Source organism: Bacillus sp. LK2 (assembly GCF_001043575.1).
Lineage (GTDB): Bacteria > Bacillota > Bacilli > Bacillales > Bacillaceae_G > Bacillus_A > Bacillus_A paramycoides.
Window position 1 is genome coordinate 57672 of record NZ_LDUK01000005.1, and the last position, 57671, is coordinate 115342.

Consider the following 57671-nt stretch of genomic DNA (forward strand, 5'->3'; position numbering starts at 1 on the left):
TTTGTTTTTCGTTAAAAACGTACAGTACCTTTTTAACTCTCCATATTGCTCAATTAAAAAATTTATATTTGAAGGATTCATATCGATATGATTCTTTAAGAATTGCGTTACTTTTGTGCACAAAATAACCACTCCTTTTCAGCGCTTACTTAATAAACGATTGAACAAATAAAAAAGTTACGGGGCTTATAATAAATTTTATGTTTATGTTCATGAATACGGGTCATAAATATGTTATATAGAATTTTACATGAGGAGGAATCCATTTGCCAAAATTAACAGTTGAAGGTACCGGAACTTTTGATATTAAGGAAGGAACGAAATTAGTATTAGCACTTGAAGATAACTGTGTGCATATTCTACATCGTTGCGGTGGCAAAGCAAGATGTACAACTTGTCGAGTTGAAGTCATTGCAGGTGATTTTTGTGATCCCACAAATGATGAAAAACAAGCGATTACGGAAAAAGGAATTGAAGATCATTTAAGATTATCGTGCCAAATGCGTGTACACAAAGATATTACTGTCCGCCCTATCCTTACAGTTGAAAATTCTGGCTTAGATGCTGGACCACGTCCGGCGGAGTAAAGCGATGAATTTAAAACAGCTCGCCGGTGAATATGCTGCGGATTTTGTACAAGACAATATGAAAGTTGGACTCGGCACAGGCTCCACCGTATATTGGACAATACAAAAATTAGGGAAACGTGTGCAAGAAGGTTTATCCATTCAAGCAGTACCAACATCAAAAGAAACTGAAGCATTAGCTAAACAACTGTCAATTCCATTAATTCCCTTAAATGAAATTGATATACTCAATCTCACTATAGATGGTGCAGACGAAATTGATTCGAATTTGCAGTTAATAAAAGGTGGTGGTGGTGCATTACTTCGCGAAAAAATTGTCGCTGCCTCATCTGAAAAACTTATTATTATTGCAGATGAATCCAAACTCGTTTCACATTTAGGTGCCTTTCCACTTCCTATTGAAATAGTCTCCTTCTCTTGGAAACAAACTGAAAAGAAAGTTCAATCTTTAGGATGCGAAACGCGTTTACGTATGAAAAATGGCGAACCATTTATAACCGATAACGGTAATTTCATTATTGATTGTATTTTTCCAAATAAAATATTGAATCCAAACGACATGCATAAAGAGCTAAAAATGATTACTGGTGTAGTTGAAAGTGGATTATTTATAAATATGACGAACACAGCAATAATCGGAACCGAGAACGGTATAAAAGAATATTAACTGTTTTAAAGACTGACTTTTGAAAGTCAGTTTTTCTTTTTCCTTTTATAACGCTACTGTATGATATACTATGAAAACACATACATATCATTCTAGAAAGGGCTGAACACATTGGAATCAAAACTCATAACAGAACTTACAGATTTAGAAACTGCCTTTCATATTCGAAAAGAGGTATTTGTTAAAGAACAAAGTGTCCCTCTTGAAGACGAGTTCGATACATTTGATAGAATTGGCGAAGAATGCAAACATATTTTAGTTTATTATAATGAGCTTCCTGTAGGTACTGGTCGTATACGATTTGTTGACGGGATAGGTAAACTAGAAAGAATTTGTATTTTAAAAGACTATCGCAAATACGGATTAGGAAAAGTAATTATTCAATCATTAGAAGAGATTGCTCATAAAAAAGAAGCAATCAAAGTTAAATTGCATGGTCAAACACATGCCGAAGGATTTTATAAAAAATTAGGCTATCAAACCTCATCTGACGTATTTATGGAAGATGGAATTCCGCACATTCTTATGACGAAAGAATTGGCATAATAAAAAGGGTATTATATGAATCTGCATTATGGATTCATATAATACCCTTTCATAGACACTGTTCTCATGTACAGTTTTACATTTACTACCGACCTATAAATGTAAAAATCTCATCAACAGCTTGCTTATGCCCACCTGACTTTTGGAAAGACTCCTTCATATTCAAAGAAGCTTCTTTAAATGACGGATTATTTAATACTAGCTCAACACTTTCACGTAGTTGATCCTCAGTTAATTCTTTCATATGTAACTGAACTCCTGCCCCGATACTCTCCACTTGCTTTGCGATTACTGGTTGATCTGCGCTTTGCGGAATTACAACGAGTGGAACACCGTTAGAGAGTCCTTCATGCGTACTGTTCATCCCGCCGTGTGTAATAAATAATTTCGAATATGTAAGAAGTTCAGTTTGTGGTACATAATTTTTCACAATGAAGTTTTCAGGAATATCACCTAAATCACTTATTTTTGTTTTGCTGCCAATAGACATAACAATCGTATGGTCACTATTCTCGAATGCCTTAATACAAAGTTTATAAAAATCAATCGCTTCATTAAAAACAGTGCCTAGTGAAATATAAATCGGATTTTTCTCTTTAATTAAAGTATAATTGAAGCCCTCTTTTGCGATTGGTGTAGCGATAGATGGTCCTACAAATTTGAAAGTTTCGTCAAATGCATCCCCAAAAGGTTGAAATTCCCTTGTTGTATAAACAATGGTAAGTGGTGCGGGATTACAGAAAACTTCATAAGGTGATTGGATTTCAACACCATATTTTTCTTTAATTCCTGTTTTTAAGCTTTGAAAATCATTATTAATTCTATCATTAATTTCCACAGGGATATTTTTCGAAAGATGGTCTAACATTCTTTCAAATGATGTTTCATCCTGCGCAAAAGATGTACACGAATTTATTGCTGGAAGCTTAAGAATTTGAGCAATTAAACGGCCACAACCAAACATGGAATCATGAATAATATAATCAAAATGTTCCCCTTCAATTTGTTCTAGAACACTAGGTATTACAATATCTGCTGTATGTAAAAGGCCGTTTATTCTTTCATGTATATAATTTCGTCCACCGGAAAGAAAAGCTTGTAAAAATTTTTCATCATCAATCGTTCGTACCGTAGCACCTGTCTTCTCAATACGCTCTCTGAAAGCTTCTATTGAAAAATAAACTACTTCTTCTCCTCGTGCAATTAGTTCTTCTACAACTTGAATCGTTGGGTTAATATGTCCTTCTGATCCAACATTAATGAATAATACACGTGCCAATATAAACACTCCTTAAGTTAAATGATTTCTAAGTTGTCATTAGGAGTACGGGTACTTTCCCTACTCCTATCTCTTATTCTCCTTCTAAATGGACCTAGCAAGCCTAAACCCAAGATCATCTATTTGAAATGTAGGATGACTACGCCTACGACAAGTAGCACCGCAGCCTCTAGCCTCTTCAGCCCAGCTACCACCCCGGAAAATTCGATACGATCCATATACCTTTTCATCATACAAATCATAACACCATTCCCAAACGTTCCCTAACATATCATATAATCCCCATGTATTCGGTTCTTTTGTACCGACCTCATGAATATGTCCCTCTGAGTTTTCATTATACCAAGCAATCTCTTTAAGTTCTCCATATATGTATCCAGTAGTTCCTGCTTTACATGCATATTGCCACTCTGCTTCAGAAGGTAATCGGTAGCCGTTTGAATCTAAATTACAACGAACCGTTTGACCGTTATCACTAATAGAATAATACTCTTTTAATCCCGCTTTTTTTGAAAGTAAATTACAAAACAGAATCGCATCATTCCATGAAATATTTACAACTGGTTTATTATTTCCTTTGAATACATTTGGTGTATTATTCATAACGGCATCATATAATCCCATCGTTACAGCATACTTTGCAAGAAGAAACGGCTTAATTTGAACTTTCCATTCTTTTTTTATTCGATCATCTCTTAATATTACCTCTCCTACTGGAATTTTTACCATATAAGAATCAATCGAGCGAATGATTTCATTCAATGTTATCCCTCCATTTTAAAATGGAACAAAATTAATTATTTTAGTGCATAAATTTATAGTTGCCGCACTTCCTTTAAAAATCGCTGAACTTCATTTGGAGATTTTAAAATAATAACTTCTTTATCCTGACTTAATTGATTTAGACTTTTTAAAATTGCAGGTCTTTTCATCTTAGGATATTCCCATATCCATTTAAAAAATTGCAAGTCAAACCTTTCTTCACATCCTGCGCCCATATCCGGTCTTGTTTTATTCCGATATTGTACAATTCTTTTAAAAGCACGATAAACACATATCGTTCTATGAATATCAAGAAAGATGATTGTATCAGCTGCATTAATTCTTATGTCCATTGTCCCGCCATAATTCCCATCAATAATCCACTTTTCTTCTTTAATTAAGTCATTTTGAACGGTTCTTTGTTCGTCTCTCGGAACACCTACCCAATTCGGCTTCCAAAATAACGCATCCAGATGATGTACGTTTATGTTTAATTTATTTCCTAACTGTTTTGCTAATGTGGATTTTCCTGAACCACCAGAACCAATCAATATTATTTTTTTCATAAATGGCTCCTTTTTCATATCGTACTTATCAATAAACTTTCTACTTTATTTATATACGTACGATACTTGCTATAACTTCTTCAATTTCTTCTTTATTCGCAAAAATCCATAAGAACATCTCTTCATTCAACTTTAGTAAATCAACTGACTGGACAAAATAAGTAATAAAGATAATTTGAATAGAAAGCATGACGAACCAAATAGCCTGTACTTCCTCTCTTGTTAATGCATTTTGCTTATTATATCCTTCAAAAATAGTTCTAACGATTTGTAACCAGTTCCTTCTTAATGTTTCATCCATATATAGCTCACTTAATACACTGGTAAAACAATAACTTAGATCAAATACTCTTACATTTTCTTCCAAAAGTTCAAAATCGATAAATCCCTGAAATTCATTGTCTTGAAAGATAACATTTGATAAGTGCATATCGCGATGAATGATTTGTTTCGGTAATAATTGAACTTTTTCTTTGAATTTTTTATGTAAGTTATTCATTTGTTGAATTACATCACGCTGAACTTGCTCATTCTTTTCTAAAATCGGCATAGCCCACTCGTATAACACTTTATACAAATCCCTTTTTATTAACTCACTTACATTCCCTTCTGAATTAAGAGCCTGATGTAGATTGGCCAATTCCTCTCCAATTGTGCTTCCTAGCTCTTTCAGCTTTTCTGTATCTTTTATTTCTAGCACACTTCCGGCAACATAATCATACAAACAATAATACTTCTCTTTATAAAATACGTACCTTTCATCACTTTTCGTTTTCACTAATTTTTGTACTCTAATTCCTTTTTGATCAAGCTGTTCTAATACGTTTAGTTCAACTAGAAGCTGCTTTATCGATCCCTTCTCCTTTAAAATATACGCTTTATTATTACACGTAACCTTTGTGACTTTGGATTGAATTACAGTAGCCGTAACATGTTCATCATGAAACCAAAACTTTGCAATTTCCAGTGCATGCTCCATATACAAATCCCCTTTTTAAAATTTCTTATTTCTCCCGTAACATAAACTCACAAAGCATTCCTACCCCAATACCAATTGTATAAGCCACTAAGTCACTCCACAAAAATCCGTAACCTAATACGAGTCCACCTAATGTCGTTGCCCGAATACTATCAATCCATTCTGCATGGTACAATTGGCTAATTTCAATCCCGTAGCAAAATATCAAACTAATAATAGCTAATTTCTTCGTTTCTATTTTAGGAAATAAAAAGCCAAATCCCGTAAAAATCATTAATGCCCATAACGCATCACCTAAATAAGCATTTAATATATCCGGTAAAGCATATGCAAATTTTCTTGAACTAAGGCCTAAAACAATTACGATTATAGTAAAGATAGCGTATAGTATTCTGTTTCGTTTATTAATCATTATAAATTCTCCTAGTTTATACTTTCCTTTATTAATCTTAAACTAAAAACAGCTTGTAAAATATAACAATTTTACAAGCTATTTAAACGGTTTCACTTTGTATTCTTCGCTTTTATAATAAGGAAATGCGGGTTAGTGTTTAAATAATGATATGACTTCTTATCTACTTCTTTCATCTTTCCAATCGGTTTCGGCTCGACTACCTCTTCTAATACAAAATTATTCGTTGTTTCATTTATAATATCTTGAAGTGATCTTCTAAAGAAACTCACTTCAATTGTAATATTTGGTTTACGCCAAGTATCTACTAGTAACTGCGTTTTAAAATAATCTTCACACGGAAACTTTGTAAAATCCATAAACGGATGATGAACTGAATACACAAATAAACCACCTGGTTTAAGAACGCGATGAAACTCTTGAAATACATCACTCCAATTTTGCAAGTAATGAAGAGTAAGCGAACTTACAATGATATCAAAAGTATCATCTTCAAATGGTAATGTTTCTTCAAGATCATGACAAAGAAACGTTGCGTTTTCACCTACACATTCCCTTGCTGTTTTCACCATTTCTGGACTTACATCAATAGCCATAACTTCTGCACCTCGGTTTACGAATTGAGAAGAATACCAACCAGCTGCGCAACCAGCATCTAAAACCTTCATCCCTTGCATTTGCTTCGGGATGATTTCCATCATTGCTGGTCTCTCATAATAACTGTTATATGGATTTACCGTATCAAGATTTTCTTTATACGTGCTAGCCAATTTATTATAAGTATCCTTTGTGGAATCTATCATTAATTTCTCCTCCTAATACTTATTAATTAATCCAATAACTCTTGCTGTTTTTTCTTTGAAAATGATTGCAGTACTAAATCATAAGACCAATCTATCATCTTATTAATTTGTTCTTGTTCTACATCCTTATGTATGTACACTGTATTCCAATGTTTTTTATTCATATGATAACCCGGAATTATTGTATCTGGATAATCTTCTCTTATTCTTAATGCGAGTTCCGGATCACATTTTAATGTGATTGCAGCTTTTTCACCCTCTTCATGGTTCACTATCGCAAATATTTTATTATTGAGCCTCATACAAGTTGCATTCCAACCATCTGGAGAATCTTCTGTCGCTTTTCTTTTCGATAAACAATATGCTCTTGTTGCATTCATAAAAATTGACACCTCTTATTCTTTTACTATTTGATTACGATGCATCACAATTTGCTTCGTCGCTTGAAATTGCTGTTCACCATAAAACTTTATTAGTTTCTCTCCGCAAAATAGACTAACAATATCAATATGAGATATTTCTCGAAGTAACATAGTAAGCATCTTCTCTCCAATGCCTTTATTTCTTACACTTTCATATACGACAACATCTTCTATGTACGCTCGAAAAACACCATCAGAAACAACTCTAGCAAATCCAATTAATTCATTTTCTTCCCATACTCCAATTGCTATACTATTCTTTAACATTTTTTCAATATCGACTTCTTTTCTTTCTGGCCACCAGCCTACAGAATCGTAAAGATTTTTTATTTGTTCTGCACAGATAGGGCGTTCGTGTTGAAATTTATATGTGTACATTTCCTATCCCCCTAGTAAACATAATATAATTATATTAAAGTCTTTTCTCTAAAAAATGCTGACTATATCCTTTAGGATGATCTTCAACGACCCCAAACTCTCGATAACCATGCTTTTTATAAAAATCTGGTGCTTGGAAACTAAATGAGTCTAGTAATATTAACCTACACCCTTTTTCCTTCGCAATTTCTTCGATTTTATGTAACAATTGACTTCCATACCCATCATGACGAACCGATTCATCAACCCATAAAAAATCTACATGTAGATGATAAAAATACATCGTTCCTGTTACCCCGCCAAAGATTTTTCCATCCTCATCTTTCACTACGAAGCTTACTTGTTCCATCGGCTGTTTTACTTCATCTGTTAAAATAGACATGTTATATTGAATTAATTTATTTTTAATGTATTCTCCTTCAGTGCGTGAACCGTTCTCTATACGTTTCATATATATTTCTTCCTTTCACCTTAGTAAGCTACATTTAATTTTTATTTCTTCTCTTTAAAATACTAATGAATACAAATCCACCATATGTAACAAAGCATGAAAAACCAATTATTCCTGGTACAGAGACATAGCCCGTTCTTATATAACTTATAACTGCAAAACTAACGATTGAGAATAAAATAGATGGCCAAAATATAAGAGCTGTTTTTCTTCGTCTCTGTTTCGATGTATTTTCTTTCTCTACAGAAACACGTGTGCCAAAAAGCAATACAATACAAATTAGAATCGCTGCAAAGTAAATTGTATCTAATGACAAATTGTGATCGTATAGTGCGATTCCAACTTCAAGAGCAATAATTGTTAAAATTAAAATAATAATCGTTGAAGTTTTTAAGTTTCTTTTCAATCATTCACCCCCGCGATACTTTTTTATATTCTTTGTACAAGCACTTCAAAGCTTCTGTAATTGTTTCATCTACCATTTTATTATTAAATCGATCAGGTAAATCTTTGCCTCCAATAACATAAAGAAATGGAACTTCATTAAACATTCCCATTATACCAATATTTATTGTTGCTGTGGGCAATCCACCTGTCATATGAGCTATATGATAATACGGTATACCTACATAATCACCTTGTTGTCTTACCATTCCAGTAATAATTGGTTCCCATAATTCTGGATCTGATTTATAACTTTGAAAAATATGTACTAAAAGTGAATGTACTTGATTTAACTCTCCAATATTTTGTTCATCTCTAGGGTTTTCCTGTATATGAATCTTTGAAAAATACACTGAAACATATTCTCTGACAGTATCCCATCCTCCGCAGTGCATAACAATTGACTGAGCAATATAGCTATCATGGCATGCTATCATCACTTCAACCGCTTTTCTAAGTGTTAATGTATTTCTTCCTTGTAAGTGAGGATATAACTGCGCACTATCCTCATTTGGATTAAACTTAATATGATGAAGTATAGCATTCCAACTAATTTGTTTATCCTTTACCATCTTTGCTACTGCAAATCCAATTGCCACTTTTGCTGCTGATGCTAATGGAACATAAAGTTCACTATTATAGGAAGCAACTATGTTTTCATACTTTGTAGAGTAAACAACTAATCCAATTTGACCTGATTGTATTTCTTTAATTTTTTCAATGACAGTCTGCATATTCATTCCTCTTTTTATATCGTTTTATCATCTTTTCAAAATTCGATATAGAATATAAAAATCCTTTTTTGTTAAATGCTATTCATGCATTCAATAAGAAAAGGTAGCATGAAATTTTTTCATACTACCTTTTGAAAATATTTATTACGACGTATAACGAATACATCTATTCTTCGATAGGTTTTACAGGGCCATTAAGCTCCAATTGATAAAAAGCTAAATCTAACCATCTATTAAACTTATAACCAGCTTTGCTTATTGTCCCCGAATAAACAAAGCCGAAGTTTTTATGCATAGCAATGCTTTTTTCATTTTCTGCATCAATCCCAGCAATTAAAGTCATGTATTCTCTTTCTTTTGCAATTGCGATCAATGCTTTCATTAAAGAAGTTCCAATTCCATTTTTTCTATATTCTTTATTAACATACACAGAATGTTCAATTGAATATTTATAGGCAGGCCATGCTCTAAATGGGCCGAATGTCGCAAATCCTACTACTTTATTATCTAGTTCGTATACTAAAATTGGATACCCGTCAGCCTGTTTTTGTTCATACCAATCTATTCTATTTTCAAGGGTTACAGGTTTATATGCATATACAGCTGTTGTATTAAGTATCGCATCATTATAAATATCTAAAATAAATGTTAAATCTTTTTTCGTTGCTTCCCTTATCATTGTTTTCTTCCTTTCAAAGTAATTTTCCTCTTTAACTTTCTAAAATGAGAGTTTTTGATTAAAATTTTAGATTTATTTATCTGAACGGACTCTAGCTTTTCGAAAACCATCAATAATATTTAGTACCGCGGATAATATGAAGATAATTACCCCTCCAACAATTAGCCGCGTTTTAAATTCCTCTGGAGAAATAGTAAACACATTTGCTACATACGTAATAAACCCTTCGTTAAATAAATGCGGATTTACTATAATTACAATGAATACTATTGTTCCGGTTATTTGAAGAATTGCGTTTCCAATTGCCAATCTTTTCGTCCATTGTCCCTGTACTAACTTATAAAGAGATATACCTATTTCGAAAACAAGCATAATTACAACGATTGGCCAATACTGAAGTAAAATATCTTGATTAAACGTAGGCGCGACAAACTTCAATCCATTTTCCGTACCATGATATACGCCAACGAGATGATTTGCATAGAAGTAAAGTGTTGTCCAGACTGCTGTCCACATCAAACCCCAAAAAACTTCAAACTTTGAAATCTTCTTTTTCTTCGGGATAAAAGGGGTATTTTTCAAATCATCCGGAGTCCATTTTTTAAAACTTGTTGTTAATGGTTGTGGATCTTTTACATTATCAGTTCTCTCTAAAATAAAAAACACAAGTGTCAACCAGAAAAATACATGGAGGCCTACTTCGAATATTTCCCCGATGCCTTCACCTATCAATTTTAAAATAACATTTAATACCGCCTGATCACCACTATAGCCTATAAAATTTTCTGCAACCATTGAAATGAGTGCAATAACAGCTGCAATCGGTATGATCATTTTTAATAATGTCGTGTACACATCAAAATAACGTGGTCCAATTAAATGCATCGGTCTATCCATGTACCCGTTAGCCAATGTGACTGGACTCCCCAATTTTGCAAGAACACTTTTTACATCGTCTTCATTATAATCATCGGGTAACATATCCTCGATTGTCGAACGTAACTCAAGTACAATATCATCACGGTTTTTCTCAGGTATTCTCTTCGCAACTTCCTGAATGTAAACCTCAATTAAATTCATTCTCGTCCTCCTCCTTTAATAAGTTATAAAGTTCTTTTGAATCTTTTATCCATTCTTTTTTCAATTGCAAAAAAATCTCTAATCCATATTCACTTAAAACATAATACTTACGAGGTCTACTCTCCGTTTTATCCCAACTACTCGTCACTAGTTCCTGCTTTTCTAATCGGCGAAGTAGTGGATATAAAGTACTTTGATCAATTGTGATCCCTGATTGCTCCAATAATTGGACAAGTGAATATCCATACTGCGGTGTTCTTAATTGGCTTAAAACCGCTAATGTCAATGTCCCTCTTCTTAACTCAGTAATTAACGAATTTAATAAAGCATCCATTCACCCACCTCATTTCCATTACTATATGTCATACAGTATGTGTTTTATACTATGTATCGTACAGTATCCTTGTGACAAAAACAATTGATTTTTATAAAAATCAGAAAAAAAGCACAAACTTTATAATTTGTACTTTTCTTATTTTCTTGTAGCTCACTAGCAAACTGTAATGCCAATAACACTTTTAGCTATGTATCTCTTGTAATTTAAATTCTCCTTTTTCTTTAAGGAATGGGACAACATTTACAATCGCCTCAACATTAATTACTCCATATACATGCGGATATTCTTGACCGTTAGAAGCAAGTTCGTATTTTATTTCTGCTTTTACCAGGGATGGATCAATTGTAAGTAATAAAACATCTTCTTCATAATTGAAATGTTTTTGGGCAACTTTTAAAGCTTGCCCCAAAAATGAACAATGAATAAATCCCTCTTCTTTAAGTGAGGCTTCATTAATCTCCCCAGTTGTTTTTGCGATTTCCCAATTTCTTTTTGTTATTACTTTTGTAATCATTATCATTTTCTCCCCCAAATCTTTATATAGAAAAACAAGAGGTTTTTCTGTTCATTATTAGAAAAGCCTCTTGAATTTTTTTATTATTTTAATCCTTTAATTAAAGGGGATGCTTCCCCACTATGGAAAATCCATAAATCATGAAGTGATCTCGTGCATCCGACATACAGTAACTTCGCATCATGTTTTGTATTTTTATAATTCTCTTCATCCACATCGATTATCAGTACAGCGTCAAATTCTAAACCTTTCGCTAAATAGACAGGTACCACTGAAATGCCACCTTCATATTTACTTTGATCCGCTTCGATCACGTTCACTTTTAGTCCTGCATTTGTTAATTTCTCATACATATCGCGGCATTCATCGTCTGTTCTTCCTATTACCGCAATTGTTTTCACATCTTCATTTTGTAGATGTTTTAACGTCTTCACAATTTCAGTGAATTGATCTTCTGCATGGATCACTTTCACATCTTCACCGCTACGGAAAACTGGTGTTGCGAGTCCTACTGGTATTTCTGCATTTTTAATTATTTCATTTGCAAATTCAATAATTTCTTTTGTAGAACGATAACTTCTCGTCAGTTCATAATAACCAGTTTCTTGGAATACTTCCTTAAAGGCATTCCAGTCTTCAATTCCTTGATAATCATAAATCGCTTGAGATAAATCACCTAATATGGTGAAAGAATTACCTAGTGTAATTTCTTTTAATACATAAACTTGGAATGGTGAAAAATCTTGCGCTTCATCAATAACGACGTGATGAAACTTCTGTCCGATTTCAATACCCGTTATACGATGATGTATATAAATTAAAGCTGGTAAATCTTCTATATATACTTCTTTTTTACGGCAATTCTTTTCTGTTTCTTGAACAAGTTCTTCAGGTAATACTTCGAGTATTTCTTTACTCTTCATCATCGAACTATATAGTGACAGCGGGCTCATTTTCGGCCAAAAATTCATATATGTGTTCAATCTCTTTGTCGCTTCTTTTTTTAGTAACTTTTTCTCGTTTGTTTCTCCAAACTTTTTAAGTTCAATTTCAATCCAGCGCTTCATTCGGCCGACTAAACGTTCTCTTCTTTTCTTTAATGGATAATGTTTATATTCAACTTGCATCCATTTTTTAACGTCTTCCACTGGAATAACTGCTTTATCCCATGCTTCAAAATCTTTTGTCGGCATTAAATCTTTTTCAAATTGAGCCATTCTTTCTTCAATAAACGACTTGAATTCCAGCGTACCCTTTAATTTACCAAGCATAACCTTGTTTTCATCACGATTAATCGAAAATGCTTCTTTCAATTTTTCTTCTGTCTGCTTCAGTTTCACCGAATCATCTAACGTACGTAATGCCCAATCCGGAAACGTTGTTTGACTAATATTACCTACCCCTAGTTCAGGAAGTACACTCGAAATATAGTCTAAAAACAAACTGTTTGGAGCGAATACAATCATTCTCTCCGCTTCTAGTTGTTCACGATATTCATAAATTAAAAAAGCAAGGCGATGTAAAGCGATTGTTGTTTTTCCGCTCCCTGCAACCCCTTGAATTAATAATGGTAAGTTTCTTTCCGCACGAATAATATCATTTTGCTCCGATTGTATAGTCGAAACGATATCTTTCAATTTATTGTCTTTATTCTCGCCTAATCGATATAGAAGAAAATCATCAGCATGCGAGACATCTTCATTTCCTTTCACATATGTATCAACAACACGTTCTAATTCTCTCTTTCGAATGGAAATGTTTCGTTTTAAATAAACATCGCCTTCTACTAATCCGTCTGGTGATTGATAAAATGCTAATTCTTCTCCACCGGTAAATGAATAAAACATGCTTGCGACAGGTGCTCTCCAATCAATTACAATTGGTTTCATCGTGTCTTTATCTGAAACACCTACTTTACCGATGTAAATCGGCATAACTGCTTCTTTTCCATCCTCTTGAAAGTCTAGTCTTCCAAAGTAAGGTTCTTGTACACCAATACGTAAGTTTTGTCTATTAGACTCCCTCATACTTTCAAGAATTTGCTCTTTAAAATCTTCTCCATAATACACCGGGATTTTTTCAAGCTGTTCTAATTGATCATCCATCGTACATAAAGTATCTTTCATTGTTTGTAACTCTTCTTCAAATATGTTGCTCATTTTGATGATTCCCTCCTGTCCGTTCCAATTTTTTCAGTCGAGATACAATTGTATTAAAAATCCATTCATAAAGTCAATAGTTCCAAATTAAATTTTCCGAAAAAACTTACTTTTCACCTTTTAAATTTTGAAATTCAAATGCTATTTTTACATTATAAAAATATACAACATCTAAATCATACAACTACACATATAATAAAGTGATGTGTGCAAAAACTGCTACTTTCTACTAATTGAAATGGTTTTACTCTATCAGACAAAGTTTCCTGCACATACTCTCCTGCTATCTTTCTTTTTATCCTCAAGTCTCAAGTTTAATTTATATAAAACGGACATCATTACATTTACAAATGGTAGTGATTTTTGGTTGAATCCTATTAGCGGAGTCGCTGCTACTGTTTTATTTCTTGGAATTGGGATCGTACTAAGATCCATTAGAATAAAAAAAGAACGACAATTAGGTACTGAAGACCCCCAATTATTCACACTATAAAAATAAAAAGAGTAAGGATTTAATCCCTACTCTTTTTTACTTTTATACGATATGATAAACATTCATTTAAAGATGCTTGCTCTTTATATTTCCGCTCTTCAAAATCATACGCTCCTCCTGGGAAAATCCCAACTATATTTAAACGCGCCTCTGCACATAAATTACTAATCTCATCTAATGTATAGCAGCGTAAAGATTGTGTCACGATGTCATTTGAAGAAACAGTTTCCCACCAATGATCTAGCATTCTCTCATTTTCACTATCATATTCATACTTTCGCATAGCAGAACCTATCGGCATTTCTCGTCCACTTGCCTTTTTCCAATACAAAGGTTGATAAATATCAATAAGTGCACATCCATCATCCTTCATCCAATCATTAATCCGTTTTAATAGAAACAATTGCTCATCATTTGTTCCTACACCAAATCCATCTAAATAACTAACCACATCAAATTTTTCCTCAAAGTTAATTTGATAGAAATCTCCACAATGAATGGCAATATCACTACTGGAATGTTCTTTTGCAAAGGAAACCAGCTCTGATACAAGTTCAACAGTTGTCATTCTCACATGTAACTTAGACATCGCTCGTGCAAATCCACCATTCCCTGCACCAAGTTCCAGCATCGTTTGAAACGGATATCCAATTTGTTCTTGTACCTCTTTAGCAACCTGCTCTAGCCAGCTTTCTGTATTTATATCATAATTTAGCAATTCAAATTGTTTTTTGTAAAATTCCTTCACATTTAATTCGTTCATTATTATTCTCCTCCTGTAATAGTTTTTTCTACTACAGGTGAGAAACTAAATTTCTGATACCCATTAAGAATCCCCCTTATTTATTACCTATACTTATATATTATCAAAATAAACGGAATATTCAAATGAAAATCGGTCTTTATTCGCAATTTTTCCCATTCGATAAATTTTGATGCTCCTTCCTCTTTATTTTGCGCACCTATAAAACAATAAACCTTTATATGAAGATTTTAAATACTATCATGTGCTATGATTTAACCATAAAGCAACTAATGAGAGGAATGAAGGATGAATCACATTTTTATTGTTTTAGTAGAATTTTATCCAACTTGGCTTGCAATGTCTCGTGACGAACGGGGAAAACGAGCTAATGAACTAAAAGAAATTACTTTAAAATACCCTGAGGTACATGTGCGTTTCTTTGACGCAGAAGCGTTACCTGGAAAAGATTATACTGACATAATCATGTGTGAAACGAAAAACATCCAAAAATATCACTATATGTGGGAAGAAATTAGAGATCACTCTATTAATACCGAAGGTCACATGAAAATTAAAGATGTAATTATGGGAATGGACGAAGCTTATAAAAACTTTGAAGAAGATTCATTAAAAAATACTTAAGTAATTACAACCAAAACTATAGTAAAAAGCAGATAGCGAATTATTCTACTATCTGCTTTCACATTATTTTATAGCTGCTTTCATTTTCCTTTTTGATACTTCACCCAATCACCAGAAATGATAACCTTCTTCAACATTTCTTTATCTTGAGCAACATACACATATACATGTATTTCTCTATCCTCAAAATATACTGATTGTGTAAGCCGGTCATATAGATCAGCCTCTGCATTACCTGTATATTCTTCGAGCTCATCTAATTTTTGCAGCACATCATCATTTACTTCATAAATTTCCCCAAATACTTTTTCCTCGCTTGAACAAATCATTGCTGGATACCCTTCTCCAGTATCAAATAATTTCCCATACGTCCATGCTCCATCTGCGATACATGTTGCACCTTGCATATAATGAGCATTCGTTTGCTCTTTTCTTAACGTACCATAAACGAAAACGTGATGCATATATCCCTATCCCCTTTATATGTCTCTACTTCCTCATTTGTAAATAAGCGCGAATCATAAAGTAACTCACTTCATCTGAAAGTTGTTCTTTAATTGATTTCAAACCACCTTCTGCATTTTGTACGGCATTTTCAATAAGAGATTCATACTCTGCTGGAACGAAGCTTTTCCAGTCTACTTCCATACCATCTTCATAGCAACGAATTAAATGATTTTCGATTGTTTGTCTTGATAGATCACGCTTTTTCGCAATCTCACCTAGATTAATGCCTTGTTTATACATTTCATACGTTTCTAAATGAGAATTTGCTGATGCTTTCCCTGACTTTTTACGCTCTGTAACAACTTCCGTCTTAATTGTTTCAGCATAGTTTGGATTTTCTTCAATAAAGTGCTGAACTGCTTGTAAGAAGTGAGAACCGTACTTCACAAGTTTGTGTTCTCCAATTCCTTTTACAGTTAAGAGTTCAGAGTCACTTTGCGGCATTTTCGCGCACATATCTTTTAACGTTTGGTCAGAGAAAATAACGAACGGCGGTACACCTTCTCCTTGTGCAATTTCTTTACGCACTTCACGAAGTACTTCAAATAAAGGATGGTCTTGAACAATTTGTCTCGTTTCTACTCGTTCTTTGCGTAAAACGTTCTCTTTACCAAGTAATACTTCTTTTCCTATTTCCGTTACTTTCAATGTCGGATACGTACCATGTTCAACTGCGATTAACTCCTCTGATATTAAAAACTCAATAAACTCACTAACTTCTTTTACACTACGGTTTGATAAAAGCCCGTACGTAGGCAAAGTATGAAAATTGAATTCAATGACTTTCTTATTTTTCGATCCAGTTAATACTTGTGCAATCATTTGTTTTCCAAATCGTTGATTCGTCCTGATCATACAAGATAGTACCATTTGTGATTCTCTCGTCACATCGATACTTTCACGGTCGTCAGTACAATTACCACAGCGACCACAATCTTCCTTCGGTTCTTCTCCAAAGTACTGTAAAATAAATGATTGTAAACATTGTTCTGTATGACAGTAATCAGTCATATTTTGGAGTTTTTCAAGCTCATTAGAAAAACGAGATTCTCCTGTTGATTGATCAATTAAAAAGCGCTGCACTTGCACATCTTGTGAAGAATATAACAAAATACATTCACTATCTAATCCATCACGACCAGCACGTCCCGCTTCTTGATAGTAACTTTCCATATTTTTCGGAAGTTGATAGTGAATAACGTAACGAATATTCGATTTATCAATCCCCATACCGAATGCAGATGTTGCTACCATAACACTGACTTCATCTCGTAAAAAGAGTTCTTGCTGTTCATTTCGATCGTGATCGCTCATACCTGCATGATATTTCGATACCGAAACTCCTGCTTTCCCTAAATCTTCATATAATTGATCGACTACTTTTCTTGTAGCTGCATATATAATCCCAGATTCCTTCTGATTTTGACGAATATAATCTGCTAAATATGCATTACGATCTTGTCCTTTAATCACCGAAAACGATAAGTTCTCGCGCTCGAACGTTGTCATAATTGTATTTTCTTGATTAATTTCAAGTGTGCTACAAATATCGTCACGTACTTGTGGTGTTGCTGTTGCGGTTAACGCTAAAACTAGCGGTTTTTCTGGAAGATAATCTAATATGCGGTGTATATGTAAGTAACTCGGGCGGAAATCATGTCCCCACTGTGAAATACAGTGTGCCTCATCAATCGCAATCATCGGGATTTTCATATCCATAAGTTGGTCAACAAACTCCATAGAATCAAGACGCTCAGGCGCCACGTAAAGTAACTTGTAATGTCCTTGTTTCGCCAATTGAATTCGTTGATTTGCTTCTGTAATAGAAATAGAACTATTAATATATGTAGCGGAAATACCGTTTTGTATTAATGTATCTACTTGATCTTTCATAAGTGAAATCAAAGGTGATATAACTAACGTCGTTCCTTCGAATACTAATGCGGGAATTTGATAACAAATTGACTTACCACCGCCCGTAGGCATAATACAAACCGTATCTTTCCCATCTAATACATTTTTAATTGTTTCATCTTGTCCTCTTCGAAATGACGAATAACCGAAATAAGACGCTAAAAGTTCTTGAGCTTTTGTAAACAAAAAAGAGTCACCTGCTTTTCTATATCTTTCATCTATTTCTATTATATCATCACTTATGCGTCATGAAAGTGATGAATGAAAGAGTTATATATAATCTCTCATCAAACTGATTCTCGCAAAACACAAATCTAGTACACAAGAAGAAAGAATTTCAATATAAATATTCATTTTATTTGCCTTCCTAGAATACTACTAATCGTATACATATGAATTTGAGGAGGTTAAAATATGAAACGTCGTTACAATAGCTCTATCCAGCCTAAAGCGTCAAATAATCAACTCCAATTCTCTAATAATGATGCGTGGAAATATGAATCATTTTATAAGTATCAGCCTTTATTTTCTTATAGAAAGCTATTTAATTTCCTTTCTCAACTTTTTAGGCGTTAATACATGTGTCAAAAATAAATTATTCACACTAATTTTCTCAATATAAAACGTATAGACTTACTACAATACAGTTGTTACCATATATAATAATCTGTTGGATAAACCCCTTATGTTGACCTGCTTAAATTAGCAGGTCTTTTTTATAATTACATATTCCAATGTATCCTAATCTGGATTACAAGTCTTTTCTCCATTTTAGGACCCTATTCCACTCACTACAAATGATTATTATCCAATAAAAGCAAACTACAAATCAGTTACATTCATTTAAACAATTCTTTTTTTCTCAATACACAAAGTGAATTTCATTTGTTACTATGAAAGTACTCCAGATGAGTTTTTGCTCATCAACATTATCTAGTTAAAGGGATCTGCCGCGGGAAGCAGATCCCTTTAACTTTATTAAAAAGCACCCTTTTCATTTGGACACATTTACCAGATCTTTTTGAGAGAATTTTATGTTAATATTACGTAGTCGAGTCCGACATCTCGGCAATACCCTTTTGAGGTCCTGCATCTTCCCTTGCAGGGCCTCTTTTATTTTGAAATTCCTTTAATTCGTATATAACGCAATCAGGTTTTTATTCATCATTTCAATCCACTCCTATTCCTATTCTCGAAAAAATTCTTGGACACGTAACTTAAAAATAACGGTTATCATACTGTGATGTATACATGTTCAAAGGAGTGTCACTATTTATGTATACTTATTGGCAATCATATTACTCCCCCACTCATAACCCTTATGGGAACTTTGATTTATTAACACGAAATTACCGAATTAGTAAAAACGAGAACTTTTTAAAAGGTTATATGCGTTCTTTATGGGAACAACATGTCGCTTGGACGAGATTAGCTATTATAAGCATCATCTTTGACTTACCAGATGTAGATGCTACTGTGGGACGTCTTCTACAAAACGCAACACATATGGGACTATCTCTTGAACCGTTCTATGGTGAAAATGCAGTTGAAAAATATAGTGCATTAATTAAAGACCACTTAGTGCTTGCTGCTGACCTTGTTAAAGCCGCAAAAGCAGGCGATCAAAATGCCGCTTCATCTATAGAGAAAAAATGGTATGCAAACGCAGATGAAATTACTGATTTTCTTCACAGTATTAACCCGTATATAGATAAGGAAGACTTTAGAAAGATGTTTTATGAGCATCTAGCACTAACAAAAGCTGAAGCACTCGCCATTTTAAATAAAGATTATGCTTCAGGCGTAAAACTGTACGATAAAATTGAAAAAGAAGCATTGGAAATGGCTGATACTATAACGGATGCAATCGTAAAACAATTTCCTCAAGTATTTCAATAAAACAAGCCGATTTCTCTTCAAATCGGCTTGTTAAATTTTCTATCTATATGATATTTACACCTCACCTCTTTACATTTAGCTTATATCGATATATTTTATTAATAGCCATTTTTATAGGAGGAAATAGTTTGATTAACGCCATTGGTCTCGTTTTTATCCTTACTAATAAATACGAGAAAAAGAAAAAAGTTTATCTGAATGAGAAATTTGCACTAATAGACATAATTGATTCTAAAGAAGTATTTGATGATGAAGGTAATTCATTAGTAGAACTAACTTGTAAATACAGTATTTACTTAGATGAAAAATACTATTGTAAATCTCTCGATGATTATACTGGACAAGTATTCCCTTTCTTAAGTGCAAAAATAGGAAAAGGTCTCCTTAGAAATTTAAATTATTATTTTTCTTACATTGATGTATATCATAAAAAACCACCTGTTAAAGAAATAAGACCTCTTATGAAACATGTAACTAACAGATAGCAGAAAGTATTCAAAAAGAAAGCACCTAACTTCAGATGCTTTCTTTTTTTGAATCACTAACTCGATAACTTTCATCTCCTTCTAAATATATGTACCCAAGCATACTTTAAAATAAAAACATTGGAGGATTAGGCTGAATGAAATATTCAGAATCAATCGTAAGTAAACGGCTTCGAAGACTTAGAACAGTTGGTGTATTTTTTATACTATTTTTAATCGCGTGGCTTGGATATACAAAATTTCTTTATGGAAATGGTTTTCTTTTAGAAAAAAAAAATTCAGTTGAAGCAATGAATACTAGCGTTACTGGAGAAATAGAAAAGAATTTCCATGTAAACTTACAAGGCTTTCGCAAAACGAACCTTGATACACTTATAGAGGCTAGTAAAACCGATCTGAGCGAACTATCCTTAATTGAGCTTATCAATACATCTTGTTCTCAAGATTGCATAAGTGAACCTTCAACTTACGTTAAATCAGACCACGGATATATCTTTTATAAGGAATCTAACGGTACTAATGTAGCTTTAAAAATTAAAAAACAAGCTACATGGGAAATTGAAAAAAAATCTGTTCAAAATGGAATTTAAAAGATTCATACACAAAAAAGAGTACTTACTTCAAAGTACTCTTTCGAGTCTATCGTACAAAGAACAACTTAAGGGTCTTTCTTACATGCCACTCTCTTCAAAGTCAGCCCTATATCCATATTCACTAAGATGATATCCCCTTCTTTGAAATATTCCTGTCTCCGTATAACCAATGAATCACCCTCTTTGATTCTTCCACCTGTGAGTAGTTCCCCTTGCTTACTACATGTTTTTTTTATAAACAGTCACCTATTAAAGAAAGCATAGGAAACTTATATTCAAGACTATAAAAACAGTGGATTATCAAAAGTTTCCTGGTGTCAAAAACAGAATCTATCAGTTCATCAATTTATATTACTGGTTGAAAAATTATCACCTGAAACGGAAGTTCAAAATAAAAATGAGCGTGTGAATTAGATTTCCATTCATGTTTCTGTTTGAAATGTGGATATATTTTAGGTTTATATGTTGAAAAACCTCAAAACTTTTAAAGCAGAAGATTAAGCTAGTTGTTTTATAAGGGACATTTCACTTTATTCAAAGTCTATAAATTAAGCTGAAAATCGTTTAGTTAGAAATAAAAATTAAGAACAAAAAAAGAGCCATGTATGATGAATTGATAAGCATAATTTTCCTATAAAAAACAAAAATTAACAGCATGGTTTTATTCGATATGGGGTGAAAATTATGACACAGACTCAACAAAACTCACAGCAATCAACAACCAAAATGAAGCATATGTTTCCATCACTCGCAGAAAATATTAATTATATTGAAAATAAGCTATTTCATTCGGACGATTTAAAAAAACTCGACGTTCCTTTTCAAAACGGAAAAGGAACGATGTTATACATTGAATCTTTAGCAGACCCTAATTTAATTCATCAATTAGCTCTCGAACCTATATTAACCCAAGCTGAATTATCTCTCGATGAGGCATTTTCTACATTGAACATGAAAAAAGAAACGAACTTACTGTATGGCATACAACTTTTACTACAAGGAAAATCTTTATATTTTCATGAAGAGGTACAAAGCTTTTGTATTTTCGAGACAGCTTTATCTTTAAAAAGGAGTATAAAGGAACCTGATAATGAAGGGATTGTCCGCGGTCCACATACCGGTTTTATCGAAGATTTAGCTACTAACTTAGCTTCCATTCGTAAACTTATTAAAAATCAAAATTTAGTGGTTAAATATTTTACCCTTGGTGAAGAAATGCATACTAAAGTTGCTATTGTATATATGCAAAATTTGGCCAACGATGATCTTGTTATAGAAGTAAAAAGAAGATTACAAACCATTAAAACGGACTCCCTTATGCCACCAGGCTATATACAAGAATTTATTGAGGATACATCCTTTTCACCATTTCCACAGCAATTAAATACAGAACGTCCAGACCGAGTTGCCGCTAACTTGATGGAGGGAAGGGTTGCTATCTTATCGGATGGAGATCCAGCAGCACTTATTGTTCCTGTAACATTATTCTCCTTTTATCAATCACCGGATGATTATAACAATCGGTGGATTGTCGGTTCTTTCGTGAGAATGATTCGCCTCACGAGTTTTTTAATCGCCTTTCTCTTACCTGCTATATATATTGCAACAGTGGCTTTCCACTCCGATGTTCTGCCACTGGAGCTTGTTAATACAATTAAAGCTTCATTAGAAAGAGTACCACTTCCGCCCATTTTTGAAGCCTTACTACTGGAATTAATCTTTGAATTATTGCGAGAAGCTGGAATTCGTCTACCGAGCCGAGTAGGACAAACAATCGGTATTGTAGGTGGCTTAGTAATCGGTGATGCAATTGTAAAAGCTGGACTTGTTTCCTATATAATGACTATCGTCGTAGCTTTAACAGCAATCGCATCTTTTCTCGTTCCATCAAACGATATGAGTTCGGCCGTCCGAATCCTTCGTTTTCCATTAATGATTTTAGCTGCTATCTTTGGCTATCTTGGTATTTCATTCGGTTTAATTATAACTTTCATTCATTTATGTCAGCTTCACTCTTTTCATACACCATATCTTTCTCCAGTGGCACCACTTCGGATTAAGGATATGAAAGATGCTTTTATAAGACTCCCAATTTGGTCTTTTTGGGAACGTCCTCATGATTCAAAACCTAAAAAAATGATAAGACAGCTGGTAACTAGAGAGGATGAGAACGGTGATAAACACGCAAAGTAAAATTACACTTACGCAATTCTCATTTTTTGTTGCTCAATGTCAAATCGGTGTAGGTATACTTACCCTCCCGAATCGACTGCATTATATTGCCAAAGGTGGCGGATGGATTTCTACACTAATAGCTGGGCTTATTGTTCAAATCTTTATTTTAATTATATGGATTTTATTAAAAAGATTCCCTGAAGTAACCATCTATGAAATTGTTCGCACAATGTTCGGGGATATATTAGGAAAAATATTTGGTTTCTCTTATATTATTTACTTCATTCTCATCGGAACGACCATTATGGTAAGCTCTGGGAACATTATTAAAATATGGATTTTGCAAGCAACACCTTGGCCAGTTATACTCATTTTGGGTCCAATCGCTTCCTCTTTTTTAATCTATAGCACATTTAAAGTCATGGTTCGATTTTACGACATGACTCTCATTTTAATTATCCCAATGGCTTTTTTAATTGGAATTGGTCTTACCCGTGCCGAATTTTCTTATCCCTTTCCAATTACAGAAGCTGGTTGGTGGAATATTATTCGAGCATCAAAAGAAACAATAACAGCATTGTATGGTTTCGAAATTATACTTATTGCTTATCCATTTGTAAAAGGAAAACCTGCAGCAAAGCTTAAGGCTATTTCTCTTGCGAACGGATTTGTAACCATTTTCTACACTTTTACTGTATGGATTTGTTATATCGTGTTTAGCCCTAATCAAATCGAATTAATTCCTCAACCCGTTATATATTTACTACGCTCCCTTCATATCGGTATCATAGATCGAACTGATTTAATTTTCATTCCGATATGGATGATAACTGTTGTATGTTCTTATGCCAGCTATTATTATGCCGCTTCGGTAGGAATAGAGAATATCTTTAAACTTAATAATCATAAGAAGGCCGTTCCAATTGTCGCTCTTATCTCTTTTAGCGTTGCTTTATTTATTAACACACCTGAAAAGCTAAAAATCATAGCAAAGTTCACGGATAATCTCACCTATATTTTCATTGCTGTCCTTCCTCTTTTATTTCTTTTTTATGCCATATTAAGAAATAAGAAAGGAGAAAATTACGCCAAAAAGAACGTCTAAATTATGCATCATTGTATGTGCCATTTTTCTCCTTACATTTAAAATAGAGTCACGATGTTTTGAAAAGAGTTGCGACGCTTTATCCCATTGGTTTGGACAATCAATAACAATGAACTATTTTTATCTATGGTTATGTTAAACAATGATGTTGATTTTTATAGTAAAAAAGTACGTGACCTCAATTATTAGGTCACGTACTTTAATCATATACTCTCTTTTGTTGTTTTGATAAACTGCATTAAAGTTGAACTTTTAGCTTCTTTAAAGGTGAGATAAGCATACCTTTGTTTAAGAAAGTAAAAAGAGCTATTATAGATCCTTTTTGGTATATTTTTTCATGAAAAGTAAAAATTATAATCATGAAAAAATTATATATATTTATATGTTTTATCTTCCTTGTCGGCTGTTGGGATCAAAAACCACTTAGAGAATCACGTCTTGCTTATAGCTTAGGTTATGATTCATATAAAAACAAAAGTTTGAAACAAACGGTAGAGATTGTGCACATGAACTCAAAATTAACAAATGAGGTACATTCTGCAATTAAGAATACGGCGCAAGATACTACTGATAAAATGAGAACGAATACAACTGGAGATATAAGCTATATAAAATATGGTTTACAGCTATATGGAAAAGCACTTGAGAAAAAGGGAATTTTTCCAACGCTTGATGTAGCATTTAGGGATCCCGGCAATCCTACATCTTTAGTGAAATTAGTTTCAGTGGATGGGTTATCATCTGAAATTTTGGAAAAGAAAAAAATTGGTAAATTAATGATTGGAGAATTTCTGAAGAAGAAAGTAAACACACTTGAAGAGCGCAGTTATTTTCCTGTAGAAAACTTGGAAAGTGTTTTTAAAAAAATTCTAGACAAAGGTGAAGATTTTACTCTACCGTCAATAAAAATACAAGGTAAAGAAATAGTTACCAATGGTCTAGCCTTGTTTCATAATGATAAATTGACTGGACGGTTACCCCTTGACCAATGTGTTTTATTTACATTACTCAAGGGGAAAGTTGGGGAGAAGGCGCATATCACGAAGAAGATTAATGGTAAAGATTATGTGAGTGTTGAAGTGAAAAAAGGACAAGTTAAACGGGAAATGAACGTTATTACAGATAAAAGCGGTAATGTTCATGTTACGATTAAATTAAAATTGCTTGTTACGGTTCTTGAATATCCGCGCGGCCATTTAGGTCGAGCGAAAGAAAAAAAGAAAGTAAGTAAGTAAGTAAGCAACTATCTAAAGAATTAACAGATGAATCAAAGAAAATTATTAATAAATTACAGAAAGTAAATTGCGATGCGTTTGGAGTTGGTAGGCAGTTGATTGCTTATCACCCTAAAGCTTGGAAGAAATTTGATTATAAAAAAGCTCAGTTTGATACCAAAGTGGATGTGATTATCTTTGGGAGTGGTATTTTAAACTGAAAAAGGAATATTTAAGGCCCTTACTCGAAAGTAAGGGCCAATAAGAAATGCAAATTTATTGTTATTTGCTAGGAAAATTATAGAACATCTACTTGTCTATATACTAATTTGTGCGTTACAAAAATGTGAGCGAAATAGAAAAAAAACAAAATCGTTATTTTATAGAAAGGGATCAAAAAATTAGATTTTAAAAAACAAGTTAAAAAAATTAAAAATCCCTTAGTAGGCCTACCCTTTTTATAAAGTAAAATATAATTTCTATTTGTTTCACCTAATAAAGTAAAAATAGAAGTGTTTTCAAGATAGATATATGTAATTATGTAGGCGTGGATTACAAAATCACAAATTTAAATACAATCTTACTCTAGGGAAGGTTTCCCTTCCTTTGAGCGTACAGCAAGCTGTAGGGAGCTCAGTTAAGACTACTCTTGATGTATACAGTCATGTATATTGCCGAGTATGGATAAGTCAGTATCTGACGTACTCGAAAAGATTATCAGAATGTGACCAATTTTGTGACCAGACAATTACTAATTCATCCCTTTACTTCCTGCTGCGCTTCCACAGCCCCATTCAACCTCTGTAACATATACCCAATCCCTCTACATCCTTCTAACGGATATGTAATGATTTCTTCTGGATATAACTTCGTCACTACTTTTTTATGCTTCTTCCCCGCAAGTAAGACAATTTCATCAAACTGAAGTAAATCTTTTTCAACCATCTGTTTTTGTAATTGTTCTAAACTAATAATCTCAATACTCTTTGAATCAAATGCAAGATCATAGTTTTCCTGTACAATATCATTTGGTCTTAAAAATCCATGCTTTGCTGATAATATAACCCAGTTCCTGAAAAACTCCGCTGCGTACGCCTGACATGCTTTTCCGAATGGACTAATATATACATCTTTTGCCTCTGTCGGGCCGTAATCTGGGTACTTATCCCAAATTTTCTTTTTTCCACACGGAATAATGCATAATCTTTTCATCGTTATTTCTTACCTCACTTCTAACTTTTTAAATATAAAAATAGAGAATTCTCCACTTCTTCATATTCAGCTTCTATGTCTCCAATCCCCACAACGTTCCAACTATTATTTTTTTCTACCGGTTTTTCATTCATAACGATATGAACTTGTTTCATATTTTTATATTCTTCTTCAAAAAATGCTAAAACAGGCTGATTTATCATATATGTTTTATTATGTATACTTACACTTAAAAAGGTTTTATGTAATGCTTTATTTCCGTTTAAATTTACGTTCATTGGATTAAACATATTTAATTTTATATCCCCTATAATATACAGGTGATTTCCTTTTTTCTCATTAAATTCTTTAAGATCCTTGTCTCTTTCGTTTTGAACAAAATGAATCATTTGCTTTGTTTCATTACTTATTGTAATATCATTGTTTAAACTCAAATCCACATTTATATTTTGTTTTAAAAAAGTATATAGCGATTTATCACTATTAAAGAAGCTCGTTTTCCACTCAGGAAGGATTTCATCTAATAATAAACATAAAAGCATTCCTGAGCTATAGCAACTCTTTCTTATATTGCAATTAGCTTCATATGCATCTAAAATTACTCTACTATATTTTCGTAATGTTTCGCTTTCATCATTATTACATACTGTATTATAAGCATTCATTTCAACATACCAAGCAGGCCCTTCTATACTTTCAACCATACACTCGTATGTTACAAACTCTTCTTTCATAAAATTAGCCCTTTGCTCTCTTAGTTCAATAAATTTCTTAATATAGTTATTCTTCTCAGCTTGTGACTTACAATGAACAGCATCATATAAACAAATTCGTTCTTTATTACGTAATTCAATATTTACTTCTAATATAGGATATTGGAATCCTAGAGATTCATTTGGAAATCTACTTTCTTCATTCAAATATTGATGGCAATGAAAAAGTTCATGCACCACAATCGCAAGTAAACTTTCATAATCACTATATCTATTTATATTTACGATGGCAGTTGGATAATCTTTGAATATGATGGGTATACCGTTTTAAATTGTTCATTCCAATTTAAAACGGTATACCCATCCTCCTCGTCTATTAGAAATAATGGATGCTGAAATACATACACATACTCATCATCATACAATGCAAAAGCAGCTCTCTTAAAGTTAGGCCATAGCTCATATAATAACTCCATATTTATATCTTGCTTCATTCTATTTAATATATTGTCCATTATACAAATCACTCCTATATCATTATATATATCATCCACTTTTTAAATTACCACTTATTTACACTATTACAAAAAACATATATTTAAAACTTAATCTTCCAAATTCGAATTTATCATGTATTATATAAATATAGACATAATGTTAGTATTAAAAGGAGGTGAACACCTATGAAAAATATACTTCCAGCATTATTAGCTTATATTATTGTTTGTATCATCGCAATTATCATTCCAGCATCTGACGGCTATAATTCTGTAGGATGGAAATTATTTGTTGGGCAAGCGTACGCAATACCTATTTTCATTATTGCTGCTATTGCTACATTTTATATAAATAAGAAACGATCTTATGAATAAACGTTCGGGAGGATAGCGGATGCTATCCTTATTTTAATTCGCTTATCATATCAAGTACAGCCCCGGCAGTACTTTGTACAACTTCTTGCGAAAAATCAAATGTAACACCTGTATTTTCATAAATCTCCTGTATAGATAAATTCCAATCCGTACTCGCTCCTTCTTTAAACAAAGTAATCGCCTTTTCTTGATTCTCCCGATATATTTGAAATAATTGTAGTGCTCCTAATTGTGCAATTGCATATTCAATTTTGTAAAAAGGATACTGAAAATAATGGAACGATTCTATCCAACTCGCACCAATTCCTTCCTCATAGCCTGTAATATCGACTGATGAAAATTTATACCTTTTACATAATTCAAGATATTTCTCATCCCGTTCTTCTGATGAATGATTTGGATTTGTATAGAACCAGTGCTGAAATAGATCTCCTAAAACTGGCGTAATTAATAAAGACAAAGCCCGATGCAGTTGTTCTTGTTGTGCTTTTTTATATTCATTCTCTTCCTTATAAAAAATATCAAGCTTATCCATTAGTAATAGTTCGAGACTATGAGAATACAGCTCAGCTACTTCTTCACGAAGATATTTTTCTTGCATACTACTTTCATTGTTAAACTGTTTATAGAAATGAAGCGCATGACCCACTTCATGTATGAGTGCATTAATTGCGTTAAATGACGGGCTAAAATTAGAATAAACAAAAACATCTTTACTATGAGGGAAAGTAAAACAAGCAGCTCCTGGCGCCTTATTTTCCCGTTCTTCTACGTCAATTAATCCTGATTTCCTTATATGAATAAATTCCTCATGAAAATATGAATCCGTCTTTCGTAACATCTCTTCAACCCCATCCAATAAATCATTGGAATTTTGAAATGAAACTTTCCGCAATGTACAAGGAGCAAGATCCCACGGACGATACGCTTTTACACCAAGATCCCTTTTAAAAAGATTGCCTAATCGTTTCCATACGGGTACAACAAGCTTCTCTATAGATTCATGAAGCACATAACAGTCTTCAATACTATATTCTCTGTTTTTTAGCTTAAAAATATATTCGCTATAATTGTTAAACCCTGCATTTAGGGCTATTTGATTCCGTAATTGTACAAGTTCATTCATAATACAATCTATTTCTGGTTTTACTACACTTCTTGCTTCACATAAAGCATGCCATGCCTTTTCACGAATGATTCTATTTGGGTTATCTAACTTTGCTTTAACGTATGCGTACGTCCTTATTTCGTTATCCCAATTGATTGTTATGTTAGACATAATTTCTCTATACTTCGTTATAAGACCCTCTTCCTTAACGGCAAGAGAAATATTCTTTTCATTAAATATTTCGCTCTTCACCAATCTTATTTTTTTCATATATCCGTATTTTCGTTCATCTAATAATTTCGAAAACGGACAATCAATAAATTTCTGATCAAATTTTGCATTATATTTTTTTAAAAGTGGTTGAATTGCATTTTGATTATACTTATGTAAATCACGCATAGCACTATCTTTTGAATCTCTATACACAGCAATTAAATGACTCGTTAACACCTCTTCCACTTCAGCAGTTAAACGCTGTTCCTTCATTAGTCATTCCTCTAATTCAGCAACAGAAGAAATATTTTGATTTAAAAGTGATCGAAATTTGTTTTCCAACGTTTCCAAGTCATAACATTTCCTATTTTTATCCCATTTTAACGTCTTTGAGCCATTAAACATACGCAAGCCTCCTCGTTAAAAATTCTAATTTTCTATCATTTTAAAAGAGAAAAAAAAGACAAGCAGCCAATCTGACTACTTGTCCTTCCTGTTTATCCGTACTCAATAATATTAAGCTTGGAATGCTTCTGTTAGTACTGGTACGATTTGTTTTTTACGAGATACAACACCTTTTAAAGTAGCTGTGTTGTTTTCTAATGTTACGTTGTATGCTTTCTCAACAACGTTTGCTGCTTTACCGATCGCAAGACCGACAGAGTCGTTAGTTAAGATGTCAGTTACAACGAATAAGAATAGGTCTAAACCTTTTTCTTCTACTACTGCAGAGATAACTTTTTCAAGTTCCGCTTGGTGTACAAGAACGTCGTTTGTGTCAACAGCGTTTACTTGTGCGATTTCAACTTTCGCGTTACCCATTTGGAATTCTTTAGCGTCAAGGGAGATTAATTGCTCCATTGTTTTTCCGCTTAAATCAGCACCAGCTTTTAACATTTCTAATCCGTAGCTATCTACGTCAACACCAGCGATTTCCGCTAGTTCACGAGCAGCTGCAACGTCTTGTTCTGTGCAAGTTGGAGATTTGAATAGTAAAGAATCTGAAATGATTGCAGATAACATTAAACCTGCAACTTCTTTACGAATTGCAACGCCATTTTCTTTGTACATTTTGTTTAAGATTGTAGCTGTACAACCAACTGGCTCACAACGGTAGTATATAGGATCGCTTGTTTCAAAGTTAGCAATACGGTGATGGTCAATAACTTCTAACACTCGAACAGATTCGATATCGTTAGCACTTTGTTGACGCTCGTTATGGTCAACTAAAATAACATTGTCCACTTCGTTTGCTACTGTCTCAACAAAACGCGGTCCTTCTACTTTAAAATAGTCTAACGCAAATTGAGTTTCACCGCTGATTTCGCCTAAACGTACAGGCTCAGCATTCATTCCTAATTCTTTTTTCAATTCTGCATAAGCAATTGCAGAACAAATTGCATCTGTATCTGGGTTTTTATGCCCGAAAACTAGTACTTTTTCCATTATTTCCACCTCTTCATGAAAAGGATATCTTAAAGAAGCAAATATGACAATATTTTAGACACATTTTTTTATAAATAATTGCACTTTCTTCTATATTTTACATCGTTTTCACAAAAAAAGATCATCTAAGATGATTTAGATGATCAAAGGCTACCTTTTCTTAAAATAATGTAGGAACTTACACTACATTGTTAAATGCTAAATTTGCAGCTAAACCATTATTTACAAGGTCCACGTCAATAACTTGATAAAATGCATTTCCTGTGTCTGCAATTTCCCAAACCGCTAAAATAAGATGATATCCACTTCGATCAGTAGGTACATTCGCCTCATGGGTTACTGTTGTTTTTGGTCTAACTCCACCATCATTTTTTACATAGAAAGGTACTAAATCATTTTATAATAAATTACCGTTGCATCTAACTCACCATTCGGAGAAATTGCATACCCTGGTATTTTACCGGATTCTTGATAGTCTAATGACTTGTACAATTTATTAGAAGGATCTCCTTCTCTAGTATCTAATACTAAAAGAGACCTGTTTTCTTGTTTTGCTCTCTCTTCTGCTTTTTGCATAAGTGAACGTCCAATACCGTTACGTCTAAAGTTTGGGTGAGTCATTAACTTGCAAATCTCGGCTCTATGGATCCCGTTAGGCTTTGTAACTAAGTGTAATTGAATACTACCTGCCACTTCATTGTTTACTTTAGCAACATACAATATCACTTCTGGTGCTAAAACCGTTTGCCAATAATTTGTTGCTTCTTTTTGTTCAAGTGTAGGTAAAAAACCAATTGATGCTCCATCATCTACTACCGTTTTCAAAAGTTTAGATAGTTCTTCAATACTATCTTCTATTATTTTAATTTCTTCAATTACTAAATTCTGCATTACTTTTCCCCCTTTTGTTTTTATTTTAACAATTTTTAAAGCAGGAATAATTAAATATTAAGATGAAATTATTTAAGATATGATTTTTTAGAGAAAGGATACCTATATGAAGTATATATTAGATAGGACATACGCAAGAGAATTACTCGAGTGGGCATATGAACAAAACCCAGGTCCTTGGTTCGAACATTCAATTCATGTTGCCCATGCAACTGAAAAAGTAATTGTAGAACTTATTGAAAATGGGTATGACCTAGATATTGACGTAGCATACAATGCTGCCCTCCTGCATGATATAGGAAGATACAAAGGTTTTACCAAATCTGTTATTCATTCCTATGATGGCTATATGTACATGAATGATTTAGGGTATACCGGAAACGCCATTATATGTGTGACGCATTCATTTCCTTGCAAAAATGAACATATAGATATCGCAGCGGAGTGGAGTCTTGTTCCCGATCATATGAAAATCCAGTTGGTTGACACACTGAATGAACATAGTGACTACGACTTATATAATAAAGTAATTACCCTCTGTGATGCTCTCGCTGACGCGGATGGCTTTACTACGCTTGAAAGAAGATTGGTTTCCGTTGGTTTACGTCATGGCACAACCTCTCATACCTCATTACATTGGAAAGGATTCTATGCAATTAAGAAAGAATTAGAATCTTTAATCGGTAAGAGCATATACACACTTCTCTCTGATGTAGAGAAATCAATTTATGAAGATATAGAATATTGAAATAAACACCATCACTTCAGCACAAGAGCGAAATTATTGAAGAAAGAGTTCTCCCATCAATCAAAGAAATAAAATAAAAAAGCAGTTTAAGGAGTTGATATATATTTTAGGAAGAAGTGGAGAACGTGAAATACAAATTAATACTTGGCAAGAAAGCAGCCTTAATCTCCTTTTTAAAATAAACGCCCCAGAAATGATGGAATATCTAGGAGGACCTGAAACGAAAGAACAAATTTTAAAACGACATAAACGTTATCTTAAACTTGGTGATAGCGGGCAAATGTTTAGTATTACTCAATCTCCCGATTTTGTGGAGGTTGGTTCTGTCGGGTATTGGAAAACTACTTGGAATGATGAAAGTGTATATGAAATTGGATGGAGCGTACTACCTCAATTTCAAGGAAAAGGAATAGCAACACTCGCAGTTAAACTAGCAATTGATGCAGCAATGAAAGAGAATAAATATAACTTTATACATGCTTTCCCTTCAATTCATAATCCTGCTTCAAATGCAGTTTGTCGTAAGCTTAACTTTACATTTATTTCTGATTGCGAATTTGAGTACCCACCAGGTAAATTAATGCATTGTAACAATTGGCGGTTAAAAATAAATACAGATTGAAAATGATAAAATTTATATGTATGATTCTAAAAAACTCTTTCAAAAGTGGAGGGATTGCTTATTAGTAAGATGGGATTTGACTTAATAAATCATAAAGGTAACTTTGATTTTGGGTATGAAAATATAGCGGATATATCTAGGAGATGTAAGTTTTCTAACTGTTCGCATACAAATGAACCACAATGCGCGGTTAAAAAAGCTATCTCTGATGGAATTCTTTCTGAAGAAATATTTAATAATTATTATAGAGATTTAAACGAAGCACAATATGTTTCTAAGCAAAGAAATAAAACAAAAGCTATTGACTATATGAAACAATTGAAACTCTTTCAAAAAAATTAGGCTAAAATAAAAAGCTCTCCTTACAAGTTTATTTTAAGGAGAGCTTTCTTGCGTTTAATGACTTGGATTTTTCAATTTCACCATGCACTCTTGCACTGAAATCAACGTTTAGTACTTTTCAAATCTCTAGAAATTGCAACTTAGACACAACAAGATTCTAAAATCCCTTTTTCTTTTATTAAGATCAATCCCCCCTTGTTAAAGACAAAACAAAGACCATATTTAACTTTTATAAAAGATTGAATTTTCAGTTTTTTAATTCCGGAAATTTGCATGTTTAAAACTTAACACCATCATCCACCGACACTTTTTCTTTAGAGTTTCTTCTTTCACCCTCTTTACTCCGCTCTTCCCAAATCGTTAGACCTTCAATCCCTACGTTTTTAGGATCAAAAACTGGATCTTTTCCTTCTTTTTTCTGCGTCTCATAATCTTTTAACACTTTTAATGCTGTTTTACTTAATAGTAGAATCGCGATTAGGTTTAACCATGCCATACTACCAATTCCTAAATCCCCGAGATTCCATAAAAGCGAGGCTGATTCTACACTACCGATGTAAACCATAATTAAAAATCCAATTTTTAATACTGGTTTTAACCAACTATATTTGAGCCCACGATCTAAATAAGTAAGCGTCGTTTCAGCGATATAGTAGTAAGCGAGTAACGTTGTAAATGCGAAGAAGAAGATTGCGATTGAAATAAATAATGGCCCAAACCCTGTCATAACTGTTTCAACTGCTTGTTGTGTATAAATTGGACCCGCTTCCACATTTCCTATATTCTGTACAATAGCACTTTTCCCTTCAGGTGTTACATTGTACTTACCTGTTATTAGTATCATAAGAGCTGTCGCTGTACATACGACAATTGTATCGATGTATACGGAAAATGCTTGAACTAACCCTTGTTTTGCAGGATGCGATACTTCAGCAGCGGCAGAACTATACGTCGCTTCTCCAACACCTGCTACATTTGAAAATACTGCGCGCTTTACGCCCCAGGCAATAGCTGCCCCAACAATTCCGCCAAACATTTCATTCACACCAAATGCACTTGAGAAAATAAGACCGAACATATTCGGGATTTCTGTTACATTCGCAATTAATATTATACATGTAACAATTACATAACCCACTGCCATAAATGGAACAAGCATTTGAGAAACGCCTGCAATTCTTTTTACTCCACCAAAAATGATTGCTGCTAATAATACGACTAAAAATATACCAGTTACATATTTGCTAATGCCAGAAGAGTTTTCAAATCCAACAGCGATACTACTAGATTGAATACCTGGTAATAAAACGCCATATGAAAGTGTTACAACGACTGCTACAATGACCGCAAACCATTTCATTTTTAAGCCTTTCTCAATGAAATATGGTGTACCGCCGCGATATTCATTCCCGACTTTACTTTTATATACTTGAGATAATGTTGATTCAACAAATGCACTAGCTGCTCCTAATAGAGCCATTACCCACATCCAAAATACAGCTCCAGGCCCGCCGAAAGCAATTGCTGTCGCTACCCCTGCAATATTCCCAATTCCAACCCTACCTGATAACGCCAAACAAAATGCTTGAAAAGATGAGATTCCCGTCTCTGAGCTTTTCCCTTCAAAAAGTAGTTTAATCATTTCTTTAAAATAACGAATTTGTAAAAAACGAGTAGCAATTGTAAAATACACTCCTGCTCCTAATGCGAAAACAACTAAACCAATACTCCATACTTGCCCTACTAACCATTCTACTAACTTCTCCATCCAAATCCCCCTTATAATTCTTTTGAAAAAGCAATTTTATATATAAGAAAACGGACAACCTTTATCATACCTTCCAGTTGCCCGCATCCTCTTTCTATTCCATTATTCCTTTATATTTACCCAAACACTCTTCACTTCTGTATAATTATCAAGCGCATATGAACCTAACTCACGTCCAATACCAGATTGCTTATATCCACCAAATGGTGCAGCAGCATTTTCTAAGTTATAATCATTAATCCACACTGTTCCTGCCTTTAATTTATTGGCAACTTGATGTCCTGTTTTAATATTTTGTGTCCATACCCCCGCTGCAAGTCCGTAAGATGAGCGATTCGCTCTTTCAATTACTTCTTCCGTCGAATCAAATGGGAGTACAACTACGACTGGTCCAAATATTTCTTCTTTGACGATTGTCATATCGTCTGTAACGTTCGTGAATACTGTTGGCTTGACGAAATAACCTTTTTCAAATGCACGTTCTCCACCAGCTGCAACAATAGCTCCTTCAGCTATTCCTTGTTCAATGTAATTTAGCACACGCTCTTGTTGCTTTTTAGATACGAGCGGCCCCATTTCAGTTTCCTGCTCCATACCTGCTCCAAGCTTTACGTCATTTGCCATTTTTACAAGTTCGTTTACTACTGTATCATAATGGTTCCGATGAACGAACACGCGAGATCCTGCGCTACAATTTTGACCATGATTATACATAATGCCTTGGAACGCACCGTTAATCGCTTCTTCTAAATCAGCATCTTCTAAAATGATATTTGGTGATTTCCCACCTAGTTCTAACGTCACATGTTTAATTGTTTCTGCAGATTGACGCATAATGTATTTTCCTGTAACTGTTGAACCTGTGAAAGCTACTTTATCAATATCATGATGATTTACAATTGCAGCTCCTGCTTCTTGACCGAAACCTGGTACAAAGTTTACAACACCGTTTGGAAAACCAGCTTCTTTAAAAAGCTTCGCTGTATATAGTAAAGATAAAGGTGTTTGCTCTGCCGGTTTTAATACAATCGTACAACCTGTCGCAAGTGCAGCTCCCATTTTCCAAGAAGACATAACGAGTGGAAAATTCCACGGAATAATTTGGCCTACAACGCCAACAGGTTCATGGCGTGTGTAATTTAAGTAATCTTTTGAAATCGGAATCGTTTGCCCGATAATTTTTGTAGCCCAACCCGCATAATAACGGTAATTTTCTACTGTCGCTGCAATGTCATCTTCAAGTGCAACTTGATAGGGTTTCCCATTATCCAATGCTTCTAGCTGTGCTAATTCTTCTTTATGCTCTTCAATTAAATCTGCTAGTTTATAAATAAGATGCGCTCTTTCAGCAGTAGTCATTTCTGTCCAAGGACCTGATTCAAATGCGGATCTTGCCGCTTTTACTGCGATATCAATATCTTCTTCTTGCGCTTCACACACGACCGCAAGAACATCCTCTGTCGCTGGATTGTAAGTTTCAAACGTCTTCCCACTAGTAGAAGGAACAAATTCGCCATTAATAAACATTTTAATTTCTTCATTTAAAAACGCTTTCACTTTTGGTTTCAGCTCAATGTTTGTCGTTAACATATATACTCTCCCCTTTATTTAAACAGCTGCATGGGCTGCAATTTCTGATAAAGTGAAACTTTAATTAGTGGGGGGGTTTTTCCCCACTGATTATTAGTTGAACCAATCGGACTTTTACGGGCAGTCCGACTCCCATCCCCACCTAACTTTCTTGCATCTACCGCATTTTGAGGTAGGAGTCATACTGCCCATTTATGCGGGATAAAATTGTTTGAAGTTTTTGATCTTCTTCTATAGTTAATCCTAGTCTCGGATAACGTGAAGGCCCCCCAGCTTGCCCATGTAATTCCATTGAACGTTTAACGATTTGTACATATTTCCCTGATCCTTCAAGAAATTCGCATAGGGGTAAAATAGCATCATTTATCTCCCACGCTTTTTCTAATTCACCATTTTGAAAATGCTCATACATTTTCGTAACGAGACCTGGAACGATATTTCCTGCTACTGAAACCCATCCCGTTGCACCAACTAAATAAGATTCCATAACTAAATCTTCCGATCCGCAGAAGACTTGAAAAGCACCTTCACTTTGTCTTACTAAATCTCTCGCTTTTCGAATATCTCCGCTAGATTCTTTAATATGTGTAACATTTTCACACTCTTTTCCGATTCGAAGCATAAGCTCTGTACTCATATCAACACCAGAAGTAAACGGATTATTGTATAACATAATTGGTATATTTACAGCGTTTGAGATTTCTTTAAAATGAAAATAGATTTCCTCTTCTTTCGGTTTACAATAGTAAGAGTTAATAATTAATGCACAATCCGCTCCGTGCACTTCTGCATATTTCGTATATTCAATCGTTTCTTTCGTCGTCTCGGCAGCAGTTCCAACAATTACTGGAATACGGCCATCAACTTCTTTCAATACTGTTTCTACCATCTTAAATCGCTCTTCTTTTGATAAACTAACAAATTCTCCTGTACTTCCATTAATAATAATTCCAGCTACTTTTTGCTCAATAAAGTAGTTTACGTTTTGTTTTACCCCATTCCAATTAATCTCTTGAAACTCATCCATCGGCGTTATTAATACTGGAAATGCCCCTTTAATTTTTTGCATCCTTATCTCTCCCTTTAACATTTTATTTTAATAAGAAACCTGTCGGAAATGGATCTGTAGGGTCTAATAGAAACGTCTGCATCCCTGTAATAAACCCTCTACTTTCAAAACGGAAAATGTATCCTGTTTCTTCCTTCTTCACTTTTTCCACTGTTATAAAGCTATTAAATATACTTTCGTTTTTAAAAGGTTTATCCGTTGTAAGATCATTTTTAAATAAAGCATTAACATAAGACACAATTGTAGAAACAAACCCCGGTGAACGCACAATAAAGTTATCCTCATGAAATGTAATCGTCTTTATATGGTTTTCTTCTTTTGACGAAGGGTCTACTAAAATAAGTCTTTTTATAATAGATTGTTTTTGAATAGCTTGAAGTGTAGCTTCTCCCCATTTTTTTAATTTAGAGATGTTTTCAATACAAATTTCTGGCGAATACGTATCCTTTTCTACAACTGCATATACTTTATCTGCTTGTATGAGAGAATAACGTATATTACCAATCTTCAAGTCTTTCTCAACCATATAACATAATTTGCTTTCAAGCGAAACAGATATAACTTCATCATGCTCTACATAAGCGTTGACTGAAAATACGCCGGATAACGTTTCAATTTTGTATTGATTAGACTCTCTCTTTTTTAAATATCCGCTTTCTAGTAACATCGTTATTACCGCAACAATGCCGCCGTAATGGAGAGGAATGGATCCTTCATGATTAAAAAACAATACTGCTGCATCAACTTCCTTATGAATTGAAGGAACGACAATACATCCATTTAACCCGATAAAACCACGTGGTTCATTTAATAAAAGCTGCATTTCTTCTGCTAATTCCCCTGAAAATTGTTCATTTAAATGTTCTAAACTGTAGTAGTATTTGCATGGTACGTCTTTTATTACACGAAATGCTTCGCCAGCTACGTGCACATCTACTGCTGTATACATTTTTTGAATGTTCATTTTACATCCTCCGTTTCATGTTCCATCGGCGGAATTAGCAAAAAGCCTTCTTTAAGTGGATCTTTCTCATTGTAAAAAAATCTATGCATTCCCATAAGCCAAGCTGAACCGGTAATCTTCGTTACTACAGCTTCAATATTTTCTACATATGTCGTATTTATGACACACCCTTTAAATAGAGAGCCCACAATACTCTCATGAACGAATTCTTCATTGATGTCGATTTTTTTATGAGCGTATAATACAGCTAACTTCGCTGATGTTCCTGTACCACATGGAGATCGATCAATTCCTCCTGGTGGAACTACAACTGTATTTTTCACATGCGCACTTTCATGAGTAGGATCTGTATAAAATTCAACATGTGTTAATCCTCTTATAAACGAATATTGCGGATGAATGATTTCAAACTTCTCATTAATTGTATTTCTAATATGAATCGCCTTATCAATAATTGTAGAAGCGTTTTCCGGCACTAACTCTAAACCTACTGACTTCGCATCGATAATGGCATAGAAATTCCCTCCATACGCAATATCAGCCTCTACAGTTCCAATTCCATCGACGTGTACAGAAATATTTTTCAGTAAAAAAGCTGGTATGTTACAGAAGGAGACTTCTTTCGCTTTACCATTTTGAACAGTAATATCTACTTCAACTAAGCCAGCTGGTGTATCTAGCTTTAAAGAAGTAACTGGTTCAACTATGGGAATTAAACCTGATTCAACTAAAGCTGTACATACACCAATTGTATCGTGACCACACATCGGTAAATATCCACCTGTCTCTATGTATATAACGCCTATATCAGCTTCCGGATGACACGGATCTGTTAAAAGTGCCCCTGACATTACATCATGACCACGTGGTTCATTCATTAACAATTTTCGAATCCAGTCATACTCCTTTTTCATATGTAACATCTTCTCTGCCATCGTCTCTCCAATTAACTTAGGAAGTCCGCTAATTAATGTCCTCGTTGGATTCCCGCCCGTATGTGTATCAATTGTCGTAAAGACTCTTTGTGACCTCATCCGTTTAACACCCTTTCTGTAAAACGACTCAAACGAAGTGGTTCAATAGGAATGATTGTTTCTTTTTCATTTAATAACTCTTCAATCACTTTCCCAGTAACTGCTGCAAGACTAATTCCATCACCTTCATGTCCTGCTGCAATAAAATAATTCGGAATATGTTCCACTCGTGAAATTATCGGCAAATGATCTTCTGTCCACGGGCGTAATCCAGCATATGAACGAATTACCATCATATCCGCCATTTTCGGATAAAAACGAATTGCTCTATTCGCAATACATTTAATTACCTCGTTATTAATTCTCGTATGAAACCCTACAAATTCTCTACTACTACCAATTAAAAAATTTTGGCTTTCTGTTGGCTCAAACACAAGAGCTACCCCGTATTTTTCAGTTAAAGCATCCACTTTTCGTTTTCCACCAAATTTAGAAATTAAATAACCAAATTCCATTACTTTACGAGAACCTACGTGCTGTTGTCTTGAAGCTACAATAATATGTCCCTTTCTCGGTTCAATTGGGATATTCACATCTAACATCTGTCCGATTTTAGGAGCCCAAACACCGGCTGCGTTCACAACTTGCTTCGCGGTAAACGTCCCATTTGTAGTTTCTACAATAAAGGATCCGTCTATATCCCTTTTCATTTCCTTTACTTCTGTATGATTAAAAGCTTTCGTACCAAATTTTTTCGACTCTGCAAGAAGTGAAAAAGCAAGAAGGTATGGATTTACAGTTGAATCAGTTGCGCATTCTAAACCACCCAATAAATCATCTGCAAAAAATGGTGATTCCTCTCTTATATCTTGCCTATCAAGCATTCGAAACGGTAAACCAGCTTCTTTTTGACGATTCACCCATTGCTGTGCTGCCTCCATCTCTTCGTCTGATTCACAAACGAGAATGCTTCCTGGTGCCCTATATTCAAATGAGTGCTCCAACTCTTCACTTAATTCAGTTACTAATTTTTGACTTACTAACGACATTTGACTATCAAACCCTGGATCTTTATCAATCGCTAAAATGTTCCCGTCACACCGTGAAGACGTCCCACTGACAAATTCCCCTTTTTCAATGATTGTTACGTCTCTTCCATATTTTGATGTGTAATAAGCGATAGAACATCCTATAATACCACCGCCTATTATTAAAACGTCACAGTGTCTCACATAGCACCCCTCCTTTCTCCTAAATCTCTCACTTTCTATTTATGCAATTGATGTGCCAACTCTACATACAGAAATATTTATATGAAATAATTTTTATTTGTAAAAATATTTTAAATTTATCGTAAATAGGTGTATTATTTTTTTATCACTGTCTAAATTTTTATACATAACAGGAGGGCACTATGGCATTTTCATTTCCAACAATAAAAGAGTTTATAAAAATTTTGTCAATTGATCGTACAAGTATCGTTAAGCACATGAAACAGGAAGGTGAAAAATTTTATTACATCCCTTCATCTAGTGAAGAATGGAGGTGTGCAGTTATATATGAAGAGGACTCTTTCCCTGCTTTAATCGAAGCGTTTTCTAGCTATTCAGCAGTTGTTATTATGAACGAAAATCAAGAGCCTATATGCTGTATAACTGCTCAGCGAATGATTCCTTTTCTTTATAAGTACTACAATGAACTACAAGCTTTTTATAACACTGTTATTCAAACGTCGGATTCTTCTGTTACAGTCATCGACGATAAAGAATGCGTTCGTACTTGGACAGATGGTGCTGAGAAAATCTTTTCAGTCAACCAGAATGAAATTATCGGACAACCCATCACTCGTTTTTTTGATTATAAAGATTTAGAAATTTTGCATTCATTACATGACGGAAAAAGTATAATCGCCCAGTTCCATCAGCCTCGTCCTGATTTGTTCGTATTAATTAATTCAAACCCTGTTTATTGTAACGATGAAATTATCGGAGCAGTCGTTTCTGAAACAGATGTTACAAATCAAGTTGTATTGAATGAAAAATTATTTAATATGTCGCATGAAATGCACCGTTTAGAACAAGAAGTTGCAAAATATAAAGATACATCTGACCCTTTCCATGCGATGAATGGAAAAAGCCCTGTCATACAAAGAACGATTCAATTAGCTAGAAAGGTTTGTTCTGTGAAATCTACAGTTTTAATACTTGGCGAAAGTGGTGTTGGAAAAGAAGTATTTGCGAAGGCAATACATGAGGCGAGCGAAACAGCAAATGCCCCTTTCATTTCGATTAACTGCGGTGCAATTCCAGAAGCATTATTTGAAAGTGAATTATTCGGTTACGAACGAGGAGCGTTTTCTGGTGCGAATAGTAAAGGTAAGAAAGGTAAAATAGAGCTTGCACAAGGCGGTACTTTATTCCTCGATGAAATAGGCGAAATGCCGCTCGATATGCAAGTGAAACTTTTACGTGTACTGCAAGAACGAAAGTATTACCGAGTTGGTGGAGAAAAAGAAATAAATATAGATTTCCGCATCATCGCTGCTACAAATCGTGATTTACAAGAAGAAATGAGAAAAGGAACTTTCCGAGAAGACTTATATTATCGCTTAAATGTAGTTAGCTTGCATATTCCACCGCTACGCGAAAGACGAGAAGATATTATCGAATTAACGTACTCCTTCTTAAACGATTTTTCAATAAACTATAACAGACCAGTTCGCGACTTACCTTCAAGCATTATGCATGAGTTGCTTCATTACAATTGGCCAGGGAATATCCGCGAGCTCCGCAACGTAGTTGAAAGACTCGTCGTATTTGCGTCAGACGGCATTATAAAACAAGAATATTTACCGTTTCATACAAATGATACTTTAGAGAACCAAACGTCTCATTCCCCATTACACAGCAACAATAACACGATTCTTTCATTACAAGAAGAGATGGATGAGCACGAGAAAAAGGTAATTGAAAGAGCTTTACGCATTTTAGATGGTAATAAATTAGAATGTGCGAAACAACTTGGGGTAACGAGGGCCACATTATATAACCGTTTAAAAAGACTTGGGTTACAATAATCACCCACTCCTCCTCTATATTGGCATAGTTTTTGCATCATAATTAGTGAAAACCGAACTAGAGGAGGAATACATATGACGAATAAAGAGAACTTAATTGTTTGTCGTTGTGAAGAAGTTACATACGGACAACTACAATCGACAATTGCTGAATATAAATGCTCGGCAAGAGAATTAAAACTACGAACACGTGCTGGCATGGGATTTTGTGGTGGCCGCACATGTAGAATGATGATAGATCGAATGATTGAAAGTACAAACCCTGACATAACTCCTAATGAAATTCCATTAAAATATCAGCCACCAATACGTGCAGTTACTTTCGGAGCGGTAGGTGAAAATCAATGAGTAGAATTACACATCACCCTATTTTAGGTAGTTTAAATAATAGTCAGCGCATCACTTTTCAATTTAACGGTCAACAATACGAAGCATATGAACATGAAACGATAGCGGCTGCTTTACTAGCAAACGGAATACGAACGTTAAGAGTCCATGAAGATAGTGGAACGCCGCGAGGTATTTATTGTAATATCGGGCATTGTTCTGAATGCCGAGTGACGGTAAACAATCAAACGAACGTACGAGCGTGCTTAACTGTTGTAGAAAACGATATGGTTGTTGAAAGCGGAAAACAGCATCCAAATATCGTAAGAGAGATGGTGAAAAAGCGATGAGCGATGTAATTATTATTGGCGCAGGGCCGGCGGGATTATCAGCTTCCATCTCTTGTGCACGTTTTGGACTTAACGTACTTGTTATTGATGAATTTATGAAACCTGGCGGACGATTATTAGGACAGTTACACCAAGAGCCTACTGGAGATTGGTGGAACGGAATAGAAGAATCGAAACGTCTTCATGAAGAAGCAAAATCACTTTCAGTCGAAATTCGATGTGGTGTTTCCGTCTATAATTTAGATAAAGATGAAAGTTGTTGGTTCGTACATACAAATATCGGTACGTTAGAAGCGCCGTTTGTACTTATTGCTACTGGGGCTGCGGAGTATTCTATTCCCCTACCTGGCTGGACACTTCCAGGGGTTATGTCAATTGGAGCGGCTCAAGTTATGACAAATGTCCACCGAGTTCAAGTTGGTAAAAAAGGAATAATTATCGGTGCTAACATTTTGTCATTCGCCATTTTAAACGAATTGCAACTAGCTGGAATTACAGTGGATCACATTGTACTTCCAGAAAAAAGCGAGTTAAGCCAAAAAGCTGGTGAACCAGAGGAAGTTTTGAACTCCCTTTTAAATGCAGCTCACCTCGCTCCGTCCGCTTTCTTACGCATAGGTAGCCGTTTTATGAAATATGATTGGATTCGAAAAGCTGGATTAACCTTCTATCCAAATAACGGGATGAAAATAAACGGAACACCACTTCATCTCCGAAAAGCTGCACTTGAAATTATCGGTACAGATCAAGTTGAAGGTGTACGTGTTGCTAACATTGACTCTAAAGGGAATATTATTAACGGATCAGAAAAGATATATGAGGCAGACTTCGTTTGTATTGCTGGAGGTTTATATCCGCTTGCCGAGCTTGCTGCTGTAGCGGGATGCCCTTTCCATTACATTCCGGAATTAGGCGGACATGTTCCACTTCATTCAGAAGAAATGGAAACCCCCCTTCCAGGTTTATTTGTAGCTGGAAATATTACCGGAATTGAAAGCGGAAAAATCGCGATGGCGCAAGGAAATGTCGCCGGATATTCAATTGTAAAACAAGCTAGTAGAAATTCCAATTCGGTTGAGCAACACTTACAACAAGCAATTCAAAACGTCCACACTGTACGTCAACAAGCTACAATTCAGTTTAATCCAATGGTTGATGTTGGTAGACGAAAGATGAATGAGATTTGGCGTGATTTTCAATCATTTGAAGAAAAGCAACAAATGGAAGCGTGAAAAACTAGTTTATAAAAAAAGCGGTGGATTCATTTCCACCGCTTTTTTTATAATTTTTAGTACTACACCTAGTATTTCTGTTACGTCAATTACAGGAACCAAAAGTAATTATCTATTTTTCATTCCGACTAAAACTTTCGATATCGCCATCCATAAATTCACAAACATTAAAACTCCGCAAATATTAGCGACAACTACATACAGTCCTATAAATTGGTTTTCAAAGCGGAATAATGGAGTGTAATAAATGGCCATTATTAAGGCTATAACCATGGAAAACAGAAGCAGTTTTTTCCTAGTTATCATATAAATACAATACAAAAACGTATAATAAGCCCAGAATTGCGCAGCATACCATGCATGAGATAGTCGAATACCTGTTTTCGTATGCAAAGTTGTTAAAACCAGTATGCATATTACAAGTACTGCAATTAATGGCGCGATTCTAACAAATTGCAAAAGATTTATTATAAAGCGTTTTTTTGTACTGAGATGATTTACTTCATACTTAAACACCTGTTTCGTTATGTAATGAACAAAAAATATTAATCCTACACTAATAACTAACATAAAAAATATCATTACTATGCCTTCTTTTCTAAAATTTTTATCAACTATATTTTAAAAATCAATAGGACTTAACCTAATAAAAATTACACCAAATAAAATTTTTATTAAACCATCTACTACAAAAAAGACATCTAGATTTACGTTAGTAATGATTAATCCTATGGATGCATTGATTATTAAAATAACAGACAGCAAAAACATAATCTTCCCATGTACTGGAATAAACGGTATAAAGTGAATACCTACTGCTAAAAGAATTAATAGCCAACAACTTCTATAATCATCACCACCAAAATGAAAAGCGAGAAAAACTAAAATAGCCAATATAATTATTGAAAAATTAGCCCACTTTTTTTGTTCCGGTGTTCCAGAACTAACCGCTAATCTCCTCCTAGTTTTAGGGCTCAATTGCCATATCATTCCTAATATATAAACAATAATAAAAGGCCACACATTTGGATATCCGTTATGTTTTATTAAAAGTAAGAACATTGCTGCTCCAGCAATTATTAGCCAAATTCCATTAATCTTTTGCCTAGGATATTTATAAGTTTGTGTTTCCATGTTCCGCTCTCCCTATCTGAATATTTCTAATATCCACAATTGATACATTCCCTTTTCAAGAACCTCTATAAGGAAATTCAGCTAAATTCACACCATCATTCTTCTACCTCGCTTTGAATAACAAAATATATGATTTCTAAAACATCATAACAAAAATAGTTGTAACTCTTTTGTCACAATTCGTCGAATAGATAAATAAAAGTCGTTTTATGTCATAAAAAATATTCCAAATGAAATTTACGATTTATTTGATGACCAACTTTGGATTAGATAGTTAAAATGATGCAAATACTAAATTGAACGTACATGACATACTGGATTTTATCCTAAAAGAAGAAACATACTAACAATATGAATCAAAATAAAAAAACTGTTAGAGCATACAGCTCTAACAGTTTTATTGTTCGTTATTATTAAATTTCGCTAATGCGTAAATGCCTTCTTCATCATCTAATTCAAGTTGCAATCTTGCTGCAAATGAATTGACGTTATATTCTCGGTCAAGCAACAAGCGTAGTGCTTCGATTAAGTTTGCTTGAATTAATATTTGCTTGCGACCATTTACCTCTACTTCAGCAGAGAAACCGTAGTCGTCATCATACATTAGTTCAACTAAAACTTCTTCTGGTCCAACTTGTCTTTTTTCAGCGATATATACACAAAGTGCATTTATAAGCTCTTGTTCAGAAATTTTTATTGTTTCCATGCTACTTCATCCGCCTTTTTCTTACGTTGGTCTTTGAAGTATTTGAATGCACGAACTGCTAACATTACGATACCAGCCATTACTAACATATTTACCATAAACGCTAATACAGAACCAAGAGCTCCCATATTTGCAAATAAGCTACCCATTAGTAAACCACCAAGACCACCTAGTAATAAACCTTTCATAAAGCTTCCTTTATTACTTTTTGGCGCTGTGTTTGTTGCTTTTGTTTTTGAATCAGTTGTTGTTTTTTGTGAATTTACATTAGAATCTTTTTTGTTTAAATCAACTTTTGACTTTTGACCTGAACTTGGTGTATATGATTTTTTACCAGATTTGTAACTTTTCGCTGCCGCATGATCTACGAACATAAAGCTACTAGCCCCAAAGATAACCATGAATGCTGTCATTACTGCTACAAGTTTTTTCAACATATTATATCCATTCTCCTTTTATATAGATATATGTGAAATCTATCTTTCTTGTAAATTTAGAATGATAGATTTGTTTTAAAACCATTTTAAAGGTTCTTATGAACTTATTATATGAACTTTTGTCGAAATATGCAAGCATTATTTACTTACGAAAATTTCATAACATAGGAAAAATTAAGCAAAACGGAATTGACTTTAAATGAAACAAAACATATTATAAGTTCATAAGAACTTTTTATAATTTTGGAGGTGAAAAGATGGAAACATTTCATCTCACACGAAACGAAATGGCAACGCTACTTCTATCACTAAGAGGATGGAATACGAAAAAGCCTCTCGGTATTTTACAAGAAGCTTGGGCAAAGTCACATAAAAAAGATATTGAAAGCGGACAAAGCGTCACTGCTTTTATTACAACCGCACTTTCACCTATTTTTGAAAAACTGATTAAGATTGACGATACGGACGTCGGTTTTTCTTTAAACGAAATAGTTGCGCTTGGCAATCAGATTGAAAACACGAGTTTCTCTGTAACTGCTATGCAAAACTGGGTGAAACGAGATATAAAAGAAATGATTGGCTCCCCTCAAAAAGGGAAGAAATACTCAATCGAACAAGCAGCCTTACTATTCATTGTTGAAGATTTAAAAACAGCGCTTGATTTTGAATCTATTCGTAAACTATTACGACTCATCGTAAATGACCCGGCTGATCGAAGTGATGATTTAATTAACCCTGTTCATTTATATGTTGCTTATTCCTCTTTATTTGAAGAACTAAATCAAGGGAATTGCATACAACTAAATGCTACAGATACAATTCATACGATTGAAAATATTGTAAAAGAAAAAGCTGATAAAATCGCAAGCAAGTTCGATCAAATAAATAACGAACAACGCGAAGCAATTCGTAACGCTATTATTATCGCTACACTCTCTGTACATACCGCATATGTACAAATGCTAGCGAAACGATATGTGACAGCAACATTGTTTTTACAAAATTTAGATGTGAAACCATAAAAAATAGGAGCAAAAGTGCTCCTATTTTAATATGAAAATAAAGTTATTTAATGTCCTTTCATTTATGTCCCCGATATTTGAACAAGTAATTAATCCTTTAAATTTCTGATAAGCAAGTTTCAATATTTTTTTGCAGTGATAACAAATTAGAATTTGAGTTAATTTCTATATAAAAACTTTTTAAAAATAACTTACAGTTTGCTTTTAGGAACAAATAATGTTCATCATCAAGCTCTTCTTTTTGACATTTCATTTCCATTGGTATACCTTTGATTAATGCTTCTACTCCCTCTATCTCTAATCCTCGATTTAACATTGCTAGAATTGGTCTTATAATTCTCCCGTCTTCATTATGGATATAAACACCTTTTGTATAGAATATTTTTTTCCAAAGCGTTTCTAATATTTCTGAGTAATACTTTTGTTCAATTTTTTCGTTTTTTACAAGTTCCACACAAACATCAGCCACATGTGCAACACTGTGAGCCCACCCTTTTTCAGGGACATATCCCCTTAAATCCTGTTCTAAATTAATATAATGAATTAACTCATCTTTTGCTTTATAAATAATGGATTGAGATAGAAATTGATTTTCGTTATCCTTGTACAAAATGAGTTCAATTAAAAGTGAGGTAAATGACCTTGTAAATACAGTATCTGTCCCATTCTCACCAATCCCTTTAAATAACAAGTCACTTAAACAAAAATCTAATATTTCCACTAATAACTCATGCGCTAGTTCATTATCTAATATCAATTGAGAAAAAGAACTGTAAATCAATTCTCTAAGTTCGCTATCCGTCGAACCAATATGGTTAATCATCGCTTTAACAATATCAGTCTTATTCTTTTCATCCCATGTTGTTTGCCCACTTTGAATTTCCTTTAAGACTTCTTCCAATTCATTTCCCTTTATTTTCACTGGTTTGGACAATAAATTCATCATTTAATTTGCTTCCTCCTAGTTTATAGCAAGAACAATACTGCTAGGATAAGAAGTCCATAAACCTAGATAAGTATATTAATAATCCTTTACCAATAAGCATATTTAAAAGATTATCTATTTACGATAATCTCACGCAAGTTCATTTCAGATCATTATTGCTTAAGATTTAACATACCGATTATAAGTAGGCTTAATACTGGACAACGTAATTTTTATTGTTCTTGTATGATATTTAAAAGTACACAAGATTATCCCTCCTTACACAAATAAATTCCCTAACATATTCCATTATACTGTAATAAACAATCTTTAAAAATTGAAATTTAAGAATTTTTTGATTTTTGTTTTATAAAGTGAAAAATAAGAATAGATCGTTCCAATTAAATTAATGCCGTTCAGTCTACTAACCCCTTTCCTTCTCTTTAAATATGAGAAATTTTTAATATTTTTTTCATTATCTCTTCATGAAAACTCAATTTATATCGTTTACTATAAATACAAGGAAAACAAATACGAGACATAAAAAAGTATTGAGATGGCAATATGTTCATTTAATAAGGTATAATTTGCATATAGTGAACTTTTTATGTTGTTAAATAAAAAGAACTTCACCCTAAAAATTTATGAACTAGAAGGTGCAACAATGTTAAGTAGTTTTATTCATTCAGTATTAACGTTTTTTGAAGGATTAGGTTATTGGGGCATTATGCTTGGACTTATGATTGAGATTATTCCAAGTGAAATTGTCCTTGCTTATGCGGGATACTTAGTATCAACTGGAAGTATCTCATTTGTAGGTGCAGTTATATTCGGTACCATTGGCGGAATCATTGCCCAAGTCTTTATTTATTGGATTGGACGATACGGTGGTCGCCCAGTCTTAGGACGTTATGGGAAGTATATTTTCATTCATAAAAAACAAATTGATGCTGCTGAAGATTGGTTTAATCGATACGGAACTGGCGTAATTTTCACTGCACGTTTCATTCCTGTCGTTCGTCATGCAATTTCAATTCCTGCTGGGATTACAAAAATGCCAATTTCACGTTTCATTACTTTAACAGGGCTTGCGATTATTCCTTGGTCTATCATTTTCATTTATTTAGGTGAAAAACTTGGAGAAAACTGGGGTAATATAAATGACGTTGCCGGACCATATGTGAAATCTTTCGCTATTGGCGGAGTTGTTCTTATTATTTTATATTTCGCGATAAAAATATGGTTAAAAAAACGTAAAAACCTTGCTTAAAATTCTAAATAAAAACCGTTATACATTCAATTAGAATTATAGCGGTTTTTATTGTAGACACCATTTTTTTAGAAATTGTATAATTTCTTCTTTATGTTTTAAATCATGTTGAATGAGTGATGAAAAATAATCGTTTAATCTCACTCTTTTTGTGCCGAATTGATAGTCATCATTAAAATTCCGGGCAGGAATTTAGTTAATTTGATCAACTAATTGTTTACGAGTGAATATAAACTGATCTATTAATTCTTCTTTAGAAATACCAGACCTCGCATATCTCATTGCACTCTTGTTCATTTCTTTCACATCCGTTGGAACATCAGGTACATATTGCGAGCTTATAAAGTACAACATTCTATACTTCATTAAAAACTCATCCCAAACTATAAAATGTGAAATCACATCCGCAGTTCCCCATGAACCTTTTTTAAATGATTGAAACCATATATCATCAGATATACCCTTCAATGTTTGGCACCATTCTATTAGGCTTAGCTTTTCTTCCAGAATCCTTTCTTTCTCCATAATTCACTCCTCTTCCACACTTATAATTCATTCATATTAATGACTTCTAGATATTTCATTAAAACCCTCCAGTTTAAGATTTACATGGATAAGTTACAATTTATTTGTAACTCCGTATAGTAACTCAAAAAGGAGTGATTCCCCTATGCATTGGCAGCAAAAAATACCATACTTAATTGGTCGCCCTGTTGGTATTTCTCTCATTAATGGGCAAGGGACTTCCGGTGTTTTATGCGGCGTACAAAATAATCAATTATTTGTTTACGAATACCTTTACCAAGCTCAGTTCGCCATGAAACATTATGACTTTAGACAAATTCAAGATATACACGCCTTTCCAAATTGTCCACATCAAAATACTTTATATTAAAAAACAGGAACGGCTTTATCGCCATTCCTGTTTCCATTGTTTATACATTATTTTTCAGAGTAAAATTTCTGCACTGCTTCATCAAAATAGATCCAGCCTTTCCAGCCTAAATGAATTGTATCTTTTAAGAAATACTTATCATATTCATGGCTAGAAAAATCGACTACTGGGTATCCGGCTTTCTCGACTTGCTCGCGAACCTTATTATAATACACATCACGGCGTTCTTTTGGGAAACCAGCGTAATCATACCACGGTCCGTTTACAGGTACAGAAATAAAGAGTGGTTTTACATGTTTTTCTTTGAAAAGATCTAAAACAATTTGTAAGTCATCATATTCTGGTGATTCATCATACGATTCATTTGCTCTAAAGTTTTTTAAAGCTTTTAACTTTTTCTTTAAATTATGTTTATAGTAATACGGATTTTCTATTCCGAATGTATTTGTTGTGGATTCCGCCTTACCTTCTTGTTCCGCTTGTTTACGTGCATCTTCCCAAGAAATTGAACGCAGTCCCGTATTTGTTTTCTCTTCCATTGGTTCGATCTTAAATAGAGAATTAAATAAATCTCTATGATCTAAAATATTCCGGTACATATATGCTAGCGGTTTAGCTAGTCCAGCTTTGATGTTATGTTTTGTATCGTTATATACAATACTTTCTAGCGAACTACTTAATATCGCATCTTTACGAACAACTTTATAATCTAGTAAACGTTTCGCAATTTTCTTCTTCATTTCAGGATTAATTTCATCATTAAAAATAAAATGATATGCTTGTTGTTTAGAAAAATTATTTGAAAAGTCCCCTTGTGATACACCCGTTTTTGTAAACCATTGTGGTGAAAGAACAAAGACTACTTTTTTACCTTCTAATTCATCCATTGTAGACGTCATATTTAAAATATGAGCCAAGCTTTGCGTACCGCCAGTTCCTATTAGAAATGGTGTAAAACCTGCAGGGTTTACTTTGAAATAATTAGACGGATGATATGCATCCATTCGTAAAAATTCTGATGAACCATACATCGGTAAATACTGCGAGTTCTCTAACATTTTCTGTTGTAGGAAAACACTTTGTAATTTCTCTTTTTGTAAGGAAGTTGCCGCATCTTCAACCTTTTTATCGCTAATAAGTGATACTAAACTTTTAGATGGGATAAGCACTACAATGAAAAAGAGTAAACACGCTAAAATAATTGGACCAAAAGCATGCTTCATTTTCATCGATTATTCCTCTTTCTATTACGAATAAATTGTAACCCTTGTTTTTGACACGCCATCATTTTTCTCCTTTTTCTATATACATGTTCCATTCTATTTATCTATTATTTACATGTATGTATTTCCTTCCTTCGCTCTATTAAGCCCTATAATTAAAGCGTAAGAAAATGTTTCCAAAGAAACATGTTAATTATACAAGATTCTACATAAATTTCACACTGGAATTTTAGTAATAATTTTATTTTTAAGCGATAAAAAAACATATAAAATGTCTATAACTCATTAGAATATGTACAGAGTTCAAAATAAGATAATAAGCGTCCACTATGGTCAACATCGAAAGTATATGTAAATCCTTGCTTCCGCAAAAGTTTCTTTGAATTCTCATTTGCTATTTTCACTCTAGCGATTATTCTTTTTAGATTCATCACCTCTGTTGCATATTGAATGGAAGCCTCTGCTGCTTCAATCGCATATCCATTCCCCCAATGCTCTGGGTCAAGAAGATACATAATTTCTATTTCCCCTGTTTCATCTACCTTTCTTAAACCACAATGTCCTAATAGCTGGCCTGTTTCATTTTTGAATAACAGCCATACACCAAAATCATACTGTTCCCAATGCAATATAAGTCGACTAATATACTCTTTAGTTTCGTCTAGTGACATACCTCTTGATTTAGCAAGCCATTGACCAACCGCTTCTTTCTTCAAAATATTATACAATTGATCAACATCTTCTAAATTTGGTCTTCTCATGGACAACCTTTTCGTACGCATTACTTTCCCCTCTACAAATACAGACATAATCCCCCTCCTAATACTGTTTACAGACTAGTAAATTATACCATGAACTACCATCCGGCTTTAACTAAGAAAAAAACAGACTATCAATACATGACATCTGTTTTTCTCTTACCTTATTTTTGTATGTCCGCCCATTTTAAGCTTGTTGCTGGACCAAATTGGTGAACATATAAATCTTTTACGTACGGTTTTTGTAAGTAAGATAGTCCGCGCTGGAATACTGGTGCAATTACTGCATCATCAAGAAGTACTTTTTCAGCATCTTGCATTGCTTTCCAACGAACTTTCTCATCATTACCTAATTCTGTTTTAATCTTCTTAATTAGCGCATCGTATTCTGGATTTGCATACCCTGTATTATTAACGGTACTTCCCGAAAGGAAAACTTCTAAGTATGTCATTGGATCTGGATAATCAGGTAGCCAGCGTGATAACGACATTTCATATTCTTTTTTCTTCTCTAACGCTAGTTTTTGAGTATGTGGTTGTAATTTCACATTTACTTTTAGCCCTGGTAAGTTTTTCTCAAGCTCTTCTTTAATATACTCTCCTACTTTTTTAAAGTTTTCTAAGTCATAGTTTAAGAATTCTAACGTTACTTCATTTGTTCCCGTCTCTTGCTTTGCTTTTTCCCAATATTCCTTTGCTTGTTTTACGTTCGTCTTATTAAACTCTCCAGCCGTATCTCTAAAATCTTTCTTATCTGGCCCCTTTAAAAATCCTTTCGGAACGTAGTAGTTCGCAGCTACCGAACCATCATTTAAAAACGAGGTTGCAAGTCCCTTCTTATCAAAAACTGTGCTAAGTGCAAGACGTGCGTTTTTATTTTTAAGAATCGGTACATTTTCATTGAAACGGAAGAAATACATAACTGGATCTGTATATTGTTTCAGTTCTTTATTATTTTTATATTTATCTACGAATTCTGTAGAAATGACAGCTCTATCTACCTTATCTGTTTCATATAAATTTACCGCAGTTGAAATTTCTTTAACAATTTGGTAGTTTACTTCATCTAATTTCACTTCTTTTTTATCCCAATATTTATCGTTTTTCTTCATTGTAAAACTCGCTTCGTGCTTCCACTCTGATAACGTAAACGGCCCATTATATATCGCTTTATTCGCCTCTAAGCCATATTTATCGCCTTGCTCCTTCGCAAACTTTTCATTTATTGGATAGAAAGACGGTAAAATTAATAGCTTTGTAAAATATGGTACTGGATGTTCTAACTCAACAACAAACGTTTTATCATCTTTTGCTTTCACACCTAATTCTTCTAATCCTAATTGTTTCTTATTTATCTTTTCCGCATTTTTCACATCGTACGCAATATATGCATATTGAGAGGCTGTATCTGGATTAATAAGTTGCTTCCAAGCATATACGTAATCATGAGCTGTTACTGGATCACCGTTAGACCATTTCGCATCACGCAAGTGGAAGGTATATGTCTTTCCATCTTTACTCACTTCATATTTTTGTGCCCCAGCCTGAATCACTTCATCATTTTTCGATAAACGGAATAATCCTTCCATAACATTGTTTAAAACATTAAACGAAACTGCATCTGTTACTTTCCCTGAATTCAATGACGGAATTTCACCCGTTTCTAATAATTGTAATACTTTCTTCTCATCTTTCGGCTTTGTAACTGTTTTTTCTTTCGCACAGCCTACTAAAAATGAAGAGACAAGTAGAGTACTAATTAATGAATAGCGAACAACCTTTTTCATATAAAGCCCCCTATCTTTTTCAAGGTAAGTAACGACGAGCACCAGCGTATTCTTCTATATATCCTAGTTTATTTAGCGGAATAATTTCTACCGATCTTTCAGCTCTTGGTGAATGAATCATATTGCCATCACCAATATACATTCCAACGTGATGAACACTACCTTTTCCTTGATCATGTGCGAAGAATATTAAATCTCCCTTTTGAAGATTTACCTTATCAACTGCGATTCCTGCTTTTGACTGTGGCCCCGAATCTCGCGGGATTGTAATACCATGCGATTTATATATCGTATGAGTAAATCCTGAGCAATCAAAGCCAAACCCACTTGTACCAGCCCATATATACGGTAATCCTAAAAACATCTTACCAGTATTTATTAGATCATCAGCTGTTGGCGTAGGAATATCATTTTGAGAACGGTGAACAGTTCCATCTTTCTTGCGTAACCACGCCTTCTGACCATTTGGTAATAGTACGCAGTACGAAATAGTATCTTCACTTAAAAGTGGTAACCGCGTATTATAACTTACCTCAAGTGATTTATGTTTTTCAGAAGGATTTATATATAAAATAGCTGTCGGTTTTGTAATTAAAACGAAGGGCTGCCCTGCCTTATCTGCAAATTCTTGATTATACGCTAATTGTTTTTCAGGCATCCATCCGGGGTACCCTTCCTCATTTCGCGGCGTTGGCTGTCCATGCACTAGCACTTTCACCCAATCACCTCGTTTATCAATTACAGTTACTTCTTGACCGAGTAACGCTTGCGTTTCTAATTTATTTGCGTTTGTTAACCAAAGTTTCTCATCTAGTGTCATTGATTTCGTCCATTTCCATAAATCAACAGGATTACTTGCACTAGGTGCATCAATTGGCCGAAGTGAATCGGGTGCAGTCCATAACGTTGCAGCCGATACGTCTATATACGCTTTATTTTCTTTCCTCTCTTCAGCGTTCGCCGCTGTAAACGATGAAAAAATAAATAATGTTGTTAATAATGCAGTCCCCGCTTTTTTCATACATATCCCCCTTAAAAGATAGTTTGCTAGACACTACTTCTAAGACTTTATATTCACTGCAGAATGCAGGTTTACCTTTGGACCTGTGTAAGTCATTCCTTCTGGTTCTTCTACTAACCATAATGGTGCATCAAGATCAAAGTAATGAATATTCGGATGAGCCGCAGCTAAATGCGACACAGCGCTAACTGAAAGTGAAGATTCCATCATACTTCCAACCATACATTTCACACCAGCTGTTTCTGCAATATCCGCAATTCGCCAGGCTTCTCGTATACCGCCACATTTCATTAATTTAATATTAAGTAAGTCTGCATATCCTCCTTGGACGAGCTTTAACGCATCCCTTGCTGAAAAGATGCTTTCATCTGCCATAATAGGCGTTTGTACATTATCTTTCACGTATTTTAATCCATCCCAATCTTTCGCATGAACAGGTTGTTCTACAAATTCTATATTTAAATTTCTATTCTCCATTTGTTTAATGATTGAAACCGCTTCTTTCGGATTCCATCCTTGATTTGCATCTAAACGTAACGTCGTATTTTTTGGCACTACATTTCGAATTGCCTCAATGCGTTCCAGATCTAAATGTGCCTCTTTACCAACTTTAATTTTTAATGTTTGGAATCCTTTTTCTATATGCTTTTTTGCCTCTTTTGCCATTAATAATGGTTCATCCACACTTACAGTAATATCCGTATAAATCTCTTTCTTTCCACCTAGTAATGCATATATAGGTATACTATGAAATTGACAGTACAAATCGTATAAAGCCATATCTACCGCTGCTTTCGCACTTGTATTTCCTACGCAGCTCATTTGAATGTGTAACAATAACGTTTGAAATTGCAGTATGTCTCTATCAACTAATGCGGAACGAATTGATCCTAATATTGCCTCCTCAATCCCGCTGGCGAAATCACCAGTAATAACTGGTGTTGCTGCCGCAGCTCCTTTTCCAACAATCCCTTCATCTGTATGAATAAACACATCTATACTTTCAATTTCCGTTACGGTACGAAGCGCTGTTTTAAATGGTGTATGAAGTTTTACACGTCTACGATTTACTTTTACATCGATAATTTTCATTTTGTTCATCCTTTCGTTGTCCAACAAAAAAATCCAGCCATAAGAAGATTCTTACGGCTGGATTTTGTCTATGAATGTGTAGACAAAGCAGCAATCTGATTATATTTTTTCTGCGCATCTTTTAGCGCTACAAGTAACGCCTTTTGAGACGAACCGAAATATCGATTTTTTATTTCTGTTACTAACGCTGGGTCATTAATATTTTTATGTAGAAACAAATATTTAACAAATTGAGATGTTAATGCAATTGTCGCTGAGCAATCTGCATCTACAATTTCCCCTGTACCCTTCTCAAGTACAAATGCTACAAAAT

The 57671-nt window shown here is 34.0% G+C and carries 62 protein-coding genes and 6 pseudogenes (2 of these 68 cut by a window edge); 24 read left to right on the top strand and 44 right to left on the bottom strand.

The window, feature by feature from the left end:
• On the bottom strand, positions 1–123 hold the 5' portion of the coding sequence (locus VK90_RS05200; RefSeq protein WP_048370947.1) for an RNA polymerase subunit sigma-70. The gene continues 564 nt to the left of window position 1, outside the view; 123 of the gene's 687 nt are visible here — the first part of the coding sequence; the start codon lies at positions 121–123; its stop codon lies beyond the left edge, outside the window.
• A 143-nt stretch (positions 124–266) separates the two neighbouring features.
• On the opposite strand from VK90_RS05200, the gene VK90_RS05205 reads away from it, so the two are divergent.
• The 3 genes from VK90_RS05205 to VK90_RS05215 all read left to right on the top strand — a co-directional run bounded on the left by VK90_RS05205 (position 267) and on the right by VK90_RS05215 (position 1800).
• Positions 267–587 (top strand): 2Fe-2S iron-sulfur cluster-binding protein, encoded by a 321-nt coding sequence (locus VK90_RS05205; protein ID WP_048370949.1) that lies wholly within the window; start codon positions 267–269, stop codon positions 585–587.
• A gap of 4 nt (positions 588–591) precedes the next feature.
• Positions 592–1254, top strand: coding sequence for a ribose 5-phosphate isomerase A (rpiA, locus tag VK90_RS05210; protein WP_048370950.1), 663 nt, complete (start codon positions 592–594; stop codon positions 1252–1254).
• Between the two features lie 111 nt (positions 1255–1365).
• On the top strand, positions 1366–1800 hold the full coding sequence (locus VK90_RS05215) for a GNAT family N-acetyltransferase (RefSeq protein WP_048370952.1): 435 nt from the start codon (positions 1366–1368) through the stop codon (positions 1798–1800).
• A gap of 85 nt (positions 1801–1885) precedes the next feature.
• On the opposite strand, the gene VK90_RS05220 is transcribed toward VK90_RS05215, so the two are convergent.
• From VK90_RS05220 to VK90_RS05295, 16 genes are all read right to left on the bottom strand, one after another.
• Positions 1886–3079, bottom strand: coding sequence for a macrolide family glycosyltransferase (locus tag VK90_RS05220; RefSeq protein WP_048370957.1), 1194 nt, complete (start codon positions 3077–3079; stop codon positions 1886–1888).
• Between the two features lie 84 nt (positions 3080–3163).
• Positions 3164–3841, bottom strand: a complete 678-nt coding sequence (locus VK90_RS05225; protein ID WP_048370959.1) for a formylglycine-generating enzyme family protein — start codon at positions 3839–3841, stop codon at positions 3164–3166.
• 53 nt (positions 3842–3894) lie between these two features.
• Entirely contained in the window at positions 3895–4407 is a 513-nt protein-coding gene (locus VK90_RS05230; RefSeq protein WP_048370960.1) for a DNA topology modulation protein, read from the bottom strand.
• Between the two features lie 49 nt (positions 4408–4456).
• Positions 4457–5386 carry a phosphotransferase enzyme family protein gene (locus VK90_RS05235; RefSeq protein WP_048370962.1) on the bottom strand — a complete coding sequence of 310 codons (930 nt, stop codon included), beginning with the start codon at positions 5384–5386 and terminating at the stop codon, positions 4457–4459.
• Positions 5387–5411: 25 nt separating this feature from the next.
• On the bottom strand, positions 5412–5798 hold the full coding sequence (locus VK90_RS05240; RefSeq protein WP_048370964.1) for a ribosomal maturation YjgA family protein: 387 nt from the start codon (positions 5796–5798) through the stop codon (positions 5412–5414).
• Between the two features lie 92 nt (positions 5799–5890).
• A complete protein-coding gene (locus VK90_RS05245; RefSeq protein WP_048370966.1) occupies positions 5891–6601 on the bottom strand; it encodes a class I SAM-dependent methyltransferase in 711 nt (236 codons plus the stop codon).
• A 26-nt stretch (positions 6602–6627) separates the two neighbouring features.
• Positions 6628–6981, bottom strand: a complete 354-nt coding sequence (locus VK90_RS05250) for an MmcQ/YjbR family DNA-binding protein (RefSeq protein WP_048370968.1) — start codon at positions 6979–6981, stop codon at positions 6628–6630.
• Between the two features lie 15 nt (positions 6982–6996).
• Positions 6997–7401 (bottom strand): GNAT family N-acetyltransferase, encoded by a 405-nt coding sequence (locus tag VK90_RS05255; protein ID WP_048370969.1) that lies wholly within the window; start codon positions 7399–7401, stop codon positions 6997–6999.
• A 34-nt stretch (positions 7402–7435) separates the two neighbouring features.
• A complete protein-coding gene (locus VK90_RS05260) occupies positions 7436–7852 on the bottom strand; it encodes a GNAT family N-acetyltransferase (protein ID WP_048370970.1) in 417 nt (138 codons plus the stop codon).
• Positions 7853–7886: 34 nt separating this feature from the next.
• Positions 7887–8258, bottom strand: a complete 372-nt coding sequence (locus tag VK90_RS05265) for a hypothetical protein (RefSeq protein WP_048370971.1) — start codon at positions 8256–8258, stop codon at positions 7887–7889.
• Positions 8259–8262: 4 nt separating this feature from the next.
• A complete protein-coding gene (locus VK90_RS05270) occupies positions 8263–9030 on the bottom strand; it encodes a serine hydrolase (protein WP_048370972.1) in 768 nt (255 codons plus the stop codon).
• 166 nt (positions 9031–9196) lie between these two features.
• Complete coding sequence (locus VK90_RS05275) at positions 9197–9709, bottom strand: GNAT family N-acetyltransferase (protein WP_048370973.1); 513 nt, start codon at positions 9707–9709, stop codon at positions 9197–9199.
• A 72-nt stretch (positions 9710–9781) separates the two neighbouring features.
• Positions 9782–10789 carry an HAAS signaling domain-containing protein gene (locus tag VK90_RS05280; protein WP_048370978.1) on the bottom strand — a complete coding sequence of 336 codons (1008 nt, stop codon included), beginning with the start codon at positions 10787–10789 and terminating at the stop codon, positions 9782–9784.
• Complete coding sequence (locus VK90_RS05285) at positions 10776–11123, bottom strand: PadR family transcriptional regulator (RefSeq protein ID WP_048370980.1); 348 nt, start codon at positions 11121–11123, stop codon at positions 10776–10778. The genes VK90_RS05280 and VK90_RS05285 overlap by 14 nt, the downstream gene beginning before the upstream one ends.
• 184 nt (positions 11124–11307) lie before the next feature.
• On the bottom strand, positions 11308–11640 hold the full coding sequence (locus VK90_RS05290) for a DUF952 domain-containing protein (RefSeq protein WP_048370982.1): 333 nt from the start codon (positions 11638–11640) through the stop codon (positions 11308–11310).
• A gap of 83 nt (positions 11641–11723) precedes the next feature.
• Entirely contained in the window at positions 11724–13799 is a 2076-nt protein-coding gene (locus VK90_RS05295) for a HelD family protein (protein ID WP_048370983.1), read from the bottom strand.
• A 328-nt stretch (positions 13800–14127) separates the two neighbouring features.
• On the opposite strand from VK90_RS05295, the pseudogene VK90_RS29760 reads away from it, so the two are divergent.
• A pseudogene (locus VK90_RS29760) lies at positions 14128–14292 on the top strand (CPBP family intramembrane glutamate endopeptidase); the annotation flags it as partial.
• Between the two features lie 19 nt (positions 14293–14311).
• On the opposite strand, the gene VK90_RS05300 reads toward VK90_RS29760, so the two are convergent.
• On the bottom strand, positions 14312–15055 hold the full coding sequence (locus tag VK90_RS05300) for a class I SAM-dependent methyltransferase (protein ID WP_048370984.1): 744 nt from the start codon (positions 15053–15055) through the stop codon (positions 14312–14314).
• Positions 15056–15343: 288 nt separating this feature from the next.
• Here VK90_RS05300 and VK90_RS05305 point away from each other — a divergent pair, with 288 nt between their 5' ends.
• Positions 15344–15679: a darcynin family protein gene (locus VK90_RS05305; RefSeq protein ID WP_048370994.1), complete on the top strand. Its 336-nt coding sequence runs from the start codon at positions 15344–15346 to the stop codon at positions 15677–15679.
• An 80-nt stretch (positions 15680–15759) separates the two neighbouring features.
• Here the strand turns inward: VK90_RS05305 and VK90_RS05310 are convergent, their stop codons facing one another.
• Together VK90_RS05310 and recQ are read right to left on the bottom strand one after the other, a co-directional pair.
• Complete coding sequence (locus tag VK90_RS05310) at positions 15760–16143, bottom strand: gamma-glutamylcyclotransferase family protein (protein WP_048370996.1); 384 nt, start codon at positions 16141–16143, stop codon at positions 15760–15762.
• Positions 16144–16168: 25 nt separating this feature from the next.
• A complete protein-coding gene (recQ, locus tag VK90_RS05315) occupies positions 16169–18286 on the bottom strand; it encodes a DNA helicase RecQ (protein ID WP_048370999.1) in 2118 nt (705 codons plus the stop codon).
• Between the two features lie 228 nt (positions 18287–18514).
• Here recQ and VK90_RS30130 point away from each other — a divergent pair, with 228 nt between their 5' ends.
• The 8 genes and pseudogenes from VK90_RS30130 (at position 18515) to VK90_RS05345 (ending at position 25792) form a co-directional block, all read left to right on the top strand.
• Positions 18515–18676 carry a hypothetical protein gene (locus tag VK90_RS30130; protein WP_082147796.1) on the top strand — a complete coding sequence of 54 codons (162 nt, stop codon included), beginning with the start codon at positions 18515–18517 and terminating at the stop codon, positions 18674–18676.
• A gap of 699 nt (positions 18677–19375) precedes the next feature.
• Positions 19376–19999, top strand: coding sequence for a hypothetical protein (locus VK90_RS05320; RefSeq protein ID WP_048371000.1), 624 nt, complete (start codon positions 19376–19378; stop codon positions 19997–19999).
• Between the two features lie 128 nt (positions 20000–20127).
• Positions 20128–20484 carry a hypothetical protein gene (locus VK90_RS05325; protein WP_048371002.1) on the top strand — a complete coding sequence of 119 codons (357 nt, stop codon included), beginning with the start codon at positions 20128–20130 and terminating at the stop codon, positions 20482–20484.
• A 137-nt stretch (positions 20485–20621) separates the two neighbouring features.
• The gene (locus tag VK90_RS05330; protein ID WP_048371004.1) at positions 20622–21074 is read left to right on the top strand and encodes a hypothetical protein; all 453 of its coding nucleotides are present in this window, start codon (positions 20622–20624) and stop codon (positions 21072–21074) included.
• A 276-nt stretch (positions 21075–21350) separates the two neighbouring features.
• Complete coding sequence (tnpA, locus tag VK90_RS31360) at positions 21351–21491, top strand: IS66 family insertion sequence element accessory protein TnpA (RefSeq protein WP_442853649.1); 141 nt, start codon at positions 21351–21353, stop codon at positions 21489–21491.
• Positions 21492–21761: 270 nt separating this feature from the next.
• Positions 21762–23270 (top strand): spore germination protein GerKA, encoded by a 1509-nt coding sequence (gene gerKA / locus VK90_RS05335; protein ID WP_048371006.1) that lies wholly within the window; start codon positions 21762–21764, stop codon positions 23268–23270.
• Positions 23251–24357: a GerAB/ArcD/ProY family transporter gene (locus VK90_RS05340; RefSeq protein ID WP_048371008.1), complete on the top strand. Its 1107-nt coding sequence runs from the start codon at positions 23251–23253 to the stop codon at positions 24355–24357. Before gerKA ends, VK90_RS05340 begins: the two co-directional genes overlap by 20 nt.
• 359 nt (positions 24358–24716) lie before the next feature.
• Positions 24717–25792 (top strand): annotated as a pseudogene (locus tag VK90_RS05345) (Ger(x)C family spore germination protein).
• A gap of 535 nt (positions 25793–26327) precedes the next feature.
• Here VK90_RS05345 and VK90_RS05350 read toward each other — a convergent pair.
• Both VK90_RS05350 and VK90_RS29765 read right to left on the bottom strand, forming a co-directional pair.
• Positions 26328–26783, bottom strand: coding sequence for a DUF6884 domain-containing protein (locus VK90_RS05350; protein ID WP_048371010.1), 456 nt, complete (start codon positions 26781–26783; stop codon positions 26328–26330).
• 20 nt (positions 26784–26803) lie between these two features.
• Positions 26804–28011: pseudogene (locus VK90_RS29765) on the bottom strand (peptide ABC transporter permease).
• 168 nt (positions 28012–28179) lie between these two features.
• On the opposite strand from VK90_RS29765, the gene VK90_RS05360 reads away from it, so the two are divergent.
• Complete coding sequence (locus VK90_RS05360) at positions 28180–28368, top strand: DUF4017 family protein (protein WP_048371012.1); 189 nt, start codon at positions 28180–28182, stop codon at positions 28366–28368.
• A 28-nt stretch (positions 28369–28396) separates the two neighbouring features.
• Here the strand turns inward: VK90_RS05360 and VK90_RS05365 are convergent.
• The 4 genes and pseudogenes from VK90_RS05365 to VK90_RS05375 all read right to left on the bottom strand — a co-directional run bounded on the left by VK90_RS05365 (position 28397) and on the right by VK90_RS05375 (position 32026).
• Positions 28397–30094, bottom strand: a pseudogene (locus tag VK90_RS05365) (M3 family oligoendopeptidase).
• A gap of 111 nt (positions 30095–30205) precedes the next feature.
• The gene (ppaC, locus tag VK90_RS05370) at positions 30206–31135 is read right to left on the bottom strand and encodes a manganese-dependent inorganic pyrophosphatase (RefSeq protein WP_048371014.1); all 930 of its coding nucleotides are present in this window, start codon (positions 31133–31135) and stop codon (positions 30206–30208) included.
• 178 nt (positions 31136–31313) lie between these two features.
• Positions 31314–31529 (bottom strand): annotated as a pseudogene (locus VK90_RS28085) (lytic polysaccharide monooxygenase); the annotation flags it as partial.
• Positions 31523–32026 carry a GNAT family N-acetyltransferase gene (locus VK90_RS05375; protein WP_048371016.1) on the bottom strand — a complete coding sequence of 168 codons (504 nt, stop codon included), beginning with the start codon at positions 32024–32026 and terminating at the stop codon, positions 31523–31525. The gene VK90_RS05375 and the pseudogene VK90_RS28085, both read right to left, overlap by 7 nt.
• A 106-nt stretch (positions 32027–32132) precedes the next feature.
• On the opposite strand from VK90_RS05375, the gene VK90_RS05380 reads away from it, so the two are divergent.
• The 3 genes from VK90_RS05380 (at position 32133) to VK90_RS05390 (ending at position 33738) form a co-directional block, all read left to right on the top strand.
• Positions 32133–32774, top strand: a complete 642-nt coding sequence (locus VK90_RS05380; RefSeq protein ID WP_048371018.1) for an HD domain-containing protein — start codon at positions 32133–32135, stop codon at positions 32772–32774.
• 97 nt (positions 32775–32871) lie between these two features.
• A complete protein-coding gene (locus tag VK90_RS05385; RefSeq protein ID WP_048371253.1) occupies positions 32872–33396 on the top strand; it encodes a GNAT family N-acetyltransferase in 525 nt (174 codons plus the stop codon).
• A gap of 69 nt (positions 33397–33465) precedes the next feature.
• Positions 33466–33738 (top strand): hypothetical protein, encoded by a 273-nt coding sequence (locus VK90_RS05390; RefSeq protein WP_048371019.1) that lies wholly within the window; start codon positions 33466–33468, stop codon positions 33736–33738.
• A 277-nt stretch (positions 33739–34015) separates the two neighbouring features.
• On the opposite strand, the gene VK90_RS05395 is transcribed toward VK90_RS05390, so the two are convergent.
• From VK90_RS05395 to VK90_RS05420, 6 genes are all read right to left on the bottom strand, one after another.
• Positions 34016–35506, bottom strand: coding sequence for an alanine/glycine:cation symporter family protein (locus VK90_RS05395; protein ID WP_048371020.1), 1491 nt, complete (start codon positions 35504–35506; stop codon positions 34016–34018).
• 102 nt (positions 35507–35608) lie between these two features.
• On the bottom strand, positions 35609–37096 hold the full coding sequence (locus tag VK90_RS05400) for an aldehyde dehydrogenase family protein (protein WP_048371024.1): 1488 nt from the start codon (positions 37094–37096) through the stop codon (positions 35609–35611).
• 157 nt (positions 37097–37253) lie between these two features.
• Positions 37254–38186, bottom strand: coding sequence for a 4-hydroxy-tetrahydrodipicolinate synthase (dapA, locus tag VK90_RS05405; protein WP_156185361.1), 933 nt, complete (start codon positions 38184–38186; stop codon positions 37254–37256).
• Between the two features lies 1 nt (position 38187).
• Positions 38188–39129, bottom strand: a complete 942-nt coding sequence (locus tag VK90_RS05410) for a proline racemase family protein (protein WP_048371030.1) — start codon at positions 39127–39129, stop codon at positions 38188–38190.
• Positions 39126–40163, bottom strand: a complete 1038-nt coding sequence (locus VK90_RS05415; RefSeq protein ID WP_048371032.1) for a proline racemase family protein — start codon at positions 40161–40163, stop codon at positions 39126–39128. The genes VK90_RS05410 and VK90_RS05415 overlap by 4 nt, the downstream gene beginning before the upstream one ends.
• Positions 40160–41335, bottom strand: a complete 1176-nt coding sequence (locus VK90_RS05420) for an NAD(P)/FAD-dependent oxidoreductase (RefSeq protein WP_048371035.1) — start codon at positions 41333–41335, stop codon at positions 40160–40162. The genes VK90_RS05415 and VK90_RS05420 overlap by 4 nt, the downstream gene beginning before the upstream one ends.
• A 182-nt stretch (positions 41336–41517) precedes the next feature.
• Here VK90_RS05420 and VK90_RS05425 point away from each other — a divergent pair, with 182 nt between their 5' ends.
• The 4 genes from VK90_RS05425 (at position 41518) to VK90_RS05440 (ending at position 45088) form a co-directional block, all read left to right on the top strand.
• Positions 41518–43179, top strand: coding sequence for a sigma-54 interaction domain-containing protein (locus tag VK90_RS05425; RefSeq protein ID WP_048371036.1), 1662 nt, complete (start codon positions 41518–41520; stop codon positions 43177–43179).
• A gap of 75 nt (positions 43180–43254) precedes the next feature.
• Positions 43255–43527 (top strand): (2Fe-2S)-binding protein, encoded by a 273-nt coding sequence (locus tag VK90_RS05430; protein ID WP_002172313.1) that lies wholly within the window; start codon positions 43255–43257, stop codon positions 43525–43527.
• Entirely contained in the window at positions 43524–43856 is a 333-nt protein-coding gene (locus VK90_RS05435; RefSeq protein WP_025148574.1) for a (2Fe-2S)-binding protein, read from the top strand. Before VK90_RS05430 ends, VK90_RS05435 begins: the two co-directional genes overlap by 4 nt.
• On the top strand, positions 43853–45088 hold the full coding sequence (locus tag VK90_RS05440; protein WP_048371037.1) for an NAD(P)/FAD-dependent oxidoreductase: 1236 nt from the start codon (positions 43853–43855) through the stop codon (positions 45086–45088). The genes VK90_RS05435 and VK90_RS05440 overlap by 4 nt, the downstream gene beginning before the upstream one ends.
• Positions 45089–45196: 108 nt before the next feature.
• Here VK90_RS05440 and VK90_RS30515 read toward each other — a convergent pair whose 3' ends face one another.
• The 4 genes from VK90_RS30515 to VK90_RS05460 form a co-directional block, all read right to left on the bottom strand.
• Positions 45197–45670: a hypothetical protein gene (locus tag VK90_RS30515; protein WP_048371039.1), complete on the bottom strand. Its 474-nt coding sequence runs from the start codon at positions 45668–45670 to the stop codon at positions 45197–45199.
• A gap of 39 nt (positions 45671–45709) precedes the next feature.
• Positions 45710–46222 carry a DUF6609 family protein gene (locus VK90_RS05450; protein WP_048371041.1) on the bottom strand — a complete coding sequence of 171 codons (513 nt, stop codon included), beginning with the start codon at positions 46220–46222 and terminating at the stop codon, positions 45710–45712.
• A gap of 397 nt (positions 46223–46619) precedes the next feature.
• A complete protein-coding gene (locus tag VK90_RS05455; protein ID WP_002172318.1) occupies positions 46620–46928 on the bottom strand; it encodes a YxcD family protein in 309 nt (102 codons plus the stop codon).
• On the bottom strand, positions 46916–47365 hold the full coding sequence (locus tag VK90_RS05460) for a hypothetical protein (protein ID WP_002172319.1): 450 nt from the start codon (positions 47363–47365) through the stop codon (positions 46916–46918). Before VK90_RS05460 ends, VK90_RS05455 begins: the two co-directional genes overlap by 13 nt.
• A gap of 257 nt (positions 47366–47622) precedes the next feature.
• On the opposite strand from VK90_RS05460, the gene VK90_RS05465 reads away from it, so the two are divergent.
• On the top strand, positions 47623–48387 hold the full coding sequence (locus VK90_RS05465) for a DUF1836 domain-containing protein (RefSeq protein ID WP_000447229.1): 765 nt from the start codon (positions 47623–47625) through the stop codon (positions 48385–48387).
• Between the two features lie 97 nt (positions 48388–48484).
• Here VK90_RS05465 and VK90_RS05470 read toward each other — a convergent pair whose 3' ends face one another.
• A complete protein-coding gene (locus tag VK90_RS05470) occupies positions 48485–49333 on the bottom strand; it encodes a DUF2785 domain-containing protein (protein WP_082147799.1) in 849 nt (282 codons plus the stop codon).
• A gap of 643 nt (positions 49334–49976) precedes the next feature.
• Here VK90_RS05470 and VK90_RS05475 point away from each other — a divergent pair.
• The gene (locus VK90_RS05475) at positions 49977–50582 is read left to right on the top strand and encodes a DedA family protein (protein ID WP_048371043.1); all 606 of its coding nucleotides are present in this window, start codon (positions 49977–49979) and stop codon (positions 50580–50582) included.
• 26 nt (positions 50583–50608) lie between these two features.
• On the opposite strand, the pseudogene VK90_RS05480 reads toward VK90_RS05475, so the two are convergent.
• Positions 50609–51107, bottom strand: a pseudogene (locus VK90_RS05480) (DinB family protein).
• A gap of 145 nt (positions 51108–51252) precedes the next feature.
• On the opposite strand from VK90_RS05480, the gene VK90_RS05485 reads away from it, so the two are divergent.
• Positions 51253–51477 carry a hypothetical protein gene (locus tag VK90_RS05485; RefSeq protein WP_048371045.1) on the top strand — a complete coding sequence of 75 codons (225 nt, stop codon included), beginning with the start codon at positions 51253–51255 and terminating at the stop codon, positions 51475–51477.
• 47 nt (positions 51478–51524) lie between these two features.
• Here the strand turns inward: VK90_RS05485 and dltD are convergent, their stop codons facing one another.
• The 6 genes from dltD to VK90_RS05515 form a co-directional block, all read right to left on the bottom strand.
• A complete protein-coding gene (gene dltD, locus VK90_RS05490; protein ID WP_048371048.1) occupies positions 51525–52706 on the bottom strand; it encodes a D-alanyl-lipoteichoic acid biosynthesis protein DltD in 1182 nt (393 codons plus the stop codon).
• A 269-nt stretch (positions 52707–52975) separates the two neighbouring features.
• A complete protein-coding gene (locus VK90_RS05495) occupies positions 52976–53509 on the bottom strand; it encodes a GNAT family N-acetyltransferase (RefSeq protein ID WP_048371050.1) in 534 nt (177 codons plus the stop codon).
• Between the two features lie 113 nt (positions 53510–53622).
• Positions 53623–55245: a peptide ABC transporter substrate-binding protein gene (locus VK90_RS05500; protein ID WP_048371052.1), complete on the bottom strand. Its 1623-nt coding sequence runs from the start codon at positions 55243–55245 to the stop codon at positions 53623–53625.
• A 19-nt stretch (positions 55246–55264) separates the two neighbouring features.
• Entirely contained in the window at positions 55265–56266 is a 1002-nt protein-coding gene (locus tag VK90_RS05505) for a C40 family peptidase (protein ID WP_048371055.1), read from the bottom strand.
• 39 nt (positions 56267–56305) lie between these two features.
• Positions 56306–57358 carry a dipeptide epimerase gene (locus tag VK90_RS05510; protein ID WP_048371057.1) on the bottom strand — a complete coding sequence of 351 codons (1053 nt, stop codon included), beginning with the start codon at positions 57356–57358 and terminating at the stop codon, positions 56306–56308.
• 68 nt (positions 57359–57426) lie between these two features.
• Positions 57427–57671, bottom strand: the 3' portion of a protein-coding gene (locus VK90_RS05515) for a DUF3870 domain-containing protein (RefSeq protein ID WP_048371059.1). It continues 82 nt past the right edge of the window; only the last 245 of its 327 coding nucleotides appear in the window; its start codon lies off the right edge, out of view; its stop codon occupies positions 57427–57429.

What these genes read in the sequence shown, in the direction of transcription:
- rpiA (WP_048370950.1), top strand. Translation starts at nt 592, where the DNA reads ATGAATTTAAAACAGCTCGCCGGTGAATATGCTGCGGATTTTGTACAA.
- VK90_RS05230 (WP_048370960.1), bottom strand. Translation starts at nt 4,407, where the DNA reads ATGAAAAAAATAATATTGATTGGTTCTGGTGGTTCAGGAAAATCCACA.
- VK90_RS05235 (WP_048370962.1), bottom strand. Translation starts at nt 5,386, where the DNA reads ATGGAGCATGCACTGGAAATTGCAAAGTTTTGGTTTCATGATGAACAT.
- VK90_RS05240 (WP_048370964.1), bottom strand. Translation starts at nt 5,798, where the DNA reads ATGATTAATAAACGAAACAGAATACTATACGCTATCTTTACTATAATC.
- VK90_RS05245 (WP_048370966.1), bottom strand. Translation starts at nt 6,601, where the DNA reads ATGATAGATTCCACAAAGGATACTTATAATAAATTGGCTAGCACGTAT.
- VK90_RS05250 (WP_048370968.1), bottom strand. Translation starts at nt 6,981, where the DNA reads ATGAATGCAACAAGAGCATATTGTTTATCGAAAAGAAAAGCGACAGAA.
- VK90_RS05255 (WP_048370969.1), bottom strand. Translation starts at nt 7,401, where the DNA reads ATGTACACATATAAATTTCAACACGAACGCCCTATCTGTGCAGAACAA.
- VK90_RS05260 (WP_048370970.1), bottom strand. Translation starts at nt 7,852, where the DNA reads ATGAAACGTATAGAGAACGGTTCACGCACTGAAGGAGAATACATTAAA.
- VK90_RS05270 (WP_048370972.1), bottom strand. Translation starts at nt 9,030, where the DNA reads ATGCAGACTGTCATTGAAAAAATTAAAGAAATACAATCAGGTCAAATT.
- VK90_RS05275 (WP_048370973.1), bottom strand. Translation starts at nt 9,709, where the DNA reads ATGATAAGGGAAGCAACGAAAAAAGATTTAACATTTATTTTAGATATT.
- VK90_RS05280 (WP_048370978.1), bottom strand. Translation starts at nt 10,789, where the DNA reads ATGAATTTAATTGAGGTTTACATTCAGGAAGTTGCGAAGAGAATACCT.
- VK90_RS05285 (WP_048370980.1), bottom strand. Translation starts at nt 11,123, where the DNA reads ATGGATGCTTTATTAAATTCGTTAATTACTGAGTTAAGAAGAGGGACA.
- VK90_RS05290 (WP_048370982.1), bottom strand. Translation starts at nt 11,640, where the DNA reads ATGATTACAAAAGTAATAACAAAAAGAAATTGGGAAATCGCAAAAACA.
- VK90_RS05295 (WP_048370983.1), bottom strand. Translation starts at nt 13,799, where the DNA reads ATGAGCAACATATTTGAAGAAGAGTTACAAACAATGAAAGATACTTTA.
- VK90_RS05300 (WP_048370984.1), bottom strand. Translation starts at nt 15,055, where the DNA reads ATGAACGAATTAAATGTGAAGGAATTTTACAAAAAACAATTTGAATTG.
- VK90_RS05305 (WP_048370994.1), top strand. Translation starts at nt 15,344, where the DNA reads ATGAATCACATTTTTATTGTTTTAGTAGAATTTTATCCAACTTGGCTT.
- VK90_RS05310 (WP_048370996.1), bottom strand. Translation starts at nt 16,143, where the DNA reads ATGCATCACGTTTTCGTTTATGGTACGTTAAGAAAAGAGCAAACGAAT.
- VK90_RS30130 (WP_082147796.1), top strand. Translation starts at nt 18,515, where the DNA reads ATGAAACGTCGTTACAATAGCTCTATCCAGCCTAAAGCGTCAAATAAT.
- VK90_RS05320 (WP_048371000.1), top strand. Translation starts at nt 19,376, where the DNA reads ATGTATACTTATTGGCAATCATATTACTCCCCCACTCATAACCCTTAT.
- VK90_RS05330 (WP_048371004.1), top strand. Translation starts at nt 20,622, where the DNA reads ATGAAATATTCAGAATCAATCGTAAGTAAACGGCTTCGAAGACTTAGA.
- gerKA (WP_048371006.1), top strand. Translation starts at nt 21,762, where the DNA reads ATGACACAGACTCAACAAAACTCACAGCAATCAACAACCAAAATGAAG.
- VK90_RS05350 (WP_048371010.1), bottom strand. Translation starts at nt 26,783, where the DNA reads ATGAAAAGATTATGCATTATTCCGTGTGGAAAAAAGAAAATTTGGGAT.
- VK90_RS05360 (WP_048371012.1), top strand. Translation starts at nt 28,180, where the DNA reads ATGAAAAATATACTTCCAGCATTATTAGCTTATATTATTGTTTGTATC.
- ppaC (WP_048371014.1), bottom strand. Translation starts at nt 31,135, where the DNA reads ATGGAAAAAGTACTAGTTTTCGGGCATAAAAACCCAGATACAGATGCA.
- VK90_RS05375 (WP_048371016.1), bottom strand. Translation starts at nt 32,026, where the DNA reads ATGCAGAATTTAGTAATTGAAGAAATTAAAATAATAGAAGATAGTATT.
- VK90_RS05380 (WP_048371018.1), top strand. Translation starts at nt 32,133, where the DNA reads ATGAAGTATATATTAGATAGGACATACGCAAGAGAATTACTCGAGTGG.
- VK90_RS05390 (WP_048371019.1), top strand. Translation starts at nt 33,466, where the DNA reads ATGGGATTTGACTTAATAAATCATAAAGGTAACTTTGATTTTGGGTAT.
- VK90_RS05395 (WP_048371020.1), bottom strand. Translation starts at nt 35,506, where the DNA reads ATGGAGAAGTTAGTAGAATGGTTAGTAGGGCAAGTATGGAGTATTGGT.
- VK90_RS05400 (WP_048371024.1), bottom strand. Translation starts at nt 37,096, where the DNA reads ATGTTAACGACAAACATTGAGCTGAAACCAAAAGTGAAAGCGTTTTTA.
- dapA (WP_156185361.1), bottom strand. Translation starts at nt 38,186, where the DNA reads ATGTTAAAGGGAGAGATAAGGATGCAAAAAATTAAAGGGGCATTTCCA.
- VK90_RS05410 (WP_048371030.1), bottom strand. Translation starts at nt 39,129, where the DNA reads ATGAACATTCAAAAAATGTATACAGCAGTAGATGTGCACGTAGCTGGC.
- VK90_RS05415 (WP_048371032.1), bottom strand. Translation starts at nt 40,163, where the DNA reads ATGAGGTCACAAAGAGTCTTTACGACAATTGATACACATACGGGCGGG.
- VK90_RS05425 (WP_048371036.1), top strand. Translation starts at nt 41,518, where the DNA reads ATGGCATTTTCATTTCCAACAATAAAAGAGTTTATAAAAATTTTGTCA.
- VK90_RS05430 (WP_002172313.1), top strand. Translation starts at nt 43,255, where the DNA reads ATGACGAATAAAGAGAACTTAATTGTTTGTCGTTGTGAAGAAGTTACA.
- VK90_RS05435 (WP_025148574.1), top strand. Translation starts at nt 43,524, where the DNA reads ATGAGTAGAATTACACATCACCCTATTTTAGGTAGTTTAAATAATAGT.
- VK90_RS05440 (WP_048371037.1), top strand. Translation starts at nt 43,853, where the DNA reads ATGAGCGATGTAATTATTATTGGCGCAGGGCCGGCGGGATTATCAGCT.
- VK90_RS30515 (WP_048371039.1), bottom strand. Translation starts at nt 45,670, where the DNA reads ATGATATTTTTTATGTTAGTTATTAGTGTAGGATTAATATTTTTTGTT.
- VK90_RS05450 (WP_048371041.1), bottom strand. Translation starts at nt 46,222, where the DNA reads ATGGAAACACAAACTTATAAATATCCTAGGCAAAAGATTAATGGAATT.
- VK90_RS05455 (WP_002172318.1), bottom strand. Translation starts at nt 46,928, where the DNA reads ATGGAAACAATAAAAATTTCTGAACAAGAGCTTATAAATGCACTTTGT.
- VK90_RS05460 (WP_002172319.1), bottom strand. Translation starts at nt 47,365, where the DNA reads ATGTTGAAAAAACTTGTAGCAGTAATGACAGCATTCATGGTTATCTTT.
- VK90_RS05465 (WP_000447229.1), top strand. Translation starts at nt 47,623, where the DNA reads ATGGAAACATTTCATCTCACACGAAACGAAATGGCAACGCTACTTCTA.
- VK90_RS05470 (WP_082147799.1), bottom strand. Translation starts at nt 49,333, where the DNA reads ATGATGAATTTATTGTCCAAACCAGTGAAAATAAAGGGAAATGAATTG.
- VK90_RS05475 (WP_048371043.1), top strand. Translation starts at nt 49,977, where the DNA reads ATGTTAAGTAGTTTTATTCATTCAGTATTAACGTTTTTTGAAGGATTA.
- VK90_RS05485 (WP_048371045.1), top strand. Translation starts at nt 51,253, where the DNA reads ATGCATTGGCAGCAAAAAATACCATACTTAATTGGTCGCCCTGTTGGT.
- dltD (WP_048371048.1), bottom strand. Translation starts at nt 52,706, where the DNA reads ATGAAAATGAAGCATGCTTTTGGTCCAATTATTTTAGCGTGTTTACTC.
- VK90_RS05495 (WP_048371050.1), bottom strand. Translation starts at nt 53,509, where the DNA reads ATGTCTGTATTTGTAGAGGGGAAAGTAATGCGTACGAAAAGGTTGTCC.
- VK90_RS05500 (WP_048371052.1), bottom strand. Translation starts at nt 55,245, where the DNA reads ATGAAAAAGGTTGTTCGCTATTCATTAATTAGTACTCTACTTGTCTCT.
- VK90_RS05505 (WP_048371055.1), bottom strand. Translation starts at nt 56,266, where the DNA reads ATGAAAAAAGCGGGGACTGCATTATTAACAACATTATTTATTTTTTCA.
- VK90_RS05510 (WP_048371057.1), bottom strand. Translation starts at nt 57,358, where the DNA reads ATGAAAATTATCGATGTAAAAGTAAATCGTAGACGTGTAAAACTTCAT.